Origin of the sequence: Lewinella cohaerens DSM 23179 (assembly GCF_000379805.1) — a bacterium.
Lineage (GTDB): Bacteria > Bacteroidota > Bacteroidia > Chitinophagales > Saprospiraceae > Lewinella > Lewinella cohaerens.
Map to the genome: position 1 here is coordinate 57672 of NZ_KB903576.1, position 57671 is coordinate 115342.

Annotated in this window: 40 protein-coding genes and 1 pseudogene (2 of these 41 cut by a window edge); 18 read left to right on the plus strand and 23 right to left on the minus strand. The window is 45.5% G+C overall.

Features of this window, described 5'->3' with window-relative positions:
* The 3 genes from A3EU_RS31580 to A3EU_RS0123455 form a co-directional block, all read left to right on the plus strand.
* Positions 1-606, plus strand: partial view of an OB-fold-containig protein gene (locus A3EU_RS31580; protein WP_020538635.1) — the 3' portion only. It extends 33 nt beyond the left edge of the window; only the last 606 of its 639 coding nucleotides appear in the window; the start codon falls outside the window, past its left edge; it ends in the stop codon at positions 604-606.
* Positions 607-828: 222 nt separating this feature from the next.
* Positions 829-2949 carry an SPFH domain-containing protein gene (locus A3EU_RS0123450; protein WP_020538636.1) on the plus strand — a complete coding sequence of 707 codons (2121 nt, stop codon included), beginning with the start codon at positions 829-831 and terminating at the stop codon, positions 2947-2949.
* Positions 2950-3391: 442 nt separating this feature from the next.
* On the plus strand, positions 3392-8251 hold the full coding sequence (locus tag A3EU_RS0123455) for a DNA repair ATPase (protein WP_020538637.1): 4860 nt from the start codon (positions 3392-3394) through the stop codon (positions 8249-8251).
* A 283-nt stretch (positions 8252-8534) separates the two neighbouring features.
* Here A3EU_RS0123455 and A3EU_RS0123460 read toward each other — a convergent pair whose 3' ends face one another.
* Complete coding sequence (locus A3EU_RS0123460) at positions 8535-9200, minus strand: outer membrane beta-barrel protein (protein WP_020538638.1); 666 nt, start codon at positions 9198-9200, stop codon at positions 8535-8537.
* 118 nt (positions 9201-9318) lie between these two features.
* On the opposite strand from A3EU_RS0123460, the gene A3EU_RS33230 reads away from it, so the two are divergent.
* The 3 genes from A3EU_RS33230 to A3EU_RS0123480 all read left to right on the plus strand — a co-directional run bounded on the left by A3EU_RS33230 (position 9319) and on the right by A3EU_RS0123480 (position 12692).
* Positions 9319-10413 (plus strand): adenylate/guanylate cyclase domain-containing protein, encoded by a 1095-nt coding sequence (locus A3EU_RS33230; RefSeq protein WP_052331331.1) that lies wholly within the window; start codon positions 9319-9321, stop codon positions 10411-10413.
* A gap of 422 nt (positions 10414-10835) precedes the next feature.
* Entirely contained in the window at positions 10836-11777 is a 942-nt protein-coding gene (locus A3EU_RS31590) for an alpha/beta hydrolase (RefSeq protein ID WP_020538641.1), read from the plus strand.
* Positions 11778-11987: 210 nt separating this feature from the next.
* A complete protein-coding gene (locus tag A3EU_RS0123480; RefSeq protein WP_020538642.1) occupies positions 11988-12692 on the plus strand; it encodes a hypothetical protein in 705 nt (234 codons plus the stop codon).
* Between the two features lie 457 nt (positions 12693-13149).
* On the opposite strand, the gene A3EU_RS0123485 is transcribed toward A3EU_RS0123480, so the two are convergent.
* A complete protein-coding gene (locus A3EU_RS0123485) occupies positions 13150-14436 on the minus strand; it encodes an MATE family efflux transporter (RefSeq protein WP_044086543.1) in 1287 nt (428 codons plus the stop codon).
* 117 nt (positions 14437-14553) lie between these two features.
* Here A3EU_RS0123485 and A3EU_RS0123490 point away from each other — a divergent pair, with 117 nt between their 5' ends.
* Positions 14554-14988 carry a DUF1761 domain-containing protein gene (locus A3EU_RS0123490; RefSeq protein ID WP_020538644.1) on the plus strand — a complete coding sequence of 145 codons (435 nt, stop codon included), beginning with the start codon at positions 14554-14556 and terminating at the stop codon, positions 14986-14988.
* Between the two features lie 161 nt (positions 14989-15149).
* Here A3EU_RS0123490 and A3EU_RS0123495 read toward each other — a convergent pair whose 3' ends face one another.
* Complete coding sequence (locus A3EU_RS0123495; protein WP_020538645.1) at positions 15150-15605, minus strand: DUF1801 domain-containing protein; 456 nt, start codon at positions 15603-15605, stop codon at positions 15150-15152.
* A gap of 91 nt (positions 15606-15696) precedes the next feature.
* Between A3EU_RS0123495 and A3EU_RS0123500 the strand changes: the two genes are divergently transcribed.
* Complete coding sequence (locus tag A3EU_RS0123500) at positions 15697-16089, plus strand: VOC family protein (RefSeq protein WP_020538646.1); 393 nt, start codon at positions 15697-15699, stop codon at positions 16087-16089.
* Positions 16090-16397: 308 nt separating this feature from the next.
* Here A3EU_RS0123500 and A3EU_RS0123505 read toward each other — a convergent pair whose 3' ends face one another.
* Together A3EU_RS0123505 and A3EU_RS0123510 are read right to left on the minus strand one after the other, a co-directional pair.
* On the minus strand, positions 16398-17120 hold the full coding sequence (locus tag A3EU_RS0123505; protein WP_020538647.1) for a DUF3667 domain-containing protein: 723 nt from the start codon (positions 17118-17120) through the stop codon (positions 16398-16400).
* Between the two features lie 10 nt (positions 17121-17130).
* On the minus strand, positions 17131-17928 hold the full coding sequence (locus tag A3EU_RS0123510) for an SAM hydrolase/SAM-dependent halogenase family protein (RefSeq protein WP_020538648.1): 798 nt from the start codon (positions 17926-17928) through the stop codon (positions 17131-17133).
* Between the two features lie 142 nt (positions 17929-18070).
* On the opposite strand from A3EU_RS0123510, the gene porX reads away from it, so the two are divergent.
* The gene (gene porX, locus A3EU_RS0123515; protein WP_020538649.1) at positions 18071-19627 is read left to right on the plus strand and encodes a T9SS response regulator signal transducer PorX; all 1557 of its coding nucleotides are present in this window, start codon (positions 18071-18073) and stop codon (positions 19625-19627) included.
* Positions 19628-19690: 63 nt separating this feature from the next.
* On the opposite strand, the gene A3EU_RS31595 is transcribed toward porX, so the two are convergent.
* The 4 genes from A3EU_RS31595 to A3EU_RS0123535 all read right to left on the minus strand — a co-directional run bounded on the left by A3EU_RS31595 (position 19691) and on the right by A3EU_RS0123535 (position 29580).
* Positions 19691-20776 carry an AAA family ATPase gene (locus tag A3EU_RS31595; protein WP_020538650.1) on the minus strand — a complete coding sequence of 362 codons (1086 nt, stop codon included), beginning with the start codon at positions 20774-20776 and terminating at the stop codon, positions 19691-19693.
* A 201-nt stretch (positions 20777-20977) separates the two neighbouring features.
* Entirely contained in the window at positions 20978-25600 is a 4623-nt protein-coding gene (locus A3EU_RS0123525; RefSeq protein ID WP_020538651.1) for a T9SS type B sorting domain-containing protein, read from the minus strand.
* Between the two features lie 232 nt (positions 25601-25832).
* A complete protein-coding gene (locus A3EU_RS31600; RefSeq protein ID WP_020538652.1) occupies positions 25833-26714 on the minus strand; it encodes a thioredoxin family protein in 882 nt (293 codons plus the stop codon).
* A gap of 214 nt (positions 26715-26928) precedes the next feature.
* Positions 26929-29580 carry a DUF5916 domain-containing protein gene (locus A3EU_RS0123535; protein ID WP_020538653.1) on the minus strand — a complete coding sequence of 884 codons (2652 nt, stop codon included), beginning with the start codon at positions 29578-29580 and terminating at the stop codon, positions 26929-26931.
* A gap of 330 nt (positions 29581-29910) precedes the next feature.
* Between A3EU_RS0123535 and A3EU_RS0123540 the strand changes: the two genes are divergently transcribed.
* The 3 genes from A3EU_RS0123540 (at position 29911) to A3EU_RS0123550 (ending at position 32744) form a co-directional block, all read left to right on the plus strand.
* Entirely contained in the window at positions 29911-30768 is an 858-nt protein-coding gene (locus A3EU_RS0123540; protein WP_020538654.1) for a hypothetical protein, read from the plus strand.
* A gap of 79 nt (positions 30769-30847) precedes the next feature.
* The gene (locus A3EU_RS33235; RefSeq protein ID WP_020538655.1) at positions 30848-31777 is read left to right on the plus strand and encodes a CPBP family intramembrane glutamic endopeptidase; all 930 of its coding nucleotides are present in this window, start codon (positions 30848-30850) and stop codon (positions 31775-31777) included.
* Positions 31758-32744 carry an NAD(P)H-quinone oxidoreductase gene (locus A3EU_RS0123550; protein ID WP_020538656.1) on the plus strand — a complete coding sequence of 329 codons (987 nt, stop codon included), beginning with the start codon at positions 31758-31760 and terminating at the stop codon, positions 32742-32744. The genes A3EU_RS33235 and A3EU_RS0123550 overlap by 20 nt, the downstream gene beginning before the upstream one ends.
* Positions 32745-33137: 393 nt before the next feature.
* On the opposite strand, the gene A3EU_RS0123555 is transcribed toward A3EU_RS0123550, so the two are convergent.
* Positions 33138-35516, minus strand: a complete 2379-nt coding sequence (locus A3EU_RS0123555; protein WP_020538657.1) for a TonB-dependent receptor — start codon at positions 35514-35516, stop codon at positions 33138-33140.
* Between the two features lie 203 nt (positions 35517-35719).
* Here A3EU_RS0123555 and A3EU_RS0123560 point away from each other — a divergent pair, with 203 nt between their 5' ends.
* Both A3EU_RS0123560 and A3EU_RS0123565 read left to right on the plus strand, forming a co-directional pair.
* Complete coding sequence (locus tag A3EU_RS0123560; protein WP_156825881.1) at positions 35720-36748, plus strand: sensor histidine kinase; 1029 nt, start codon at positions 35720-35722, stop codon at positions 36746-36748.
* A complete protein-coding gene (locus A3EU_RS0123565; RefSeq protein WP_020538659.1) occupies positions 36748-37452 on the plus strand; it encodes a LytR/AlgR family response regulator transcription factor in 705 nt (234 codons plus the stop codon). The genes A3EU_RS0123560 and A3EU_RS0123565 overlap by 1 nt, the downstream gene beginning before the upstream one ends.
* 9 nt (positions 37453-37461) lie before the next feature.
* On the opposite strand, the gene A3EU_RS0123570 is transcribed toward A3EU_RS0123565, so the two are convergent.
* Positions 37462-37989 (minus strand): GNAT family N-acetyltransferase, encoded by a 528-nt coding sequence (locus tag A3EU_RS0123570; RefSeq protein ID WP_020538660.1) that lies wholly within the window; start codon positions 37987-37989, stop codon positions 37462-37464.
* The gene (locus A3EU_RS31610; protein WP_044086499.1) at positions 37958-38746 is read right to left on the minus strand and encodes a protein phosphatase 2C domain-containing protein; all 789 of its coding nucleotides are present in this window, start codon (positions 38744-38746) and stop codon (positions 37958-37960) included. The genes A3EU_RS0123570 and A3EU_RS31610 overlap by 32 nt, the downstream gene beginning before the upstream one ends.
* A gap of 164 nt (positions 38747-38910) precedes the next feature.
* On the opposite strand from A3EU_RS31610, the gene A3EU_RS0123580 reads away from it, so the two are divergent.
* Entirely contained in the window at positions 38911-39699 is a 789-nt protein-coding gene (locus A3EU_RS0123580) for a DUF3050 domain-containing protein (protein ID WP_020538663.1), read from the plus strand.
* Positions 39700-39802: 103 nt separating this feature from the next.
* Here the strand turns inward: A3EU_RS0123580 and A3EU_RS0123585 are convergent, their stop codons facing one another.
* The 4 genes from A3EU_RS0123585 to A3EU_RS0123600 all read right to left on the minus strand — a co-directional run bounded on the left by A3EU_RS0123585 (position 39803) and on the right by A3EU_RS0123600 (position 46801).
* Entirely contained in the window at positions 39803-40570 is a 768-nt protein-coding gene (locus A3EU_RS0123585) for a TIGR03915 family putative DNA repair protein (protein ID WP_020538664.1), read from the minus strand.
* Positions 40571-41824, minus strand: coding sequence for a putative DNA modification/repair radical SAM protein (locus A3EU_RS0123590; protein WP_020538665.1), 1254 nt, complete (start codon positions 41822-41824; stop codon positions 40571-40573).
* Positions 41825-42076: 252 nt separating this feature from the next.
* Positions 42077-43510, minus strand: a complete 1434-nt coding sequence (locus tag A3EU_RS0123595; protein WP_020538666.1) for an SDR family oxidoreductase — start codon at positions 43508-43510, stop codon at positions 42077-42079.
* A 63-nt stretch (positions 43511-43573) separates the two neighbouring features.
* Positions 43574-46801: a S41 family peptidase gene (locus A3EU_RS0123600; protein ID WP_020538667.1), complete on the minus strand. Its 3228-nt coding sequence runs from the start codon at positions 46799-46801 to the stop codon at positions 43574-43576.
* A 524-nt stretch (positions 46802-47325) separates the two neighbouring features.
* On the opposite strand from A3EU_RS0123600, the gene A3EU_RS0123605 reads away from it, so the two are divergent.
* On the plus strand, positions 47326-47685 hold the full coding sequence (locus A3EU_RS0123605; RefSeq protein ID WP_020538668.1) for a cupin domain-containing protein: 360 nt from the start codon (positions 47326-47328) through the stop codon (positions 47683-47685).
* Between the two features lie 6 nt (positions 47686-47691).
* Here A3EU_RS0123605 and A3EU_RS0123610 read toward each other — a convergent pair whose 3' ends face one another.
* Positions 47692-48267: a pentapeptide repeat-containing protein gene (locus tag A3EU_RS0123610; RefSeq protein WP_020538669.1), complete on the minus strand. Its 576-nt coding sequence runs from the start codon at positions 48265-48267 to the stop codon at positions 47692-47694.
* Positions 48268-48532: 265 nt separating this feature from the next.
* Here A3EU_RS0123610 and A3EU_RS0123615 point away from each other — a divergent pair, with 265 nt between their 5' ends.
* On the plus strand, positions 48533-49048 hold the full coding sequence (locus A3EU_RS0123615; RefSeq protein WP_020538670.1) for a hypothetical protein: 516 nt from the start codon (positions 48533-48535) through the stop codon (positions 49046-49048).
* Between the two features lie 57 nt (positions 49049-49105).
* Here A3EU_RS0123615 and ribA read toward each other — a convergent pair whose 3' ends face one another.
* The 3 genes and pseudogenes from ribA to A3EU_RS35405 form a co-directional block, all read right to left on the minus strand.
* Complete coding sequence (gene ribA, locus A3EU_RS31615; RefSeq protein WP_020538671.1) at positions 49106-49744, minus strand: GTP cyclohydrolase II; 639 nt, start codon at positions 49742-49744, stop codon at positions 49106-49108.
* A gap of 294 nt (positions 49745-50038) precedes the next feature.
* The gene (locus A3EU_RS0123625; RefSeq protein ID WP_044086501.1) at positions 50039-51505 is read right to left on the minus strand and encodes an OmpA family protein; all 1467 of its coding nucleotides are present in this window, start codon (positions 51503-51505) and stop codon (positions 50039-50041) included.
* 257 nt (positions 51506-51762) lie between these two features.
* A pseudogene (locus tag A3EU_RS35405) lies at positions 51763-53018 on the minus strand (Glu/Leu/Phe/Val dehydrogenase dimerization domain-containing protein).
* Between the two features lie 141 nt (positions 53019-53159).
* Here A3EU_RS35405 and A3EU_RS0123635 point away from each other — a divergent pair.
* On the plus strand, positions 53160-54254 hold the full coding sequence (locus tag A3EU_RS0123635) for an arginase family protein (RefSeq protein ID WP_020538674.1): 1095 nt from the start codon (positions 53160-53162) through the stop codon (positions 54252-54254).
* A gap of 52 nt (positions 54255-54306) precedes the next feature.
* Here the strand turns inward: A3EU_RS0123635 and A3EU_RS0123640 are convergent, their stop codons facing one another.
* The 3 genes from A3EU_RS0123640 to A3EU_RS0123650 all read right to left on the minus strand — a co-directional run.
* Positions 54307-55629 carry a UDP-N-acetylmuramoyl-tripeptide--D-alanyl-D-alanine ligase gene (locus A3EU_RS0123640; RefSeq protein ID WP_020538675.1) on the minus strand — a complete coding sequence of 441 codons (1323 nt, stop codon included), beginning with the start codon at positions 55627-55629 and terminating at the stop codon, positions 54307-54309.
* Positions 55630-55936: 307 nt separating this feature from the next.
* Entirely contained in the window at positions 55937-57433 is a 1497-nt protein-coding gene (locus A3EU_RS0123645) for an SUMF1/EgtB/PvdO family nonheme iron enzyme (RefSeq protein ID WP_020538676.1), read from the minus strand.
* 130 nt (positions 57434-57563) lie between these two features.
* Positions 57564-57671, minus strand: the final stretch of a protein-coding gene (locus A3EU_RS0123650) for a PorP/SprF family type IX secretion system membrane protein (protein ID WP_020538677.1). It continues 924 nt past the right edge of the window; only the last 108 of its 1032 coding nucleotides appear in the window; its start codon lies off the right edge, out of view — the gene reads right to left on this strand; its stop codon occupies positions 57564-57566.

The window sequence follows — 57671 nt, forward strand, 5'->3', positions numbered from 1 at the left end:
CTCAATTTGGTCTACACCGTGCTTATGGCCTTGGTCGTATTGTATTGGTTGTCAGTAATCTTGGGTGCCATTGATATAAGTGCCTTTGATTTTGATTTCGATGCTGACCTGGATGTAGATGTTGACGTCGACGTAGATGCAGATTTTTCGTTAGATGGCTTGTTTGCCTCTGCTCTGCATTTCTTCCACTTCGATCGCGTGCCTTTTATGCTCATCATGTCGCTGGTGGTTTTGTCAGCCTGGAGTATGACGGTGCTCACCAACCACTACTGGGGCAACTACTCAGCAGCTTATGGCCTCGCTTTGGCCGCGCCTATTTTGCTGATAGCATTCCTCCTGGCAAAAATCCTCAGCTATCCGCTGATCCCTCTTTTTGCTCGGATGAACACGGCCGCTGCTCCTGTGGAATACGTAGGTATGCAGTGCCGCGTCAAACTTCCGCCTTATGGCAAGAACTTTGGACAGGGCGGTGTCTATCACGATGGCGATGAGCTATTGGTCAACATCAAAAGCACTCACTCCCTCAAAGCTGGGGAGGAAACCGTCATCATCGGGCGCACCGAAGATAAACGCTACTGGCTCGTCGAACCACTAGACGGTAGTTGAAAACCTTTACCAAATTGGATTTGGGGCCATGCCGGCCTATCGGCGGCACCGGGCTGTACGCACCTACTACCGTAGGATGCTGCCATCCCTTGTCCTTGCGGCCTCCGGCCACCGCCCTCACCTATTCGGTTCGGGTCAATGCCTATCAAATACCTAGTACTAAGTACCCTGTACCACGTACCTCGCATTAAAATATTTAAACAACCATAAACCTCAACAGTCATGCTATTATTGCAAGTAGACATTGCGGGATCCATGGGTTACCTCCTCGGGGGAATCCTCATCCTGCTCTTTTTTGGCTTCTTGGTCATGCTCGTCAGATGGTACCGCAAGGTGCCCCAGGGCAAAGCCATTATTGCTACCGGATTACGCGGTACGCGAGTAGCCTTCGAAAATGGCCTCATGGTCATCCCGGGGATCGAGATGTACGAAGAGATGGACCTCTCCGTGAAAACCATCGAAATCAGCCGGATGAATCAGGATGGCCTCATTTGTAAGGACAATATCCGAGCCGATATCAAAGTCGTCTTCTTTGTCCGGATCAATAAGGACTCCAAAGACATCCAGAACGTCGCACAGAATATTGGCTGTGTCCGTGCTTCTGATCTCAATACCTTACGTGAGCTCTTCGAGGCCAAATTCTCGGAAGCCATCAAGACGGTAGGTAAGCGTTTCGACTTTGTCGAACTATACGACAACCGCGAGAAGTTCAACTCCGAGATCCAAAACACTATTGGTGAGTACCTCAACGGTTACAAGCTGGATGATGTAAGTATTGATTACCTAGAGCAAACAGATATCGAATTTCTCAAGGAAAACAATATCCTCGACGCCGAAGGTATCAAGAAGATCACCGAGCTAACCGCTCAGCAGCGCGTTAAGGCCAACTACATCCGCCGCGAGGAAGAAAAAACCCTCAAAGAGCAAGACGTAGAAGCCCGTGAAGCTATCCTCGAGTACGAGCGTCAGCTTGCCGAGAAGGAAGAGCGCCAAAAGCGGGAGGTCGCGAACATCAAGTCGCGGGAAGAAGCGGAAATCGTCAAGATTACGGAAGAAGAGCGCCTTCGTGCTCAACTCGTACGGATCAAGACCGACGAAGAACTGCAAATTGCGGAAGAAAACCGTATGCGCCAGGTCATCGTCGCAGAGAAGAACAAGGAGCGTACCCAAGCCGTAGAAACGGAGCGGGTAGAGAAAGATCGATTGCTGGAACTCACCGAACGTGAGAAGATCGTCACCTTGGCGGAGATCGAGAAGCAGCGTGCGGTAGAAGAAGAGAAGAAAAATATCCAGGATGTCATCCGTGATCGGATCATGGTTGAGAAGCGAGTCGTCGAAGAGGAGGAGCGCATCAAGGATACTCGCGTACTGGCCGAAGCTGATCGTCTCAAGCAGAAGGTTATCATCGAAAGCCAGGCTAAAGGAGAGGCCATCGTTATTGAAAAAGAGCGTGGTGCCGAAGCCGCTAAGTTGGCCGCTGCCATTCAGGCCGATCAGTTGTTGATTGAAGCCGAAGCCAGCAAGCAAGCTGCCGGTAAAGAAGCCGAAGCTCGTAAGATCATGGCCGAAGCCAAAGCTGCGGAAGAAGCAACCCTTGGTCTATCGGAAGCGCAGGTGATCGAAGCCAAAGCACATGCTATGGAGCAGGAAGGTAAGGCCCAGGCACTGGTGCTGGAAACCCGCGCTCTCGCCGAAGCAAAAGGTATTGAAGCTAAAGCGGATGCGGTCAAGAAGCAAGGGATGGCCGAAGCCGAAGTTGCAGACCAGAAAGGAGCCGTAGATGCTAGAGTTCTTGAGCTCAAGCTGGCTGCCGAAGCCCGTGGCGTAGAGCAGAAAGCCAACGCTATGAAGAAGCTCGACGGTGTAGGCAAAGAGCACGAAGAGTTCAAGCTTCGCCTGGAGAAAGACAAGGAAGTCGAACTTGCAGGTATCAATGTGCAGCAGCACGTAGCCGAAGCTCAGGCGATGGTCTTGGGTGAAGCCATGAAGCATGCCAATATCGACATTGTCGGCGGTGAAATGCAGTTTGTGAATAGCATAATGAACTCTATCAACCGAGGCAAGTCGATCGATGGCCTGATCAACAACTCTACGCACCTGACCCAATTGAGTAATGGTTTGCTCAATGGAGGAGGCGGCAACGGTGGTGTCCTGACGCAAGTCTTGGGCCTCATTCAAAAAGCCGGCCTCACAACTGAAACCATCAAAAACCTGACGCTTACGGCCCTCTTACTTCGCCTCAACAACGAATTGAGTGGTGATGATCGTAGCCTTGTTCAGCAACTCCTCAACAAGGTAGAAAGCCTTGGGCTAGGAGGAGTAGAGGTAGGGAAATTGATGTAACTGCTCGTCCCGATACCTCGGGACTCGCGGAGGTACTCTTCCGGTAAGCCCAGTGTTGTTTGGTGTTAAATGCGCTTAGTTTCGCACCAAATCAAAGGGGTTTCCATGTCCCCCTCTTTGGAGGGGGTGTCACACAGTGACGGGGGAGGAGAGCCCTGGCCGCAAGGGCTTCTCCTCCCTCGATCCTGTGGATCGGTCCCTCCAGCGGGACACATTTTGATGGTGCTTAGTAGCAAGAATTACACCGATTACTTAGGTGAAACTTCTTGAATTAGGCCTTCGGAGGGAGTTTTGGGGGGGAGAGTGTAGAACCAATCAACCCTACCAAAAAAATGTGATCCCGACGAAAAGTCGGGAGAACACCACCGCGAGTACAGCGAGCACTGCCACGAGCAGAGCGAGTACCCCCGTGAGGCAACGCCGAACACTAAAAAAACTAAACATGTCCAATACCCAAAATATAGCCCTCGACACAGGCACTTATGATATCATCCGCGGACGATTGGAGCAGCAGGCCGATGCCTTGCGCCAGCGTTTAGCACAATTGAACGAAGAACGTAAGACGGTTTTTGGGGCCATCGAGACGACTTTGGTGGCGAATGACCGTATTCACACCAGCAACTACTGTACGGCACGCGATGTTGTAGCCATCGGCGACCATTGTATTTTTGGGTACAACGTACACGTTGGCTTACGTTCGGGTATCAAGCTTTCTGATGTATTTAGTGGTTATCGTTTTACAGAACAAAGCTTCAAAGAAGAAGAACTGAGTATTCTGAAGGATGAGAAATTCCTGACGGATTTTCAAAACCTGTACCGTTACTACAAGGATGCTTTCTTCGCGCGGTTTTCTCGCCGAGGGCAGTATTTGTATATGGTGTTTCATCTTAACGAGGGCACAACGGACTTCAAAACATTCAAGTGGTTGGTCACAGATGAAGGGTTACGTTATGTGGATAACCGTTCTGACCATGAAGTGAAGTTTCCGGAGCAGTATGAGTTTCGCTGGCGTTTAGCAACCCGCGACGATCAGCGGCAAGGTAAGCACCCACACGTATCTATCATGGACCGTGTGTTTGTAGAAACAGTGGGTGGTGATTTGACCATCAAGGTAGAAGACAATACTAGCGATGGACGTGGTATCTACGCAGAGCCAGTAGAATACCCTGACCAAACCCTCGATGATGCGGAGTTCTCCTACGCAGATCTGGGCAACCTCATTGCATTACGTATTCGCCCATATCAGGAAGAAGACCGCTATTTCGTTTTCAACGAAAAGATTCAAAAAGTAGAACGCGTCGATGCGCTCGCCAAGTCGGGTATCCTTTTACCAGAAAGCCAAGGCCTGATCTTTGCTAACGGTTACTACCTCCAGACGGGAGAACATAAGCTCTTTGAGCAGGTCACCCAAGGTTTGGTATTTAAAAAAAGAATCAGCTCCGGTAATGGAGAAGATTACCTCTTTGTTTTTTACGATAACCTGCATGGTACTTACGTGCTTTTGCCTTACAATATCATCAGTCAGTCGATAACAACGCCCATTATTTGTAATGGCTTTACGTTATTTCCAGGCGGGGAACTGTGCTATTTTAAGGCCGAAGAAGAAGCCACGAAGCATCACGTTATGCAGATTTGGCAAACGCCTTTCGTCGCTGATGTGCAGGCAAAGACGGGCAACCAGGATAGTTTCCTGTTTAAAGTAGGTAACAAAGACATCGTTCGTGCGATGGCCGAGTGTCAGGAAGTCCTTACCCTTTGTGGGAAGGAAGATTCTTACGCTAACCTTTACGATGATTTGTCCAAGCGGGTAACCGATGTACTGGACGCCTACTACTGGATTGATGATCCAAAAGTATTTCAGCTGGCCGAAGGCCTGCGGCCCATCCGCGAAACGGCCCAAGCGGCTATTGAAGAGTTTGAAAAGAAAGTACGTACCCAGCGGCAAACCAACAATGAGTTGGAAGCTGTGGCGAAACGTGCCGAAAAGTTGTTTGACCGTATCCGTCGGGAACGCTTTGACAGCATCGAGCTTTTTGTAGAACAATTAGCGGCCCTGCGCCAGCTGCGAGGGGATATTCTTGGCCTAAAGGAACTGCCTTTTACCAATGAAGAACTGATTGTAGAACTTCAGGCGGAAGCTCAGAAAAACAACGAAAAGCTGGCCGAAACCTGTGTAGAGTTCCTGTTGTTACCGGAGGCTTTACAGCCTTATGAGGCACAAATTATTGAGCAGGCGTCTCTTGTTGGTGATCTGAAGACGGCCAAAGCGGCCAGTGAGTTGGAAGAGAGCTTTGATGAAATCGGTGGACAGTTAGAGTTGCTGGTGGAGATGGTCAGCAATTTGAAGATTGCAGATGCGACCCAGACAACCCGCATCATCGACACCATTTCAGCCTTGTTTACCCAGCTTAATCAGCACAAAGCAGCGATCAAAAAGCGAGCACAACAGTTTCGTACCCAAGAGTCGGCAGCGGAATTTGGTGCGCAACTGAAGCTGCTGGACCAGAGTTTGATCAATTATCTCGACCTCGCAGATACACCTGCACGTTGTGATGAGTTCCTGACCAAACTGATGGTGCAACTTGAAGAACTAGACAGCAAGTTTGCCGAAGTGGAAGCCTTCACGCTTGAACTGACCGAAAAGCGGGAAGAGGTCTATGCGGCTCTGGAGAATCGTAAAAACAGTTTGGTTGAAGCCAGAAACAATCGGACGACAGCCTTGGCAAAAGCTGCGGAGCGCATTTTTACGGGCGTACAGAAACGTACGGAGGCCTTTAAGGAATTGGCGGATATCAATAGCTTTTTTGCTGCAGATTTGATGGTGGATAAAGTGCGGGACATCATCCAGCAACTTTATGCACTGGACGATAGCAACAAGGCTGACCGTATTCAGACCCAATTGAAGAGCTTGCAGGAAGATGCTGTAAGGGGCTTGCGTGATCGCCAGGAATTGTTTGTAGGTGGAGAGAACGTTATCAAATTGGGCCGCCATCGCTTCTCTGTAAACAGTCAGCCTTTGGAGTTGACGGTCGTCAATGAAGGAGACGAATTGCTTTACCACTTGACAGGCACCAATTTCTATCTGCCTATTGAAGATGAAGTGCTAAATGGCAACAAAACCTACTGGCAGCAACGTCTCATTTCAGAGGACAAGCAAGTATACCGGGGCGAGTACCTGGCCTTCTCTTTATTGCCAACAGCGTTAAAAGAGGGGTGGGGTGCTGAATATGAGGTGATCTTGCCAAAAATACAGGAAGCGGCGGCTGGTCGCTATCAAGAAGGTTATACCAAAGGCATCCATGATGAAGATGCGGCGAGGATACTGAGTACACTGCTAGGAATGCAAAGTACGATTGGTTTACTGGCATTTACGCCTAGTGAGCGCGCGCTTGCGCTGGTTTGGTGGATGCAATTTGCACAGAATGACCGTAAGGCAGAGCTAGAGCAGCAACTGGAAAGTGCTGGTACTATCTTGAAAGTATTCCCATCGACAAAAGAGTTTGCTTACCTGAAGGAAGATTTAGTAACGGAGTTAGAGCAGTTTTTGACCGCTCATAAATTATTCCCAACGTATTTAACCAAGCGTGCGGCTGCTTATCTCTTCAGTGAGTTAACGAATGGAGGTTCGATTTCCGTGAGTCAGACGGCCGGGCAGTTGTGGGAAGATTTACAGGCATTCCTGAAAAAAGAGAAGTCATTGACGAAATTTAAAGAGTCTTTGAAGTTGTTGTCTTCTCACCCTCGCGAGCAATTTTTGCTAGCTAGAAAGTGGGCACATGCTTACTTGGAGATGCAAAACCAGGAAGAACTGTGGGCTTATCAGGAAGAATTGGCGGGACTAATGTTGTATGGTGAATTGCTAACCACTACGCTAGTTGATGCACCATTGCTGGTACAGGTCGCCGAGATGCGTGGCGATCATGCGTTGATCGTTGATGGAGGTTACACCTTGGCTTACCATACGTTTATGGATAAAATGGAAGCTTATGTCAATACCAGTGTTCCTGGTTTCGTAGCCTTCACCCAGCGTAAACGCGCCCTAGCGGAAAGCTTCCGCGAGGATATGCAGTTGGAAGAGTTCGAGCCCAAAGTGCTCAGTTCCTTTGTGCGGAATCGCTTGATTGATCAGGTCTACTTGCCGATTTTTGGTGACAACCTGGCCAAACAAATTGGAGCAGTAGGCGAACAAACCCGTACCGATAGGATGGGCCTTTTACTCCTGATTTCGCCGCCGGGATACGGTAAGACAACGCTGATGGAATACATTGCCAACCGCCTCGGCCTCATTTTCGTAAAAGTCAATGGACCGGCAATTGGACATAATGTAGTCTCGCTGGCACCCAAAGACGCCCCTTCAATGGGCGCTGCGAAAGAGTTGGAGAAGCTCAATTTGGCACTGGAAATGGGTGATAATATTATGCTGTATATTGATGATATTCAGCATTGTAATCCAGAATTTCTACAAAAATTCATCTCGTTATGTGATGCACAACGTAAAATAGAAGGCGTCTATCAAGGGCGGTCTAAAACTTACGATCTACGCGGACGTCGCGTGGCGGTAGTGATGGCTGGTAACCCTTATACCGAAAGTGGTGACCGCTTCCAGATACCGGATATGTTGGCCAACCGTGCGGACATTTATAACCTTGGAGACATCATCGGTGATTCAGCGAAAGCATTTAAGCTCAGTTACTTGGAAAACAGCCTGACTTCCAATCCAACTTTGGCACCTTTAGCCATGAAGGCGCGCAAAGATTTGTATACCATGATCGAGGGCGTAGAAACTGCTCGCCTCGAAGATTTACAGCTGGAAGGCAGCTACAGCGGTGAAGAATTGAAATCCTACATCAATGTACTTACCAAGCTGTTGTATGTACGTGATGTGGTACTGAGGGTCAATAAAGCCTATATCCACTCGGCAGGAATGTCGGATGCCTATCGTACGGAACCTGCTTTCAAACTGCAGGGGTCGTACCGGAATATGAATAAATTGGCGGAAAAGGTATCACCTATCATGAATGACAAAGAGTTGAATACCCTTCTCTTGGCGCATTATGAAGGCGAGGTACAAACCCTGACCTCGGATGCAGAAGGAAACCTGCTAAAGTTGAAAGAATTGCTAGGTTTACAAACCAAAAAGGAAGCAGCACGATGGGAGGAAATTAAGCAGACTTTCAACAAGAACAAGCTCTTTGCCAGCGAAGATGGTACGGATCGGATGGCGCAAATTTTGGCACAACTAGATGATTTCAATAGTGGTCTCCGAGGTATCAAGCAAGCCTTGAATGGAGATGCAAAGTAGTTGGTTATTTAAACCACCAAAGGCACCTAAGTATTGCGCAGAAAATAAAACGCGATTTTATACAAGTTTTTCAAATAGTTAAAACACTTAAAATGAATCGCTTATTCAACTATTGTGAAAAACAACCACGTAGTAGACGCGGAGCGACCACGAAGTAGCGGCGTTAGCCAAATCGCGTTTTGTTTTCGTGCTGTTCCTAAGGCCAGATCTATGAATTTGGCTTTAGGTGGTTCTTTATTAAAAAACTTTAGTGTCTTTGGTGGTTCAGAAATATGCCTGCCTATTATTGTCTGTTGATATTTATGGAATACCCCAAACCTACCGACCAGCTGCGGTTTTCAGAGGTGTTGGTTTCCGTCATATCTAGAAAACCATGGTAGTAATCGGCAGATAGTTGAAGGCTACCGAACCCGAGTTGGTAAGCAAATCCAAGACCTGCTTGGGCACCGAAATCGAAGCGATTGAGCGTGTTTTCTTGCTCGAAGTCGAGTTCTTGCCGTTCGCGGCCACCATCTAAAGAAGACAGAAAGAGGACATCTCGATGGCCACTCACAAGGTAACTTAATCCAGCACCTGCCTGTCCAAATAGAGAAAAGCGATTCGCCAATGGAATATTCGCTTTGATGAGCAATGGCAATTGGAGGTAATTGGCGTAGATGGTCGCATCTCGTACAAGAAAAGGATTGCTACCCACAAAGCCTGGTTCGCAAGCAGCCCCTCGACGGAGGTAGCCAGGTGCGAGACCTACGCTAATAGCAGGAGATACCGGATAAAAAGCTTCCATTGATACGCCGTAATGATCAATTCGTTGATCAAAGCCGTCGATTGCGATTTCGTCGCCGTAGTTTTGCCAAGCTTCACCCGTTTGCACTTTGAGGCCAAGGCTGAGTTGTGCGAATAAGCCACTGCTGAGGATCAGGGAAAGGAAAAATAGAAAGGAATACTTCATGATTTTGATTTTTTGGAGTATTGGGCAAGACGGTTGTTTTTTTAGAAATGGTTGGGTGAGTTGAATTCTGTTAACTTTATGCACCACATTATGCCATTTTGCAGCGTTATTCCATCAAATGAATCCACAACTAGCACAAACAAGCAGTTTTCGTTCCCGTTCCTGGCGGTTGATCCTGCGGGTAGCCGTCTTTTGGTACTTCGTGGCTTTGGCCAAGACCATCTATGATTATTACCTGTTAAAAAACAACGGAGGAGAGGTTTTTGAGTTTATGAATTGGTTGATTGGCAGTTGGGTCGCTTGCACGATTGGCTTGTTATTACTAGGTCCTTTTATCGTCTATCTTTTGTACCGTACGCTGAGGGCAGCTCCTTATTGGAAGGTGCTGAGTTACCTGTTAGGAGGCTTTACGCTGATTGCTCTAGTCGCGGATATGGTGGCTATGCCTGTAATTTACGCGCTGGATAATGATGTGGTCGTGTATGGTAGAGATAGTCTTGCTTACGCTTTTGGTTATCTACAGACTCCTAATTTTCTTGCTGTCTACTTCTTTTGGTTGCTGGTGACTGTCGTGACGGTCATTGTTATTTTAGTCAATGAAAAGTATGGCCCAGGGATGTTTGGTAAGCTGCTTATGGGGCAGTATTACAGCCCAAAACGAGAGGAACGTGTCTTCATGTTTTTGGATATGAAATCGTCAACGACCATCGCAGAGCAGATAGGAGAAGAAAACTATTTTAATCTACTAAAGGACTGTTTTGCAGATATGACAGGCCCGATTCTCGATAATTCAGGAGAAATTTATCAATATGTAGGAGATGAAGTGATTGTCTGCTGGCCAATGAAAGTAGGCGTAGAGCAGGCCCGCTGTGTGAGAACCTTTTTTGGAATAAAACGACAACTACAGCGACGGAAAGCGTATTACGAAGAAAATTACGGTGTGCTACCATCTTTCAAAGCAGGTTTCCATTTTGGCCAAGTGATGGCTGGAGAAATTGGTATCATCAAACGCGACATCACCTACTCTGGAGATGTACTCAACACTGCAGCTCGCATCCAGTCGAAATGCAACGACCTCGGCGTCGACCACCTTATTTCGGGTCCACTTTGGGATAAGATCGCCGGTGAATTCCCCGAAGGAGGCGAACAGGTTTCAGACCAAATAGCACTGAGAGGACGGCAGGAACGGATAGATTTGTATCGGGCGCTTTGAGGGGAGGGGCACAACACCCTCAAGTGGGAGGGCCCTCCCAGCTGTCCGGACCGCCGGAACACCCTCTCACCATTCTGGTGAATGGGCACGCGAATATACCTGCTCTCGTAGTCGAGAACAGCCAAGCAATGCGAAAAAAAAACTCTGAATGCCTTTCGGACGAAAGAAAGGGTAGTGACCTTCGATTTTCAGTAAAGTCGTCAACTTTGCTGGTTTGCAAATATAGGAATTAAAAGCCAATAATAAAATTTTTATTTTAAACAATCGTAAAAACATTTTTTTTGTTGGCTAAAAGGCGTGTCAAATTCTTTTGAACGGAAAATGTCAGAGAAAACTTAACTTTAGGGATGAGGAAATATTTGTAGCAAGATGTGTAGATTATTTTCTACGAACACCTAAGTCCTCACCTCAAAGAAAAAACAATGACCTTACCCCTCCGGATACTCTTATTTTACGTCAATCATCTCAAGCCGAAAGTAGACTTAAATGAAGTTCCTCCTGCCAAAATGCGGGAGATGAACCGAAAGGAACTGCAAAAAATCGGAGCAATTATCGATGCACCTCCGTGCAAAATGAAAAGGGTAGAAGAAGGCGCTTTTACCGCCAGAGATGGTGCTAGCATCAGTTATCGCTATTACCAACCCTTAGAAACAGGCACGGAAGGAAAATCCATCCTTTTCTTCCACGGTGGTGGTTTTGTGACGCGCGACCTGGATTCTCACGATAAGGCTTGCCGCCGACTAGCCCAAGAGAACCGGATGCCCGTTTTTTCGATTGCTTACCGACTAGCACCTGAGCATAAGTTCCCGATACCCGTGCATGACTGTCATGATGCTTTTAAGTGGTTGGTCGGTGCTGCTGCCGATTTGGGGTTGAATCCCGAACTTATTACCGTGATGGGCGACAGCGCCGGGGGCAACCTGGCCACGGTAGTATGCCTATTGAGTAAACAGGAAGGCGGAATCACACCTTGGCGCCAAGTGCTCATTTACCCGACTGCAGATGCTCGCCTGTGTTATCCCTCTATAGATAGCCTGGGTAAAGGCTATTTTTTGACCCGCGAATTGATGGAGTGGTTTGTCATGCATTATCAAAGCACTGAGGATGATATTATAGATCCGTTGATGTCGCCCTTACTGGCAGAGGATGTGAGCGGACTACCTCCGGCTTACATTTGCACTGCTGATTTGGACCCCTTGCGGGATGAAGGGAAGGCTTACGCCGAAAAAATGGCAGCCGCTGGCGTGGAAGTGGAGTTTCATAATTTTCAGGGTGTTGTTCATGGTTTTCTGAATATGCGCCGCTTGTGCCGACGGCAGAACAGCGCTATGCATGCGGATATTGTGTCGTTTTTAAGCCGGTAAGTAAAGTATTGAGATTGTTTTTTCACGCGCGAAGGCATAGAAGAGCAAGAAACTCTTACTGCGCATGTTAGTTTCTGAACTATCCCGATCTTGAGTTAAAAACATGCTGTCGTCGGGATATGTCCAGCTGATCTCTCTGTTTGCACCCCAAAATGCAGTTGAAATACTGTTGTTATTGTACCAACTCTAAATAAAATAGAATTACATAAAATGAGCAAATGGGTTCTTTTTACAGGAGTAATAATCCTCTCTACTAATCACCTTTTAGGAGATATAGGGCACTTTGATATCTACAAGATAATATGGCAAGAAAGAGTATGTTTTATAACGCTAGCAAGCCCTGGGTTACTTAAAGACAATGATCTGTGCTACTATGATAGGAGTGGGAATTATCGAATGGAAGTAAATGACTACATCGATAAACAATTGAAAAATAATGTTAAAGTCTTCATGTACACAGATATTGAGAAGATTTTGGTAGATAGCCTTAGAAGAAGCGATGGTACTTTTGCCGAACTAGCATCTCCAATATATGTATTGAAAGGCTGGTCTCCAATGGTTGCTGATAGTATTAGAGGACAATATGAATTAATAAGTGCTAGTAAAGGACACACCTTCGGGACAGAATCATCCCAGACAGTCACTGAAGAAGACAATAAATGGATACACAAAAGGACTATGAAGAATATCTTTTCTGTAGGCAATGGAGAATGTACGTATAACTTCTATAGCTCAGACATAGAACCTGGAAGTAGGCCTGCAGTAAACCTTAAAAACGAATTACAAGGATTGATGCCCAAAGGAGACGATGGACTAGACCTTGAACTCAATACGGAGCGGGAAAAACAATTTAGACGAAGGGTTGAGGAATTGGTTAAGGAGAAGATATTCATGCTTGGTGGATGCTCTTGTTAACTGAAAGAGAGTGTTCACTGAAATTCTAAACGACCATGTTTAACCCTAGCCCATAGTATACTGCTGTAGTAGGAAGAACTCAGATTAGAACTAATAAGCGCTTACGTAAATACCTTCCCCTTTCATTTCAAACTTCCGACTTTGAGAAGAGTTGATCGTAACCCTTACACTTTTCCATCTCTTACACCTTTACACTTTCCCATATCTTAACAGCTCCCCCTTCAGCCAGCGATAGTAGCGGTATGCGCGGAGCCTTTGGCGAGCACATAGGAGTGGATAGCGCGGTGCCGCCCAAGGAAGCATCCGTTTAATCAGTCCTTTGCCAGGGCGGCAGGCTGCCAAATAAATATCGCAAAGCTTGAATAAAAGGTGCTCATTATCGGTAAACAGGCTTCATCATCACTTTGGGATAAATTGAAATCCTGGTACCTCGTACAAAGTACCTAATACCGAAAACCTACCCCACCTCACCACGCGCATACCACCACCACTGTATAATCCCACGAAAGACCATGAAGCCCAACAAACTGAGCCACAAGCCGTGATTGTCCTGATGCTGTGCGTAGCAATAATAGAGGAGGAGGTAGCCCGCAAAAGCCAGTAACATGGTATTGCGCATGGCCTTGGAGGCAGTGAGCCCAACGTAGACGCCGTCCCAGATATAGCAAGGTGTACCCAGTAGCGGGAAGATGACCATCCACGGTAGATAGGGGAGGGCAGCACTGACAATTTCTTCCTTATCGGTGAATACATATAAAAGGGAGTCCCCGGCTCCGCCGTAAATCAGTGCATAAATGGCTGCCAGCACCATGCCCCAAAGAAAGCTGAGCCGGATAGCATGTTGCGTCTTTTGGGGCTTGGCCGCTCCGTAGTATTTACCCACCAGGCTTTCCGCCGCGAAAGCAAAGCCATCTACCCCGTAAGACATCCAGTTGACGTATTGTAGCAAGATGACGTTGGTGGCCAACACCAGCTCTCCCAAACCAGTAGACTGCCGATAGAAGAAAGCGAAAGCCAGGGTAAGGCACAGCGTACGCAAGAAGATATCACTGTTGATGCGCAGAAAATGGCTGAGGGCCTCCCACTGCAGCAAGGCCTGGTATTTTACGGTAGTTCGCACCCAGGGATATTTGTACAACAATAAGCCCAACCCGGCAAAAAGGCCGGTGTATTGTGCAACGACGGTACCCCAGGCAACGCCACTTATACCCCATCCCCAATAGTGTACCAGCCAGTAGCTGACCAACATATTGGTGGCATTGATGAGAATAGTGAGCAGCAGCGGATAGATGGCATTTTGCATACCAAAGTACCAGCCCATAAGCGCGTACATACCCAAAGCGGCGGGCGCTGCCCAGATGCGCACCTGAAAGTAAGTGCCCACCAGTGATTGTTGATCGGTAGCTACCTGTAGTAAGCTTTGGGCCGCATCGAGGAGCGGTATCTGGATGATCATCAAGAGCAAGGCCAGACTGATGGCCACGATGGCGGCCTGGCCCAGCACGGTGCTCATGGCGGCCTGATCTTTGCGGCCAAAGGCCTGGGCAGTCATACCGGTAGAGCCCATGCGCAGGAAACCAAAATTCCAGTAAACAAAGTTGAAGATCATACTACCCAGCCCTACGGCCCCGAGGTGGTCGGCACTCATGCGGCCCATCAGCGCCGTATCAAACGAACTGAGGAGTGGTACCGAGATGTTGCTCAAAATATTAGGGATGGCCAGGCGTAAAATTTCTTTATTCATGGCCACAAGCTAAGGAGTATGCGTAAAAATAAGCTACTAATTGCTTAAATTGGATACAATATGTAGGCACAATAGACTTATTGTGCTGTTTTTAACCACCCTAAACTTGAAAATATTATGGGAAACAAAACGAACTGGCTGGCTATTATCGCCGCCGCTGTAGTAGGCATGGGCCTTGGGTTTTTATTTTATGGTGCCTTATTTCAGGATATCTGGATGGCAGGAAACGGCCTAGCCCAGGGAGAAACAGAAATGGAAATGCTGCGCTACGGCGAGAAGGTAGAAGTTACCGCACTGCCGATGATCATCAACACCATAGCGATGTTCATTTATGCCCTGATCATGAATTGGTTGATAGGAAAAACCAGTATGACCAGCTGGGCGGGTGGTGCTACCTTGGGCGCAGGAGTAGGCTTCATCGTATTCCTGAACACCTATGTAAGTAACCGATTTGCAGCTAATCCTACCTCTTTGTCAATGGTAGACGGCGGATACGCTTTTCTGCTTTTCATCGCCATGGGGGCGATCATTGGTGGCTGGCGAAAGTCTTAATTTTACGCTAAGAGGTATTTGGTACTGAGTACTTGGTGTGTTGAAAAAGAGGTAATCAAATTTCTAATACGATGTGCTCAGTACCATCCTTTACAAAGTCGTATCCCTCAAATTTCAGATATAAAATTTTCAACCATCAACCATCAACCATCTAACCACCCCTACCGCTTAACATTAGCTTCATAAAGCTCAATCCATTCCTGCATGGTCATTTTTTGCACCAATGCTGTAATCAGGTCGTATGGAATTTCTTCCACCTTCTTAAACCGGATGCAGCTTTTTCCCATGTCCAGTTTACGCTTGTTATGCTTCGGGTATTCGGTCACAAACCACTCCATGAGTGCCGGGTTGGCGTAGATGCCCATGTGGTAAAGCGCAATGAAGTTCTTTTGTGAAGCAATATTCATAAAAGGCAGCGGTAGCTTGGTATCGCAATGATATCCGGCAGGGTAGGCCGAATGCGGCACCACATAGCCAATCATCCCATAATTCATGGCTTCTTCAAAACCAGCAGGAATGTTGTCGTTGATAATTGCGCGGAGCTTCTGCATCGGCGCTTGGCGCTCTTCAGGCAGTTGTTCGATATAATTATCGGGGGAGGTAGCTTCTATCTTCATCTTTTGTTATGTGAGTGTATAAAAACAAATTGGCGCACCTTATTTTAGCTCGAATACTATGTACCTTTGTTTGCTCCAAAAATAATAAATAATGCGCCAACATATTGCACGTATAGCTTTGGTCGTAGCTGATTACGACGATGCCATCGCTTTTTATACTCAAAAGTTGAAGTTTGAGCTTATAGAAGATACCCCGCTGACACCCGAAAAACGCTGGGTCGTGGTGGCTCCTCCCGGAGGGAAAGAGTGTGCTTTGTTATTGGCTAGGGCTACCAACGAAGAGCAGCGAAAATCCATAGGCAACCAAACCGGCGGCAGGGTTTTCCTGTTCCTCTACACCGACGATTTCTGGCGAGATTTCGAAAACATGAAATCCGAAGGCATCGAATTTGTCCGCCCCCCAGTGAAAGAACCTTACGGCACTGTAGCCGTTTTCAAAGACTTATACGGCAACCTTTGGGATTTTATTGAGCCAATTGCATAGGTCTTTTGGGGGCCATGCCATTCTCCCGTCCCGACTAGAAAAGTCGGGACGGGATCGGCACCAGGCTATCCACTGCTCCGCTCCATAGGGTCGGGTTTTAAACCCGACCCTATGGAGCGGAGCAGTTACTATCCTCGCACCTTTGTCCTTGGTCGCTCCGCGCCCCGGGCTCCAGGCCTTGCCTTGCGCCCCGATATGATCCTTGCGTACCTATCAGTGCAGAACTGCGAGGTACTTATATGTCCTTTTATGAACTTATATGGTTCAAAAAACACCTAATCTAATAAGAAGAATACTTGGATGTCTTCCTATAGTAATACCAATAAACCGACTATCATAAACCCAATAAACACAACAACCGTAATCAAAAGACTAAACAGATAGATGAGGATAGTATTGCCGAAAGATCGCCACCAGGAAAACTGGAAAAGGGATTGAAAAAAATAAGTGGTATAAACCAAATAAAGGAGGGCCATTAACCAAGAATTCACGTCAGTAGATATCCAGGCCGTTGGAAGCAGCAGCGTGCTGGCAAAGGTCAAGAACCCATAAAGGAATGCATTGATGACCAGGTGCTCGCCAAAATTGAGCCGGTATTTTCGGAAGAGTATCTTCGTAAAAATAGCAGCCAATGGCACGGTAATTAGCAGAAGTAGATTGGCATACTCTTTAAAAATACTGATCAAGTTTTTGGTCAATGCTTGTTTTTCTGGATCGATTGCATCGTCTTGATTACCTGCTAACCCATTCTCAAAACCAGCAAAAAAGCCACTGTCAGGGAAAAAGGTGAAGGAAATAAATAAATAGATGGGGATCGTTACGACCAGAAATTTCATAGGCTCAATAAAGCCACTGCGGTTCGTAAATAAGTACCTGCGCATGGCTGCACCCGGATTTTTGATCAATTCCCAAACGGTATAAAAAATCCCTCGCTCCAGATTGAGAATTGATAGCAGGGAAGCACCAATGGTTTTAGTGCTTATTCGTTTGATTTGCGGATCGGGAAAATTTTTAGGGAGAGAGCCAGGCATAATGTCAAGTTTATTTTTTGCCGTTAGAGAAGTCTATTTGGACGGTATCTTCTATTTTGAGGCCAAGGAGGCTGGCTCCTCGATCCATGTTGATGGCTATTTCCAGCAGATCAGCAGAATTGAAACGACACAAAATTTCTCCAACAGGAACATCATGAAAAGAAGTTGAAAGTTCCGTGATAGGGGAGTGGCGCTTGAAATAAAGCTCAAAAGATCTATCGCGACCAATATTTTCCATCAATTGCCGGTCGATGTTAAGGATAGCGTTATCAAATTGATCAATATAGACCACTGATCCACGAATATGGTTGGGGCCAGTAACGGGCTGCAAGGTAATTCGTTCAAGCCACTGGTCTACTGCACTTCCCATCCCGCCAGCGGGGAAATCCTGAGCAAGGTGCCCTACGGCTTTGCCAAAAATATCGGCGAGTGGGAAACGACTAAAGGAAATGTCTTCGGTATCTAACTGAAAGATGTTGGCGGGCTGCTCCTGAAAGATCAGAGAAAACAAACCATTGTCTGGCCCAACAAAATGATGCCCTTGGTGAGAGAATACCAAAAAAGGCCGGTCTGGTTGATCAAAATCGTTGATGCTGAGTAAATGGATGGTTCCCGCAGGAAATGCCTGCCAGGCATGTCGAAAGAGGAAGGCCCCTTCAACAATGTTATAATTGGCGACCGCATTGCTAATATCAACGATACGCGCATTAGGGGTATGCTGTAAAATAGTACCCTTGATCAGCGCTAGGTGATAATCTCGCCAACCAAAATCAGAAGTGATCGTAACAATAGGGGGTGTCCTTTCCAAATTACTATGCTCTTTGCGGTAAAGATAATGATTTTGGAAAATTTTATATCCATTCTTCCTTCTGCAACGTTGTTCTTATTGCGAATGATTACTTTTGAGGAAAATAGAACCCTCCTAAAATATAAAAAACGTACCACCAAATATGGACGCCATTAAGATTCTCTGGGCGGATGACGAGATCGATCTGCTTAAACCCCAGTTACTTTTTCTCGAAAAGAAAGGCTATGATGTAACAACCGTTACCAATGGCCACGATGCCCTCGAAGAAATAGAGGAAAGTAACGATTTTGATGTCGTTTTTCTGGACGAAAGTATGCCCGGCATTACAGGACTGGAAACGCTAGCAAAAATCAAGGAAATCAGGCCCAATATTCCTGTGGTGATGATTACTAAGAATGAGGCAGAAACAGTCATGGAAGAAGCCATAGGTAGCCAAATCAATGACTACCTTATCAAGCCTGTAAACCCGCACCAGATATTATTAACATTGAAGAAGTTGATGGAAAGTCAGAGCCTTTTTCGAGAGAAAACGAGCTCCGATTACCAGCAAGAATTTCGTCAGATTTTGATGGAAATCAACAGTAATCTCAATTACAAAGAATGGATAGATATCTATAAGCGGATCGTTAATTGGGAGATCAAAATTGATGAAAGTAACTCTACTGCAATGGGGGATATCCTCTCGATGCAGAAAAATGAGGCCAATAATGCCTTCTCAAAGTTCATTGTAAAAAACTATCTCAGCTGGCTTAAAAATGGTGATGGTCCTATTATGAGTGACCGCCTGCTTAGAGAAAAGGTGTTGCCACAACTGGAAGAAGGTACACCAACTGTAATGTTGTTACTTGATAATCTTCGCTACGACCAGTGGAAAGTGTTAGAGCCTATTTTTAATGAAGAGTTTCGAGTAATAGAAGAAGAGTTTTTCTGTAGTATTTTGCCTACAACTACGCAGTATAGTCGCAATGCCATCTTTGCCGGTATGTTGCCAGCGGATATTGAACGCCACTACAAGAAATGGTGGAAAAATGACGTAGAGGAAGGCGGCAAGAATAACCACGAAGAAGACTTGTTGCAGGCACAAGTAAAGCGCTTGGTACGGCGGGATATTAAAGTTGGCTACACCAAAATTACCAACATCAGCAAAGCCAAGCAACTGGAAGACAGTATTCTTGATTACATGCACAACGATCTTACGGTGATCGTTTACAACTTCATAGATATGCTCTCCCACGCTCGCACGGAAATGGAAGTGCTCAAGGAGTTGGCAAGCGATGAAAAAGCTTATCGCTCTCTGACGGTCTCCTGGTTCAAAAATTCTCCATTGTGGTCTGCATTACGGAGAATTGTAGAAAAAGGAGATGTCAAGCTAATTGTGACCACCGATCATGGTACCATCCGTGTTAATACCCCATCCAAGGTGGTGGGTGATCGTGACACAACGACCAATTTGCGCTATAAAGTGGGCAAGAACCTCAATTACGATAAGAAGGATGTCCTTGAAATTCGCGATCCACTAGAGGCTGGCCTTCCACGCCCCAATGTGAGTTCTACCTTCATTTTTGCAAAAGAAGACAAGTACTTCCTGTACCCTAATAATTATAATTACTACAATAATTATTTCCGAGATACCTTCCAGCATGGAGGTATTAGCTTGGAAGAGATGATCTGCCCGGTTATTCTTTTAAGGAAACGGTAATCATCCTGAATATGAGTCATCCCGGGTTTTGATGATCATCAAAACCCGGGATGACTCTGTTCATCACTTCTTAAAACCAATAGCGTTTGCCTTTGTCCTATTTTCAAAATCTATTTTATTGATGTTGAATATTTCGGCTAAGGTCATGGCTTTCTTGCCTGTCTCATGGCCAAGCGTAGTGAGTAAGGCATTGGTTTTGTCCGTCGTCAATGCTTTGAATTCATAATAAGCAATCATACGTCCCTTTCGCAGCAGGGCCTTGTCTACCTTATCAATACTGGTATTGAATGTGCAGATGATTTTGATATTGAGAAAATCACTAAACAGGCCATCCGTAAGCTGAAGAATCGTTGATACCACCGAATTTTCACTATTACTGTCCCGAGAAATGATCACCTTTTCTGCATCTTCAATGACGAGGATTGAATTCTTATTGGTAATCAAAAAGGAAACGAAATTGGGCTGAAGCAATTCACTAACAAAGTCGTTAGGAATAAAAATGAAGTTGCGTTTGCCTTGCTTACTCAAAAGATGCTTGATGTAAGACGTTTTGCCCGTGCCTGGCGCTCCGTGCAGCAAAATGAGCCCTGAACTATCGACTTTCAAGGATTCTTCTATGACGCCATGAATAGGGATGAAGTCGTCGTTATAGTGGGCATTAACATCGAGTGTTATTTCGCTGATCTTAATGTCCTCCGTATAATAATCAAAACCACTTTTAGACAAGACCTTAAAGACGGCTGTTTTCTTTTGGCTGAATTTATCTTTGATTCCTTGCAGATAAGCCCTGATCCAGGTTTCCAGCGCTTGGTCCAAGTGATTGTAAAGGGTTTCTATAAACAGCCTTTCATAATCGAGTGATATCCAGATACAAAAATCGTTACTGCTGCTTTTAAAGAAATAATGACGAGGAAAATCTCCTTTTTCAGCGATTTCTTCAGCGTCTTGGTTTTTCCAGATTTTAAAAACGAGGTCCAGCTTGTGGTCAGAAGCTAATAATTGATCAAGGAGTGTATTCATGTGCTCCTCCTTGTCTTCCAATTGTAATTCCAAATAGTGTTTGGAAGGAAGACAGTCATAGGTCTGAACAAAATAGTTTTCTCTTAAGAAATTGCCGTGCGCGTTGTAATTGTTAAGCAGTTCGTTCATTGGGTAGGTAATTGGAGATCGGCATGTATTCTAATGTAAGTCGATCTTTTATCAAGGCTTAGCGTATCAAATCATTTGGAGAACGGGTGAAATTACACAATAGTTCCCAAATCAATTTTTAGCAAGTTGGGCTAAGCAAACAAGCGCTCTTCCCCAATAAAGGAAAAGAACGCTTGTTCGTTTAAAAACTTTTGTGCAACCCTATCTTATCAGTGTCACATCGCCACGGTAAGTCAGCACAACACCATCGAGGAACTCTATTTCGATCATGTAAACGTATACCCCTGGAGGCATGGTTTCTCCATTTTTGCTACCGTCCCAAAGCCTTGTGCCATTGAGGCAGGCCGGATCTAGTAGTGTCCCTTCATACAAGAGACCACCCCATCGGTCGAACAGGCGGGCAGATGTAATGGTCTTTACGCCAAGGCAGGCAAAAACGGCAAAATCATCATTGCGGCCATCACCATTAGGGCTGAAAATGTTAGGGATGTAGACATTGCGGTTGGCGTCCAGTTCTACAAACACAGTCTCCGAAGCAGTACATCCATTTTCATTGATAACAGTAAGGGAGTATTCCAAACTCTGCTCAGGGAAGATGAATGGATTACGAATGGTATCAGAACTCAGGTAGTCGGCTGGTGTCCATTGGTAGGTATAATTACCCCCAGGTGTGATCGTCGGCAATAACTGAGCGGTACTGTCTCCTAATTCTACCACGATTGGAGAAGGCAGGATAATTTGAATTTGTCCTGGCGAAGCAATCGTCACGTCAAGCTCTTCGGTACAGCCATTAATGTCTTCAACAGTAACGACGTGGTCACCTGCAAAAACAGTAGCTGGCTGAATAACAGGGAAACTTAACCCGTTGTTATCAACCATAAAGGTGTATTCCTCAAACGGGTTATTGGCACCACCAAATACAGTGTCAATAACGATAAAAGTAGGGTCGCCAAAACATAATGGTGGTTCAATCGGCTCAAGCGAGAAAACCAATGGGTCAGGTTCACCAATGGTGAAGCTAAGATCATCCATACAGTTCTTAAAGTCGGTTACCGTTACGGTATAAGTACCAGCTGCAAGATTTGCATTGATAGCACCAACGGCATTGTTGCTCCAAAGAAACTGGTAAGGATTGGCAGGGCTAATGTTGCCCCCGGTAGCATTGACTGCAATTACACCGTCCGTATCGCCAGCACAGGTCACTTGGTCGGTAGTAGTCACTTGGTCGATAGCCAGGGTAAGTGGAGCAGGTTCGTCAACAACGACCGTTTGGGTAAACGTACAGTTGTTAGCGTCTGTGATCACCGCTGTATAAGGACCAGCACTTAGATTGTTAATGTTATCCGTCGTTTCACTCGTTTCTACCCAGAAGTAATCATAAGGCCCTGTTCCTCCAGTAGGAGCAATCGTGATCGTACCATCAGCATCTCCGTTACAGCTCACCGGTTCGATGTCTGTTGCCACAACGATAGGCGCAGGTGCGTCGATGGTGAGATCAAAATTATTACCACAAAGGCCACTGATGACATTGAGCGTTTGAGGCCCTTCACATAATTGAAGTGCAGTAGAGGTAATCCCTCCAGAAGTCATTTCGCCAGATGCCCAAGTGAAAATGAAGTCGCCGGTGGTTCCGTCAGAAAAGCTTGCCGTGGCTGTTGCCATTNCATCACAAGTATTATCGTCAGGACAACTGGTATCTGTTACGTTTGAGAAACTCACCTCAATCATTGGAGGATCTTCTACTGTGATCACAAATTGTTCACTGCTACAACCGTTTGCATCGAAAATTACCAAGGTATAATCATCCGCAACCAATGAGGTAATTGGGTTGTTGGTGGTAGGCATACCCAAATGCGCCCAACTGTAGGAGTAAGGCGGTGTTCCTCCGCTGGCAAAAACAGAAATTTGACCATTGGCATCACCAGGACAAACGGGGCGTCGAACTTGTACAGAATCTAATAAAATAGGGTCTGGGGAAGTGACCAGGGCGGTATCAATGGTCACACAAGCATTGTCAGCCGTAATGGTTACAATATATTCACCAGGAGACAGGTTGCCAATAGCAGGTCCCATTTGGCCTGTATTCCACACAATCGACTGAATGGCTGTCCCCGGAGCAGGAGTAACCTGAACAATGAGGTTTCCGTCTTGATCGTCGGCACAAGTGACAGAATTATCAAGTAAGCTGGTAATGATAGGAGGGTCTGGAGCAGAAACCATCTGGCTTATTTGTGTAGTACACAAATTTGCATCCGTCACATCAATCGTATAATTGCCCGCCGGGAGGTTCGTTGCAACGGAATCCGTCAGCATAGCATCATGCGACCAGCTATAGGTATAAGGTGCAGTACCTCCACTAACTCCCAACGTTATACTACCGTCATTTCCTACGATACAGGTTTCGTTGGTGAAATTAAGAACTTGTGCATCCAGGGCCAACGGTTCGGTAACCGTAAATGTATCAATCACCTGACAACCAGCAGCACTAGCGTCGGTCATCGTCACAGCGTAGGCACCTGCGCCCAATCCGGTAATTTCACTTGTTGTGGGCGTATTACTTGCCGCAGGTGCATTCATACTCCATACAAAAGAGTAAGGGGTATCTGCAGGAGCGCCAGTAGTATTACCACTTACTAGAATTGAGCCAGTAACGTCGCCATTACACTGTACATCCGTTACATTTTCGTTTAATGACAATACTTTAACAGCACCAACAGTATAGCATTCTTCTGTAAAGCAACCATTATCATCGGTTACAGTTACACAGTATTGCCCGGGGTTTAGGTTGATGATAGTCGTTGTCGAAGCTTGAATATTGAGCCCCGTGCTCCAGTTGAAGGTATAGTTGCCGCTAGCGGTAGTACCTCCGGAGGCTGAAATCGTAATTTCACCATCTTGTCCACCGGTACAACTGGCATCAGTGATAAAGGTATTGGCATCTAGTACACGTAGTGCAGGCGGCTGACCAAGAGGAATCAACGCAATTTCTTGACAACCTGCAGGGTCGGTGATAGTGATTCCATAAGAACCGGCTCTGATATTGTCAATGTAGAAGGTGTTTCCAGGGTTGGTTACCCCGTTGGGGACACTCCAGTTAAAGGTGTATTCTGGTCCTGGGTTAGTAATAGGAAGACCGTCTGAAGTAGGTAGAAAGGCTAGCGAACCATCGCTTAAACCAAAGCAAGTAGGAACAGTATCTCTAATGGTAATTCCTAATACCGGGCCAGCAACGACCTCAATCGTATCCACCACCATTTGACTAGGGACAGTAGCATCTGTAATGGTTACTTGGTAATTGCCTGCAGCAAGGTTACTAACGGTCGCAAAACTACCATCAGTAGGGATGACAACAGGAGCACTGTTAGGGCCACTAATAGGTACGGTATTCCAAGTAAATTGGTAAGGCGCAAGCCCTTGGTCTACGGTAACAGTGAAACTACCATCATCAAAGGAAGGACAGGTAAGACTATCTTGTGTTAATAAAACAAAGAATGGATTGTCAGTTACCAGAGCTTTACCATTATCAGGTATCAATTGAATAGTCTGACTATTATTGTCAATGACTTCAAATGCTACAGGATTCTCAGTGATGTCTAATGCGGAACAATCTCCTAACTGGCCGATAACATCAAAGCATATTTCGAAAAATATAGCATCATCCGGGAGCGTGACACCAGCAAAAGTATTATCTGACCACGAAAAAGTCATTACTCCTGGAGCAATAGCATTAGGGGCGGGGAAGTTTTGCCACCCAAAATTACCAGCGTTCAAGTCAGGAACCATTGGGTTGAAGCCCTGTACACCAGAAATACTCAGGATGGTAGGATCCCAGTTTACAGAAAACTGTGCCGAGATGAGGTCAACGAAGTTGCCTACTGTCAAGGGCACACATTCATTGGTGCCAGGAAGTAGGTTGGTGAGGGGAAGCCCAAAGCTTACCGCATCACAAGCGGCTATGGCTGGAGTGATAGCTGAGCCACCACAACTTTTTCCATCTTCTACTTCAATGACATAGGTGCCAGGCCCTGGTACGGTAAAGCTAACCAAGTCATCGTGATCAAATGGTCCGCCAATGATAGAACCTGTTACGGAAGGATCATCCTGACGGTAAACGATAATACTTGGATAATCAGAGTTGTCTAGCTCGGATAGACCACCCTGAACCCGGAAGGTTCCTTGACAGCCCGCAAGCGATAGTTCGCTGATTGTTATTTCGTTGAGGTAAGCAACAGCAAATGATTGATCTGAACGTAAATTAACACAATCACCCACCGGAGTACCTTCGTATTCAGCTAAAGAACCGAGGAATAAAGCGTCGAAAGTTATGGGCGCAAAGTGATAAATCGCTGGATCACCTCCATTGAAGGTAGTTTGCAGGTTACCATCATTGAAGAAAGGCACATCGCCACTCAATGTATTCCCGGTATAGACGTAGAAACCGTAGGTCGCATTTCCATCATCTAAGGTACAAGGATCATTTTTGATGGCAGCAGTATCCGGCCCCGTAGTCGTGGGTAGACAATTGAAAAAGGCATAGCCGATACCTCCTGGTGTAAGCATGTTGGGATCACCACTGAGGTCTTGATCATCGCTGTGATCAATGAATAGGGTATCTCCTAAACACAGGAAAATGGTATCAGGCGTAATATCATTGGTCTGACCAATGAGAGGCCCAAAAGAATTAATAGTACCGGCATCGGAGGTACACATTCGGGCTTCTCCGACGGGTAAAGTCCTGGTAAGTACTACTTGATCGGGAGTTTGTGCCTGTACCGTTAGTACGGCAAAAATAAGGATGACTAAACTAGTAAGGATCCTGTTCATGGTTCCGTTTTGAATTTTTTCTTTGCAGATGGCTGCCAGAGGTAAAAAAGAGATAAATGTGACGAAGTATCTCTGCTCAACAGATACGGTTTGTTTGGCTTATGCTGCCCGAAAAAGCCGTAATTAGGGCTTATGGCGGGCATATGACAAGTTCCAAACGTCTTACACGGCCGCAAAATTACAATCTCTTGGGGCAATATTTGTGTTAAAGTTGAAAAGTAGGGCTTAAGATTTATTTATTTGATAGCAGAACGACCTCTCCTTCGCGATCATTACGTTGCAAAAAGTGTAAAAATTGATGTGCTTTACCGGTTGTGGTGAAGTCTCCAAGTACCAAATAGAACTGTCCTTGCCCATTGGGTTTTAGCTCTGTACTTTGTTCATATTTTCGTTCCAGTTCTCCAACGAGCCTAATAGCAGTAGGGTAATCAACGAGTACATTTTTTAATTGTACACCGTAGCTCATACCTGAACGTGGCGCGAAATTTGTTTGTATGGCGGCGATAGGTTCGCCACTCAATACCAATAATGGAGGAGCTTGGTTCTCTGATGTTGAAGAAGTGTTGCTTAGCATTGGTGCGTTATCTTCTTCTTCTGGAATCAGGGCAGGCCTGCTGAATGCAATTGTTGGCTGGGGAGCATCCATAGCCATTTTGTCATTGATCAATGGAAGGGTTGCACTGATATGATTTGTAGGCTTGTCCAGTTTTTTTAACCACCTTAACAACGGCCGAGCCTCTATACTGGCTTCACGTCGGTCAAGTAGTTTACCATTAGGTGAAAAAACAAGAATGGTGGGGATTGCTTCTACTTCAAATTGATGCTGGAGGACTTTAGAAGCAGCTTGGTTGAGGTCTGCTTTGGCTGTGAGGATATGCGTTCCAAGGTATTCTGATAATTCAGCGTCTTGGAAAGTGTTTTCCTGCATCCATTGGCAAGGAAGACACCAATCAGCGGAAAAATAGATGATGAATAGCTTGTCTTCGTCTTGAGCCTGTTGCTGTATACGCTCTAAATCTGGCGCTAGCCAATTTACAGGCATAGCATGGATGAGCTTGGGCAAAAACAAGAGGGCTAAGCCCAGCAGGGCTTGCTTGTGTGTAGGGATGTTCATGGAAGGTCGCTTTTGGGATACGAAAGTTAAGCTTTTATTTTCAAGCTTCCGGGGTTTCAGTAAGGAATTTAGGGAACGGTAGGGTAAGGCAGGGGTTAGGTACTCGCTGGTGCTCGTGGGAGTGATTCGTTCCGACACCTTGGAACGAATCCTCCCCCCGAGAGCCCGAAGGACGAACACGACCGCTCATCCCGAGGTATCGGGATGAGCACCCCTACCTCAAAAATCTATACGTCGCCTTCACCAGGAATACATTTCGGGCATTGTCACCAAATAAATTTTCTGATAGGCTTCTTGTCAAACCACGGTTGGGGTCGCCAGAGGCATTGGCGCCTTGCGACCAAACAAGAAACAACTCTGAGCCCGGTACGTATTCCCAACGCAGCACCAGGTTGGAGCGAAATTGAATAAAGTTAAAGTCGGGATTGCCGAAGGAATAATCAAAAGCACGATCATCATTATCATCTACGCTGTATTCTTCGTTTTCACTATCGTAAGTGATCGCTTCAAATAGCGTAAACCGATCCTCAAAGGTCTTACCTAGTGGAGTAGTGGTAGTCTTATTGAAATCCTGGTAGCGACCCCTGGAAATGAAAGGCTGGCCATAGTACTGTATAGTCAAATCAGGGGTGATATTATAATTCAGGCGAACGGTAAGGCTTATTGTCTGTTGGTCGACTCGGGCGTTGATGTATCTTTTATCTCCCTCAAATTCTAATTGGGTTACGTACTGCTCTTGCCGTTGGTAACGATCAAAGGAAGGACTAATGTTGACGCTCATGGCGTTGGTGGGCTGCAGTTGAATATAGCCGCCATAACTTTGGACTCTCACGATATTGTTTTGGCTTAGGCCTTGGAAGGTGTTGAGACCAAACTGCACTTTCTTACGAGAATCGGTATTTAGGTAAGCATTGATCCCAAAACCATTGGGCCGACGCAGTAAAGGGCCACCACGCAGTGCATTTTTAGAAATGTCAAGGTTTTCATAAGTAATACCACAACCAGAGGACCAAAAATTGGCCCATTGCTGATGGGAATTGGTATTTACTGCTCGGTACAGGTTCTTTCCGGAGAAATCCCAACGACTCCAATGGTTATAGTTCCACTGAAAGCGACGGAAGGTATTGTTGGGCTTGGTCCAGCGGCGTGCTCCCCAGAAGAAATAGTTGAGTTCATCGGTGTTGACGAGAAAACCGATATCATTGAGTTCCAGCTCTGGGGATCGCCAAGTCATGCCGGTTTCAAAAATCCAATCCCCTCCGTAGTTTGCAATTTTAAAGGTTCCCCCTGTTCCCATCAGGCTGTTGGCCGTAGTATCTATTTCCAAGTGCTCAGCGTCGGGGCGCTGAAAAAGGTGTTCAAAGGCTTCTTGAGTAGACTGAATGGCTTCGGTGCTGCCGTTGACGCGGCTCCAAAGCATTTTTCCAGTAAATACCCATTGGTTGTCTTTCCAGCGATGAACAAGGTCTAGCCCTCCGGAATAAGCAGATTCGTGGAGGAAAGCTAATTCCGGATCATTATTCAAATCTCGGTTAACCGCGGTTAACATTCCGCCTACCACGGTATTACCCCCTCGGAAGTCTTGCTGAACCCGCCCAACGAAAAAATTGGTGAGGGGCTCAACAACCTCTTGGGTACGTTCTCCAAGAATGTCAATGGTCGCCATTTCTCGTTGGGTAATGCTTTCAAGGATACCGATAGATAGCCCATTTTCGGTCTTTCCGCTAAATTTTGCGGCACCCAAAATGGTCGTGTTATCGGGACGATCAACAAAATAGTTTTCGTCGGGATCAGAATGAATCCTTCTATGCGGGGCTCCACCAATTCGACGTGAATAGAATAAACCATCACTATTGAAATTCCCTCCTGCCTCGGCTTCCGTAATGGAGTAATTAAAGATGTTACGGTTTTCAATGAAGAAAGGCCGTCGCTCGCTGAAGAAAATTTGAAAACCATTGAGGTTCAGTGCACCGGGGTCAGCCTCTACTTGGCCAAAATCAGGATTGACGGTAAAGTCAAGCGTCAAATCGGAAGTGACACCAATGCGGCCATCAAGGCCCGCAGTTATGCGAGCATCCGATCCCGTAGCGAAGGGGTTACCTTCTTCGGCGGTAAAAGAAGCTCTTTGCGCAGAGATATAAGGTTGAATCTCTACCTGTCGCTGTTGTTTTATGTCTTTAATGCCATGTAATTCTCCAAAGCGACTTACCCAGCCAGGTTCATTAAGGCGAATAGGTTGCCAGGTATCTCGCTCTTCTTTTCGAAAATAACGCCGGGTCGATTGAATACCCCAAACGTATTCTTCTGCTTCGCCAAAGCGTAGTTGACTAAGAGGGATTTTGATTTCAGCCGTCCAGCCTTCTTCATCTACCTGTGTTTTTGCATGCCAGATGGGGTTCCAGTTGGAGTCCCAGTTATTGCCATCATTAGAGATGAACTCGTCACCTTTTACACCAGAAGCAGAAATGGTAAATGAAAAAGCAGACCGCAAATCATGGTAACTATCAATATTGATCTCAATCCAGTCGCCGGGAAATCCATCCCGCCTCGACATGCGCCGCTCAATTTTATCAGGCTCGTCATCGTAGCAACGGTAAGCGATATAGAGGTTTTTAGCATCGTAGAGGATCTTTAGTTTAGTCTCCTGTGTTGGCGCTTCACTGTTGTAGGGCTCAAATTGTTGATAGTTACCACTCCATTCGACTTGCTCCCAGCAGGCATCACTGATATTACCATCAATTTGGGGAGCATCACTCTTTACTGCTTGTGTAAACAATATCCTTTTGGGGATGGAATCGTTTTGTTGGGCGGTAAGCCCAAAGGAAGTAGTGGACAGTAGGAGGAAGATCAGAAGGTGAAATTTCATACTAGTCGGGTGTTTTTGATTAAGGAAAACAGCGGATTTAATCGTCTGAAAATGCGCTTGGATCAGATTAAAGAACAAAAAACTGTTCCCTTTCCTATTTTTTTGCGTCTTAAAAAAAGACGAGTGGAAAAATGAAAAGTTGCAGTAACGTTTTGTCTTGAACAGCAATTAACGTTTGTAAAGAATGAGGAAGCGCGAACATAGGATTGATTTTTCTACTTACAATAAGTGTAAACATCCAACTGAAACTCGTGACTCGTATCTATTGTCAGGTAATAATTTGGCCAAAGTAGCCGTTTACGTAATATCCCATTGCTCAATACACTTCCTATGAAAAACTATCTCACACCCATTCTAATTTTGTCATTATCTAGTACGGCAGTATTATCTCAGGTTCGTTATACCGGTGAAGAGTTTCGTGATTATTACGAATGGTTCCATCAATACAGCCAAACGCCGGATTTTTATCTAGACGGTGCTCAGTTGATTTCCTTTGTTGAAGATGCCCCTGTAATGAAATCCCCACAGGCGAAAGGCCATGCCATGGGCAAACTAGCGCTAGGGCAGGTCGTAACAAATCTCGCCATTCCAGTAGAAAAAGCAGTATTTAGTGAACAACACGGTTATCGAGAACAGTGGTTCCTTGTGGAAGCTTGTAGTGCGGACAGAAATGTGTATACTGGATACATCTGGGGAGGTTATTTAGCTAAAAGTTGGCAATATTTTGACCTTGAAGGGGACGGTAGCAAAGAGCTGATTGCTTTAGGACTCAGCACAAATGAACGCCAGGCACCGGAGGATATCCGCGCGTCCCTGAAAATCATTGAACAGGGTAAAGAAGTAAAAGCGCTGGAATTAGAAGGAATTTGTTTGTTCGAGGATTGTGGCGCCAGTAGCTTGTTGAGGATATTTGATTTGAATACCAGTGATCAGACCATCGTTTTTGAGTCGAGTGTTTTTACGGCGGGTTGCCTTACGGGGATTGACAAAGCACTAGTAGCTTGGGATGGCCAACAACTTCAACTTATCCATAGAGGAGAGTATACAACGGGGCAAACTTACGCCAGTAATCCCTTGTATTTGCGTCAGGCTACACAAACACAAGTCTGTTATTACAAAGATGAGAACCAATCTTATGATCCCGTTTGGAATTGCCGGACACTGGACCAGGCCGTAGCGGTACCATAAACAACACGATTTTAAATATCTTATATCTTTATGCGGTGAAGCGTTGCTAGATTTAGTGATTCAGCATCAAAACCGTGTAATGAACTTATTTCCTTCTCGACAGCTAGCTTGGTGGAAGAAGCTGATCTTCATTGTATTGCAATTGGTTGCCTTTGTAGCTCTTGCGATAGTAATAGGACTGTTTTTGGAGCTGATTGGCGAACTGTTACTACCTGGTAGTTGGCTCGATAATGAGTTACCTTTGCTAATATGGGGCTGGACAGTTGTTTTGCTCAGTGTACTGACGGCTGCTTATGTCCTTACTTATGCTCAATCTAAGCAAGGTTGGTCAGCACTGGGGTTTACGTCAACAGGTTTTAATCTCGGCTTGCTAACTGGATTATCGGTTGGAGGTGGGATTATTTTTCTATGTTTCTTAATTCTTTTTGTGGGGGGCTGGGTAAAAATCACTAATGTGAGTTTTATCCCAATGGCTTTTGCAGGTTGGTGTCTCTTTTTCTTGATTCAACCTTTGGCAGAAGAAGTGATTATGCGCTCCTTTCTACAGAATCAGCTTCATCGTTATTTTGGTGCTTGGCCTGGATTAATCGTAAGTGCCCTGGTCTTTGGTTTACTACACGTAGGCAATAATGCCTTTACCTGGATTGCAGGCCTGGAAATCGTGCTTGGAGGGCTGCTCATGGGGCAACTCTACCTGTATACCCAAAATATATGGGCACCTTTCGCAATGCATGCTATTTGGAATTTCTTACAAAGTACGGTGTTGGGCTTTGCTGTGAGTGGAATGGATACTTATCGGGTTTTGGAACTCGAAATTGTTGGTCCTGAATGGTTGACGGGGGGAGATTTTGGTATAGAAGGATCGCTCTTGTCTGTGTTTTTCATCCTCGTTGCAATTATTTACTTTTGGCCTTCTGCCCAAAATGAGGCTCCGTGGAGTAAGTTGGAAGCGGAGCACGTATCCTTAAATTTACCAGAAGAACATATTCATGAAAGCGATTCTGTTTGATCAATTCGGCGATCCCGAAAATCTGTATATCGGCGAAACGGAAGCACCCGTTCCTGGTCCTGATGAAGTGTTGGTTGCCGTAGCAGCGACGGCTTTAAACCGGGCGGATATCCTGCAAAGAGAAGGGAAATACCCGCCACCGCCAGAAGAAAGCACCATTCTAGGCTTGGAAATGGCAGGTAGGGTCATTGATTGGGGCAAAAATGTGAGTGGTTTTCAAAAAGGAGACCGTGTATGTGGCTTATTGCCGGGCGGCGGCTATGCAGAGCAGGCTGTTTTACCTGTATCTCTGGCGTTACCCATCCCCAAAGGTTTATCTTTTACCCAAGCAGCAGCTATTCCTGAAGTATTCTTGACGGCCTTCCAGGCGCTGGATTGGTTAGCTAAATTACAAGTTGGTGAACGTGTACTGATCCATGCTGGCGGTAGCGGCGTAGGTACTGCGGCCATTCAATTGGCTCGCCTCATGGGCGCTGGTGAAATCATCATCACAGCCTCAAAAAGCAAGCATGAATTTTGCCGTAGCTTAGGGGCTCATCACACCATTGATTACAAGAATGAAGACTTTAGCCAAAGGGTAAAAGAAATCACAGATGGCAAAGGGGTAGATGTGTTGATTGATTTTGTAGGCGGGCCTAATTTTGTGCCCAATTTGGCATCCTTGGGGCTGGATAGCCGGATGGTGATGCTCGCATTTTTGGGCGGCCCAAAGACACAAGAAGCCGTAAACCTAGCGGCCATTTTGCGTAAGCGGATACACATTATGGGCTCCACCCTACGTTCGCGAACACCAGTTTATAAAGCTCAGCTGACGGCTGATTTGCATCAGAAATACTGGTCGGCCTTTACACAAGGCAACCTGCTCCCAATTGTGGATAGTGTTTATCCTTGGGAGCAGGTTGCAGCGGCTCATCGCCACATGGAGGCCAACCGAAATACGGGTAAAGTAATTTTGGAGATTTCGTAAATACTACGAGGTTCTACCAAACAAGCTCTAAGAATCCGGCGGAAATAACTTCCCCATTTGATATTGCCCTAAGCATGAAAGGTACAGCGTACCGCTTTTCTCTATAGCAATCTTTTAGGTTTTTATGGCGAGGTGCAGCGCACCGTACTATATTCAGAAGGATTATCTACCTTCAATGGTTTTATTAAAGGTTGGGAAATATAGCACGGTGCGCTGCACCTTTTTTAGGAGACAATATTATTTGCTATAGATAGGACGGTGCTCTACACCAAAATCGTTAGCCTGAAATGGAGGGCTTATTATTCGCCCCCCCCTAAGTGCCTCGTAACGTGAGTTTTGCCTTGCGAAAAGCATTTTTCGACGTGTACCACTACAAGGCAAAACTCACGTTAATTACCTTCTCCTTCCTCCAGAGTACTCCATTGCTTCTCCTTTGCCAAATCCGTAGCTAAGGCCTAGCGTGATGAACCGGCCTCTTTGGCCAAAGTTGTAAATGTAGAAATCATCCTGGAGAATCTCGCTTTCTCTGTTTCTCGAAGCAAAAACATCTCTTACGCTTAGGTTAAGAATTGTCTTGCCGTTCATTATCTTCTTCCGGATACCTAGGTCGATGAAGAAGTTGTCACTTACCGTTTGCTGCACCGTCTGGTATTGTGATCTATACTGTCCGGTCACTTCAAAATCAATAGCTGCAGGGAATTTTATTTTGGTTGTCAATTTGGAAGACCACTGATCGGCGCTAAAGTCAAAAGAATTGTCTTCAAATACACCTTCACGATTAAAGTAGTTGTAGTTGAAGTCACCATTAAACGTAAGCCATTTATTCGGGCTGTATTTACCATTTAATTCAACACCAGTGGCGCGGTTGGTGCCAATATTCAATGGTTTGAAAGTATTGACGTTGTTTTCAAAAGTAGATACTCGCTCGACGACATCTGTGGTATACCGTTGGTAAATACCAAGGTTTAAAGAGACCTTTTCGAAAATGTAAATACTATTGATCTCGTAGGAATCGGTAAACTCCGGGTTTAGGTTAGGGTTACCTGTTCTGATAGAGAAGTTGTTGCGGATATTGAAGAATGGGTTTAAATCCCAAAGGCGAGGACGGAAAATGCGCTTCGAGTATCCTGCTTGGAGAGAGAAACGTTTCGTGACTTTATAGGAGGTGTGTAAGCTAGGGAAGAGGTTGGCGTAGTTTTGTTGATTATCTTCCGATGTATTGGTGAGTAAGGTTGACAAATCTGTCATTTCCAGGCGTAAACCAGCTTTTACACCCCAACGTTCGCCTTCGTAGGCGCCTGTGCTATAGACACCTAAGACCTTCTGGTCAAATTCAAAGATATTGGTTAAGCCAGCATCTTGTATCCATTCGTTATTTACCAAATTAGAAACGGCATAGTCATTGGCAACATCGGTAATGACATATTGGCTTCCTACTTCCAGCGTTACTTTGTCTGAAAAAGGCTTGGTGTAATCAAGCTGGAAGGTATATTTCGTTTCACTAAAAGAAGTCTCTGTTTGCTGGTTGCTTGGTGCCTCACTACCAGTAATAGTGGCGTTTTCAAACTCAGAAGATTGGTCTTTCCCGAAGAAGTTGCCTAATGCGCTAAACAAGAGAGTATGGTCCTCGTTATCTTCAAAATCTTTCTTGTACTGTAGTTCATATTGCCATTTTGGGTTGGTTGCTTCTGTGTTTTCCTCTCGGTACCATTCGGAAACGAGAAGGTCATCTCCGCCTAATTGGCGAAAGTTGGTCAGTGATGGCTGCTCCTCTACTTCGTAGGCAAAGTTACCCGAAAGGGTGAGTACATTGAGTGGGTTGATATGATAGTCCGCACCCAAAATAACATTATAGAATGCTTCATTTCTATAGTCGGTACCTGTGCTCAGAATGGTGGTGCCTGTAAGTAAATCCTGGTTGATCGTATTGTTATCACGAGGCAGTTCCCGATACCCTGCACCAATCTGACTAAAAAGGTTAAATTTCTCTGTACGTCGATTTAAGCTCAACCCTACACTGTGATTATCGGGAATACCCGTATTTACGGATACCGAACCATTAACCCCTTTTTTCTCTTCTTTTTTAAGAACAATATTAAGGATACCGGAACTGCCTTCTGCATCATATTTTGCCGATGGATTTGTGATTACTTCAATCCGGTCAATCATATCTGCTGTGATTGACCCTAAGGCACCACCTTCGTCGGCCAAAACGGATGGCTTGCCGTTGATGAGTATCTGTACACCTCCACTACCCCTAAGGCTGATTTCTCCTTCGATGTTAACATTGACAGAAGGAACGTTATTCAACAATTCTAAAGCGCTGGCACCAGTGCTGCTTAAGTCTTGCCCTACATTAAATACTCTGCGGTCTAACTTGAACTCTGTTTGCGATTTTTCAGCACGAACGACGACTTCGTCAAGTGTCTGGCTGTTCTCTGACAAGAAGAGGGTGCCAACATCAACACGGTTTGATTGTACTTCGAAATCTGTTATTTTTTGAGAGACATAGCCAATGAAGCTAATTTCCAGAAAAACATTCTCTGTATCACTAGAGATGGTAAAAGTACCGTCCTCATCTGTTGTTGTACCTGTTATTACCGAGTTGTCCTGGCTGCTACCTAACATAATGGTAGCAAATTCAATAGGAGACTGGCTTTGATAGTCGAGGACAGTACCTGTGATAACGATAGGCTCATTTTGGGCAAGGAGAGAACCACCAATAAGCATCAACAGGGCAGTAAAGAGAGAAGTGTTAAGAATAGATTTCATTTCGTACTTTTTATCATTATGGATTGATACCACAAATAAACAGACGTTTGAAGACAAGGCGAAAAATATTCTTTGAACGACAATAATGAACCTGTGAACGGTAACTTTTACAAATAAGGGTACAGATTGGTAGTTGAGCAGGTAAGATGAACGCTTGGGCTACTTTTGCTGGCTGGTATGATCAAAATACTTAAATTAGGAGCATGAGAAAGATGCCTAAGCAAGAATCAGCTTCCGTAACTAAAGAAATTATCTTCCAGATCATATTGCATCTTCTGGTTTTCTCCTTTTATGCAATAGATCGTAAAAACCCTCAGATTGAGGAATCTGAGGTGGTTTTCTTTGTCAATTTAGCGGTAGTAGCCTTTATTATTAACTACGTCTTTTTGCCTCGGTTTTTTTACAAAAAAAAGTACCTGGCCTTCACATTGGCGGCGGTGGGTATCATTGCTTTTACTTTGGTGATGGAAGAATTGGTTTTGGAGCAAATTTATTTTCCAGAAACCCGAGGCACCTCTTTTCCTGGAATATTCTACACCCTGTTGAGTATTCTTCCTGTAGTTACTATTTTAGTAGGGTTTCATTTTGGCTGGGACGCATTTAGGAAGGAGCGAGAACTGGAAAAATTGCAAGGTGCTATTAAAGAAAGTGAACTCCAGTTTTTGAAGTCTCAAATTAACCCTCATTTTTTGTTTAATAATCTCAATAACCTCTATGCGCATGCCATAGAGAACTCTCCAAAAACGCCAGATATAATACTGGAACTATCTGCCGTTTTACGATACATGCTCTATGATTGTAAAGCCGAATATGTGCCTTTGGGTAAAGAGGTAGAGCATATTGAGAATTTTATGAAAATCAGTGAGCTACAGATAGAAAATCGAGGGAGTGTAAACCTGACGGTAGAAAATATCAGCGAAAGTTATCAAATAGCACCGTTGTTACTCATCGTGTTTATTGAAAATGCGTTCAAGCATAGTACTGCGAGCCAAACAGATAATATCTCCATCGCGGTAGATATCCGGGTGGAGAAGGATGGTGTTCTTAAGTTTTCTTGCGTGAATTCTTACCATCCGCATTCTAATATTAACAGCCTTTCTAGTGGTATTGGCTTGGAGAATGTAAGGAAAAGGTTAGGTTTGCTTTACCCTCAGGCACACGAATTGGTAATTAATCAAGGTGAAAGTCGTTTTGAAGTTATTCTTTCTCTAGTGCTGAAAAAAGCCAATTAATGATGAATTGTATTATCGTTGAAGATCAACCACCTGCCCAGCGTATCCTCAAAAAATACATTGAAGATATTGGCACTCTGACCCTGAAAGCGACCTTTACGGATGCACTTCAAACGATGGAGTTTCTAAAGACACAAGAAGTAGATTTAATGTTTTTGGATATTCATTTGCCCAAGATATCAGGGATCGACTTTTTGAAAACCATACCCAATGCCCCTCCTGTTATCTTGACCACGGCTTTCCCTGATTACGCTTTGGAAAGTTATGAGTTTAGTGTAGTTGATTATTTATTAAAGCCTTTTTCATTTCAACGCTTCGTCAAAGCGGTGGCAAAGGTGCCCGTAAAAAATAATAAGCCAAGCAGCTCACAGCCTATTGAAGCCAAGCAAGAGCATAGAAAAGAGCTATTTATCAAATCTGGTTACGAACTAGTAAAGGTTCTTGTTGATGATATCCTCTACATAAAATCAGAGGGGGATTACACCGAAATTTACCTGCCAGAAAAGAAGCACTTATCTTCAGAATCATTGAGATACTGGGAAGAAAGCCTGGATCAAGGACAGTTTTTTAGAGTTCATAAGTCTTATATGATTAATGCAACTAAAATTGAGAAAATATCGGGTAGCCAGGTTTACCTGAAAGGAAAAAAAGTTGTACCAATTGGCAGAACATATAAGGATGATTTTTTGGCGAAAATAAATTAGTGCCCTCTTTTACTCAAAGAAGGCGGGTGCATATTTCACCATCCCGTTGACACCCGTCAAAGCGCCCTTGTGTAATTCCACAACCATACAGTTCTCTGCGGGCGCCTGAAAGGGGAGTTCAATTCCATAATCACGACAAAGCTTGTATCCAAATCGAGGATAGTAATCCGCGTGCCCCAAAAGCACAATGGAGCCGTACCCCAATTGCCGAGCCTGCTGGTGAGCTGCTTTGATGAGCGACCCACCAAAGCCCCGATTTTGATAATCAGGATGCACCGATACGGGTGCTAAAGCTAAAGAAGGGGTACTCCCGTCGTTAGAAACGATGTCAATCTTGGTCAAAAGGATATGCCCGACCACCTTTTTTTCTAAGGTCGCTACCAAGGCAAGTTCAGGAATATAGGCTGGTGACTTACGTAGCCGTTCTACTAGCAAATCCTCGGTTTGGTCGCTGTGTTCATTATTGGCAAAAGCCCGTTGAAGAATCGTTTTTACAGCCAAAGAATCAGCAGGCTTTTCTGGTCGGATATCTATCATTGGTAGTTGCAGTTGAGGAGTTTAATACTAAACGCACAATCCCTAAATCATCGGTTGGTTTTATATTGTAATTGCCTTCAAGTTGGTAAAGCTTTTTGGCAAACATCCTTTCATTATCTAGCTCACATTGGTCTTTCAATAAGAAGTCCAAGATAAAGTTTTCGGAAATGGCCTCTTGCTCATCTACCTGAAAAGGGGAGAAGGTAAAGATACCATCTGTAGACAGGCTAAGGTCTTTAACCGTTTCAAAATACAATTTTTGATCTTGCTTTGTGTACCAAGAAGTGAAATTTTCACGTAGGTGATATCCTAGATAATCGGGGGCATTCTCTTGGTCAAAAATACTGGCTTGGCCATCACAGAATACCAATCCGTCGCCGATAACCTGAACGAAAGCCGTTTGCGCCTGAAGGTCAACGACGCCAAGCACAAGAGTCGTCAGGAGCTCATATTTGTCTAGATTCAAATCAGAGGAATAGCTTTTTAGCGTAAGGAACAGCTTTTTGAAAACCGTTTGTAGTATCTCTTCCAGAGATGGACTGACTGACCTGAGGTAGTTTTTATGAAATTCCTCATAGGCGACTTTCCTCAATATTTTACCGACTAGCGCTGAGGCAAAATAGCTTTCTTTGCCCATGGTACAGCCGTCCATCACGGCCATTAGTATCCTGTTTGTGTCTAAGTCAGCAAAAATGGTGTAGTCTTCACAGTGGTTTTCATGGAAGGTCCCCATTTGGGTGTATTGGTGTATGATCATCAAGACAACCAAAGTAGAACGAGTATTGAAAAGTTCCTTGCTTGTACCTTTCTTTAAAGCAATTTTCAGAGAATTGTCAAAACATTTACACTGTTTGTAAGAATCAACAACTTTGACAAACCGTAGTATAAGAATGATGTTTCATGGCGAAAAAATAGAAACAAATGGAACAAACGACTTTGGTTGAAAATCGCTTAATACCTTTGAGGAAAGCACTCACGGAACACCGTCTTTATGAGCATTTACAGGAGGTAGCGGATATTCGTACTTTTATGGAAAGTCATGTATATGCCGTTTGGGATTTTATGTCCTTGCTCAAGGCATTGCAGCAACTTTTAACGACGACAACTACCCCTTGGGTACCAAGTGCAGATCCACAATTAGCGAGATTTATCAATGAGATTGTCTTAGAAGAAGAGAGCGATCTTAATGAAGAAGGCCTACCTCAGAGCCATTTCGAGATGTATTTGAGTGCCATGGAACAAATTGGTGCGAGCACCAATACTATTAGTAAATTTATTGCACAGATCAAGGCAGGTAATAATATTAAATCAGCTGCACAATCAATTGGCCTAGATTCTGCAATTCAAGCATTTGTAGAATTTACCTTTGCCACTATTGGTAGCGGTGAAGCACACAAAATTGCGTCAGCTTTTACTTTTGGTAGAGAAGATGTTATTCCGGATATGTTTTTAGGCATTATTCGAGATGAAGAACAAAAGGCTGGCCGCGAGCAATACACTAAGCTAACGTATTATCTCAAGCGCCATATTGAGCTTGATGGTGATGAACATGGTCCTTTAGCACTGCGGATGATCTCGCAACTCTGCGGCGATGATCAACAAAAATGGGAAGAAGTAATGCAAACTGCTGAAGCAGCACTAGCTCATCGTATTAGTTTGTGGGATTATATCGCGGATATGATCAGTGAGGAATCACTGGCCGCGGTATAGGTAGCATGGGTAGAAACCAAAAGACTGGTTAACTGGTCTTTTGGTTTTCTTACCGACGAAAGTATCAGCACAAAACCTCACTCGGTGTCCAGCTTCGAGTATCCTAAAATTGTTCCCGCTTCTCCGACAGATACTTCCAGTAGCGCCGAGGTACATGCTGCAAATGGAGCTTAGGGTTTTTCCGCTCCTTGATGTTTACACTATCAAAGTAACTCTTCCACAACACTTGGTATTCTACCTCTTGTTCTGCCATCATATTGGCGGGTAATTGACGGTATTGTAAGGCATGATCATCAGCAAAACTTACAAATTCTGTTTGCTGCTGATCATAATAAATCCCGTAGCGTCGACGCCCATCATAGATGAGCCAATGCTGTGCTGGATAGCGCTTTTCAAAATGATCGGGAAGAAGCGGAAGTACGTTGAAATCTGGCTCAATGATCGCGTAATAAATATCGTCCTGCGTTCGCTGAAAGCGCACAAAAGCGTGCATCCGGTGTACTTCTCTACCAATTTTCTTTTTGATCTGATGGAGCTTCAAAACAGTATCGTCCCCAAAATTATCGCTGATGTTAATAGGGCTGGCCATCAGCTTACGCACAAAATCGTGTATCAACTTACCTACCTCTGGAAATTCTGATAAAAAACAATGCTCCAGTAGCCGCAGGCTTTTTTTACCTCCCTTCTTTTTGATGCCTACTTTCACGCGTTCGGCCCATTCTTCTTTGGTCGCTACCAAAAGTGGCGTCTCAAACAAGCTACCTTGCCACTCTTCGGCAGGAACAATGGCAGTAGCCGTTGTTTCCAAGCGATAAGTCTCGAAAATTACACTGAGTAAGCCTTCAAAAGTGCCGTCGTAAGTAAAGGTCATTTAGTTAGTTCCAAAAAGACTCAATTGATTACTGATGGTTTTGGCGCGTTTGGGTTGGGTAATCTCTTTTCGGATCGCCTCAGGATACAAGCCCAGGTGGCTGAAGTTTTTATCAGCACATTTTAGGAAATACCTCGCACGCTTCAGTACGATCCCCATTTTTTTGAGGTGCTCATAGCGGAGCTGCCCATGTCGTCGAGCCGCCACAATTTTGCGTGCTGATTTTACACCCACGCCAGGTATTCTTAAGATCACCTCGTAAGGCGCCTGATTGACATCGATAGGGAAAAGCTGTGGATGCCGCAGGGCGTAGGCCATTTTAGGGTCTACCTCCAAATCAAGGTCCGGGTATTGCTGGTCCACAATTTCATCTACCTTGAAACCGTAAAATCGCAGCAGCCAGTCGGCCTGATATAGTCGGTTTTCTCTGATCAGTGGCGGTTGGCGCAAAGCAGGTAGGCGTTGGTCTTCACTGATTGGGATGTAGCCCGAATAGTAGACCCTGCGCAAACTTTGCTCGGCATAGAGGCTGTCTGCCAAGTTCAAAATATGCAAGTCATTTTCAGGAGTAGCACCAATCACTAGCTGCGTACTTTGCCCTGCTGGCGCGAAACTCGGGGTTGATCTTATTCTCTTCTTTTCCTCCCTATGGCCCACAATCGCGCCCTTGAGATAATTCATCGGCTGGTACACATCGGCATAATTTTTCTCGGGAGCCACTTTTTTTAGACTCATTTCCGAAGGGATTTCCAGGTTTACACTGAGCCGATCGGCATACAAGCCCGCTTCGTGAATGAGTTCATCACTAGCACCCGGAATAGCCTTCAGGTGGATGTAGCCATTGAATTTGTGTTCCGTACGTAAAACCTTGGCAATACGCACAAGCCGTTCCATGGTGTAGTCCGAATTTTTGAAAATACCAGAGCTTAGGAATAGCCCTTCAATATAGTTGCGCCGATAAAAATTGATGGTAAGATCAACAACTTCCTGTACCGTAAATGCCGCCCGTTTTACATCGTTACTTTTGCGGCTCACACAGTACGCACAATCGAAAATACAGTGATTGGTGAGCAATACCTTCAGCAAAGAAACACAACGGCCATCTTCGGTATAACTATGGCAGATACCCATCCCCGTGGCATTACCCAGCCCGTCTTTGGTGTTTTTTCGCTTGCTACCACTCGAAGAGCAAGACACATCATATTTGGCCGCATCCGCCAGTATTTCCAGCTTTTCCTTTACACGTTCATTCATTTACTGCCGCATTTTTGCACATAACTAACAGTAAATTTAATATGATAAATTTATTAAAACAATTTATTTGATATTATTTGTGTTTTTTTGTTGCGCGTTTATCGTTTATCCGTCAAATAAGGAGGTTTTTTGGGCCATGCCTTCTCCCGACTGCATCAGTCGGGAGAAGGCACCAGGCTGTCTGGTCGCTGTCGCTTCCGGCCATCCCTCGTCCTTGTTCCGATGGAAGATCGGAAGGCACCGAGCTCTGGCCTAAAGGCCTTCGCTATTTGTCCCTGCAAGGGCGTCAATCATCCCGTTGAAGATAAACCCATGAAAGGGTAAAACTGTATACCAGTACAATCTACCCCAAATGCCTTTAGGACGGAAAGTAGCGGTCTGCACCAGCTTGCCCTCTTTGAGGTTAAACTCCAGCCAGGCTTCTCCTGGTAGCAACATCTCTGCAAAAAGCATCAGCCGTCCTTCTTCTTTATCGGCATAGAGCACCCGCCAAAAGTCGAGTGCATCTCCTACCGATAGCTGGTCATGGTGGGTACGGCCTCTTCGCAATCCTACACCTCCGGCGAGCTTATCCAGGTAGCCACGAATTTTCCACAGCCAGTCGCCATAATACCAGCCGGTTTGCCCCCCAATTTGCCAGATTCGGTCCAAGGCTTTTTGCGGCTCTTTTACGGCACGAGTGCGCTTGTCCACAAAGCACCCGTAGGTAGGGACATTAATGTAATCGGAAAAATTATTGTCCAACAAACCACTAGAGAGGGCATCAGTCCAGCTGGAGATAATTTCGTTTTTCTGAATTTTCTGGAAGGTACGTTCCAGTGCTACTTGGTAGGGTAGGGGCTCAATGCCGAGCAATTCTGATAGCCTATTGTCTTTTGCTACCACTTCTATCTTCATGCTGTTTACGAGGGCCACGGCCAGGGGATAGGAGGTAGAAGTAATAAAATAGAGCCAATAAGAAGACAGTCGTGGTGTCATTACGGGCACTGTGAAAATATACCGTTTGAACCCTCTTACCTTGGCATAGCCCAGTAGCATCTCTTTATAGTTAAGTACGTCTGGCCCGCCAATGTCAAAACTCTGACCATAGGTGCGTTCATCAAGCAGGCTTTTCCATAAAAAGTCAATCACATCACGGATACCAATAGGTTGGCAGCGGGTTTTGAGCCACTTAGGGGCGATCATCACGGGCAGCTTTTCTGCCAAATCTCTCATGATCTCAAACGAAGCACTACCTGATCCGATAATGATGCCGGCTCGTAAGGTCGTCAGCTCATAATTCCCTTTGCTCAATTCATCTTCTACCGCTTTACGCGATGCTAAATGTTTCGATAGGCTGTCGTCATTGACGATCCCGCTGAGGTAGATGACTTGTTGCAGGTTGGTTGTAGCTACCGCCTCCCGAAAGTTGGTCGCACATTGCAACTCTAAACTAGAAAAATCATCATTTCCAGACATGGAGTGGATCAAGTAATAGGCTCCGTCAATGTCTGTTGGGATTTTAGTAAGCGTTTCTGCTTTTAGAAAGTCTACTTCAATGACACTCACTTGGTCGGCAATGTTCTGTGGAACATCAAAACGCTTGGCGTCTCGTACGCAACAAACAAGGTGGTGGCCATCCTTTGCAAGTACGGGAAGAAGTCGCTGGCCAATGTAGCCTGTTACGCCAGTAAGTAAGATGCGCATAGAAGCTGAAAGTATTGATATGCTGTTATAATCTCAAAACAGCTCACTTTGTTTTGAATTTCTTTATTCTTTAAACCCATCAGGCCGCTTCCAACGTACTGGCGCAGCGGGCTCTTCAGGCAGTTCAAAAGTCTCCTGTTCCAGCATCTTCAATGCCTCTGTGACAGCGCGCTCCAATTGAGGATCACGCCCTGCCAGCACTGCCTTAGGGTCTTGGATCACTTCGATATTTGGCGCAACACCCTCGCCCTCCACTGCCCACTCACCGTTGGTGTCAAAGAAGCCACCACGGGGAGCAACCATGCGGCCACCGTCCACAAAACGCGGCGTATCCCAGGTGCCTACCAAGCCACCCCAGGTGCGGGTACCGATCAGCGGACCTATACCTTTGGCCTTAAACATATAGGGTAGGAGGTCGCCACCCGATCCGGCACGTTCGTTGATCAGCATCACTTTTGGCCCCCAAATGCCGGCCATCGGCGTGGTCCAGGGGCGACGGTCATTGGCCTTGCTGTTGAAGTAACCAAAGAGCGTACGCGACATCACATCAATCATGTAATCGGCTGCCGATCCACCACCGTTGTTGCGCTCGTCGATGATGACGCCTTTCTTGTCTTGTTGGGCAAAATAATAGCGATTGAAGGAGGTGAATCCACCATTGCCAGTATTGGGCACGTACACGTAGGCGAGCTTGCCGCCCGAGAGTTCGTCTACCTTACGGCGATTGCCCTCTATCCAGTCCCAATAGCGGAGACGGCGTTCACTGGAAACGGGTTTTACCAGCAGGTCACGACTATCGTCACCAGTGGCGGTATTAGCCACGGTGATAGTGATCGCCCGGTTGCTGGTTTGCTCAAACAGTTGGTAAATATTGGTGTTTGCGTCTAAACTGACCCCATTAACAGCCAAGAGATAATCACCCGGTTTAACATTTAATCCCGGCAGATGAAGGGGGGCTTTCACATCAGGGTTCCATTGCTCACCAGTGTAGATTTTGGCAATTTGGTAATGCCCGTTTTGTACCTTGTAATCACAACCCAACAGCCCCACGGGCACCCGGTCTGTATCCGGGAAATCGCCGCCGCTAACATACGAATGTCCAATCGCTACCTCACCACTCATGATATCTACCACATAGTTCAGGTCCGTACGGTGGCGAACGTGGTCAATCCAAGGCGCATACCACTCGTAGACCTTGTCCCAAGGGGCACCATGCACATTGTCTACGTACAGAAAGTCGCGCATATAGCGCCAGCCTTCCCTGAAAATCTGGTGGTATTCCGCCTGTGGGTCTACGGCGATTTTTAAGTCCGCATTCACTTTCCCGTCGCCTGGTTTAGGTTTGCTTTTGGTGGATACAATGTGCCAATTGCTGGTTTGGTAAAGGAGGTGTGAGCCATCACTACTGGTAATGAAATTTCTAACACCGGTCAGGAATTCTTCTTTCTCATGCCCTTCCAACTTGTACTTGTGTACGGTAGCTCCTTGTGCCCCTGGAACACTTTCAAAGAGGAATACCTCATTGGCAGTGCCAGCTTCCAGGCTCATGTAATTGCCAGTAGGCACACTCAGTGCAACGGTTCTACCGAATAATCCATCGCGATCAATGCTTACTGTAATTTCCTTATCGGCATCTTTCTCTTTTTGGTCTTCGCTCTCCTTGTCAACAGGTTCTTCGTCGCTTTTTTCCAAGGTTGGTCCTTCTGTCGTTGAGGAAAGCACGAGGCAGTACAAGCTACGATTGACGGCGGGATCATAAGAACTCATATCCAACCAGCCGGAATTCAGGCCATAATCGGTACTGGCTAAAAAGTAAAGGTACTTCCCCCCTTTGTCCCAGACGGGCGTAACCACATCAGCCATGCCATCAGAAAGCTGAATGCGTTCGCCTGTTTCTACCTGGAAAGCGAAGGCAGCTTTGAAATGACTTTCCAGCTGTTTGGCGTAAGCCAACCACTTGCTATCTGGCGACCACACAGGGTTCATCGCTCTGTTGGGGTGCGCGTAGCGGTCAGTGTCCACTGCTTTTACATCGCTAGTTGTGAGATCCAGGCACCATATATTATAGTCGGTATCGGTATAGGCAATATACCGCCCATCTGGCGACCAAACCGGCTTAAAATAGAAGGTAGGATTGGGTAGGGGATAGGTCTTGAGGAGTTTACCCTGCTGATCTGCCAGCTGTAGTTGGTATTCTCCGCTTACATCCGAAAACCAGGCCACTTGATCGCCTTTGGGCGACCATACCGGGTTGCGGTCGGCAGCCCCGGAGTTGTTGGTGAGGTTGCGCCAGCTACCATTTTCTTTAGGAACGGTAAAGATTTCTCCCCGGTGTTCCAGGATTACGCGCTGGCCGCTTGGCGAGAGTTGGGGGTTGTCCCAATCACGGGCAGAAACGTCCTCCCAGCGAGGGCGGGCAAAGGTTTGGTCCCCTTTCACCTCTATGGCGATCTGGGTACTTTCTTTGGTTGTTGGATTTAGCAGATGGAGGTAGCCCCCTTGTTCATACACCAGGGCATCTGACCCGGCATCAAGGCTTTTTACATCGTACTTTTTATGGAAGGTAATTTGCGCTTCGGTGCCATTGGCAGGATCGTACATCCAGATATTACTGGCCAGGTCTCTTTCCGAGAGGTAGTAGATTTTGCCATCTTTCCAAACGGGGTCAAGGTGCCGTTCTTGGGTCGGTTGTGGGGTGCGAGTAAGTTCTTTGGTCTTGAGGTCTACAATCCAGATGGGCATGGCCTGCCCGCCGCGGTAATTGCGCCATTCAGGATCCCAGGAAGTGATGGGGGTGTAGGCAAGATACTGTCCATTGGCGGAAATTTCGCCGTAAGCGGCACGGGGTATTTCCAGTGCTACAGGTAGTCCGCCTTTGGGCGAAACGGTATACAGTTTATTGGTTTGGGTCGGTTTACCTTCCCTGCCAGAGCGAAAAAGCACCTGCCCATCGGGTGTCCATCCGGTGACAAAATCACCGCCGGGGTGCCAGGTAAGCCTTTGCGGATCACCACCTTCAGCAGGAATGACATAGACATCGGTATTGCCGTCATACGCTGCGGTAAAGGCAATCCACTGCTCGTCGGGAGAGAAGTGTGGTAAGGACTCATACCCTTCGTGAGTAGTGAGCCGGATGGCTGTTCCTCCTGCACGGTCTGCTTTCCAGAGGTCATTGGCGTAGACGAAAACCACGTGGTCTTGGCTTAGTGTCGGCTGTCGAAGGAGTTGGGTACCTTGGCCAGCTAAGGAGCAAAAGGTGAGGGCGAATAAGAGACTGTACAGCAGTTTCATGGATGGTAGGTTTTATTAGGAACAGCACGAAAATAAAAGCGATTTGGCTAACGCCGCTACTTCGTGGTCGCTTCGCGTCTACTGCGTGGTTGCTTTTCATAATAGTTGAAAACGGTTCATTTCAAACATTTTAATGATTTGAAAAGCTTGAAAAAAATCGTGTTTTATTTTCTGCGCAATATATGGTAAGCAAAATAAGGCAAAATATCTACTTTTAATGGGTTTATGGGCCATGCGATCTCCCGTCCCGACTAGAAAAGTCGGGACGGGATCGGCATCAGGCTATCCACAGCCCTTTGTCCTCCTCGTCCCTGCGGTGGGCTACGGCCTGCTGGTCTGCGCACTACTTTTTCAATAACAGTTGGAAGGAATCTTGCAGGTATCTTTCAACTTGATTGGATTCACAAAAAACGCGCACCGCTCCTGTTGGTCCCCGAAACTAACAGGAAAATATCCCGCTGGTTCCCCGACCAACAATTAGGCAAATAATTGTTTTTTTGCTGTATATTCCTTGAAAACAAAACATGCCAACATTCACAACCACAGAAGATTGCCCCGAATACTACTTCGAAGAACGCTGCTACATCCGAGAGCTGCTCAATAGTGAGCAAACGCCCGGCTTGTCGATTGCACAGGCCAGGGTATTGCCGGGCGTTACGACAGTATTGCACGCCTTGAAGGGCACCGAAGTTTACTACATCCTATCAGGGGAAGGAGTCGCCGAAGTAGGGGAGGAGCGCAGCACCGTCACCGCCGGGATGTTGGTGCATATTTTACCAGGAAAAGCGCAGTGTATCTATAACTCAGGAAAGGAAGATTTGGTGTTTTTGGCAATTTGTAGTCCCCGGTTTCTACCAGAGGATTATCAGTCACTGGGAGACTAGATTTAGCTACCCCTCAATCCGAAGCTGATACTTTCCCAAAAGGCCAGCCAAGGAATGGGCTGAAAACCGGGCTTGCTTGAGGTTGTTTTCTTCCGGATCAATCATGAAATTGTCGGCTGTTCGGAAATCTGCCCCTACCAAATTGGTGCGCGAAAAGACCGTTCCTTCCAGGTTCGTGCCAATAAATTCGGCTTTCTCCAAATCAGTTTGCGTAAAGTCGGTGCCTAATAGCTGGCAGTTTTCAAAGCGGGTACCTTTCATGGGCAGTGCCTCAAAAGAAGCCCAATTGAGTTGGCAACTCACAAATTCCACCTTAAAGCGGAAGGTCCGGCAACTCGAAAAGTGGATCCCTAATAATTTACAATCGCGAAAGGTAACCTCCTGAAAAGCGGTGTCGACCATTTCTGCATTGCTCAGATCGCAGTCCTGGAATTCACAATCAGCAAAGCGAAATTCACGAAGATTACCACCACTGAATATACAGTTGATGAAGGTGCAGTCTTCATAATCACCTGCGGGCAAACTCTTAGTAGAGAAATCAATAGCCTTGTAGGTGGCATCCACAAAATAATTGTCAGGCATGATGATGTGCTGGCTTGAGAATAGAAAATAAACGTTATTCTTGTAAGATAAGTAAATCCTTTTTTATCTTTGTTGGGCAACTACTACAAAAGCGTACAGCCTGATTCTACAGGCCATTCTATTTGCGCTACTCCAACTTTATTTTATTTGGTTTTGAAACCAGTAACGTCTCTTGCGATAGGCGGACTAAGCAATAGCCCCGACAGCTTATTTTAGGGACAGCTAAGAAATATTTTTTTCATCATCTATTTAAACAACCTATACTATGACCCGTTTACGTTTATTTGTATTGACTATTTTTTGTTGCGGCTTAGCTTTCAGTAGCCTGCAAGCCCAAGATTATCAGAAAGCCATTGGCTTACGTTTAGGCTATCCTGCTTCGATCTCTTACAAGATGTTTCTTGGCAACTCCAATAACGCATTGGAAGCATTTGTTAACTATAGGTCTCAGAAAGTATTTTCTTATGGCTGGACCCGAATTGGGGTAGGTGGTGCATATCAGGTGCATAACCCTATCAGTTCTGTTGATGGTTTGCAGTGGTACTATGGTGGCGGTGCTGCTATTTATTTCTGGAGTTATGATAACGACTTCTCTGGTTTTGAAGACGAGGCAAACTTATCGCTGGGAATTCAAGGCTATCTTGGTTTAGATTATAAGTTTGCCGGTGCTCCGGTAAACCTAAGTTTAGATTGGGTGCCGACCTTCTACATCAGTGGATATGGGGATGGCTTTGGTGCCGATAATGGGGCATTGAGTATTCGTTATACTTTTGAAGAATAGTCGCTTGATACCAAAAAAAATCCCGGGTGCTCTTGATTGAGCATCCGGGATTCTTTTTTAGAGCAAATCAAATAGGTGCCCCATATCTTCCTGCTTTGTCTTTAGGTAGCCTGCATTTTCGTCTTGAGGAGAAATAACAATGGGTTGCCGGGAAATGACTTCAATTATGGACTGATCTATGGCCTCTATTTTTTCTGGATTGTTGGTTAGTAAGTGGACTTGGCTCACACCCAAATCTTGTAGCATAGAAATTCCGATATCGTACTGTCGGGCGTCTACTTCAAGCCCCAGGTGTAAGTTGGCGTCAATGGTATTGAGTCCTTGGTCCTGTAATTGATAGGCTTTAAGTTTGTTGATGATACCAATACCCCTGCCTTCTTGCCGTAGATAAAGCAGGATACCGTTCTCTTTGGCAATACGATCTAATGCATAGTGGAGCTGTTCTCCACAGTCACAACGTTTCGAGCCAAATAAATCACCAGTGATGCATTCAGAATGTAGACGAATGAGGGTCGGTTTTCCCTCTTGATAGTCTTCATGAACGAGGGCTATATGGGGCATCCATTCCTCTTCTGTTTCCGCATAGGCCAGCATTCGAAAATTACCCCAAGGTGTGGGGATGAGTGCTTCTGCCTGCCGCTTGAGGTGCTGTCCTGACATACTTGGATGCGTGATTACTTCCGCTTTACATTCCATGCGTATTGCGCAAAAAATAAGTTGAGCCTTCTCAGTGGTTTTTTAAATAGCTGACACGCTTAAATTGAACTGCTTAGCCGTCTGTTTAAAAAACGAAGGCTCAATTTGTTTTTGTGCTATTTTTAAAATCCCAAAGGTAAGGAAGAGAAAATTTCTAACGGGTATATCAACAAGTCTATCTGAGGATTAGTTGCAAAAAAACGTTAAGGTGGCCCAATAAACAGGAATGCCCACTGAGGCTTCAGTAGGCATTCCTGTTTAGTTATTACTAATTAGCAAAGACTGGCTGTGCTATTAATAGCCATCGCTATTTCCAGGCTTCAAGCCAGTGGGGCGATCCATTTCGACGTCCGTTGGACTTGCTACTCGGAATTCTACTCTACGGTTCATATAACTGGAAGTAGATGGAACTAGTGCATCTTCTTGGCCTTTGTATTGAAGAACCAATCGGCTACGGCCGATACCGTGCTGGTTCATCAGGTGCTTAGCAACTGCATCAGCACGTTGGTAACTCAGGTTGGAGTTATAAGATTCAGGGCCCGTTTTATCGGTGAAACCTGTAATAACCAAACGCATATCAGGATTAGCTTTCAGCATTCGGGCCAAACTGGCAAGTGTTCCATAGTCAGAATACTTTACCGTGTAGTTGTCGGTGCCAAAGTGGATCATAGGTAAGAACCATTCCGCAACATTGTTTTTAGGCTCTGTTAGGCCATACTGGCTAAGAGCTTCATCAATCATCTCCTGAACCCGCTCTTCTGTTACACCTCCTCCTGGAGCAGTAATAGGGTTGATTACTACACCGTCTTCGTTTACGCGTTCACCGGCACGAGGTGGGTAGTAAGGCTCTAGGTCTTTGTAATCAGCAACACCATCTTTGTCACTATCGAGGGTACGCCCTTTGGTATCTACAGGTACGTCCGCAGGTGTGTTAGGTTCTTGGTCAACGGCATCAATAACACCATCTTGGTCGGTATCTGCTAAAGCTACATCCTGGCGTTTTTTGACATCATCAATGCTCGACATGATATCTTCTCCCAAGCTGCCCCAGTAAAGCGGCTCACTACGTGAAGCAGGATTGCCGAGATTGAAATTCATCTGGAGACTAGTGAAATTCAAGATGTCACCAGCGATAGATTTATTGCCTTGGCTACCTTCTTTGTTTAAGCCATCCAGTAAATCAGAACGATTACCAAAAAGGCCGCTGGATTGGTGTTCAAAACCTACATTGATTTTGTTGCTTAAACGGAAAGAAATACCTGCACCAACAGTAGCATGAGGAGAAACCTCTGAAGCAATAGACCCTGTTCTAGGAATACCAGCAATATTACCAGGCGTATTGTACTCTACCACCTCAAAGAAATTTACACCTCCACCAATCATAGCGTAGAGGTTAACTTTTTTCTTTGGGCGGTCCAGCCGTACACTGTTTAAGGAAAACACACCTAAAACGGCTGCAGAGGTATAGTTGGTCTCAAAATCCCAGGCATCACTACCATCTTTACCCATACCATTTGCCTTGCCCATCATAAGATCCAGGCGCAAAGAGAAAAGGTAGTCTGTTGCTTTACGTAAGTGCAGGCCATATGCATAGCCAAACTCAGGGTCAATCTCACCAGCGACAAACAAATAGCCACCATTGACACCGAATTCGTACATGTCCTTAGGCTTGGAGTTTGATCCGTTTTGGGCCTGGAGGTTTACATTCCCACAAAGCAGGAGTGCTAGTCCAAGGAGAATTGTTGTAATTTTCATCTTCATAGGAGTTATTTTAAAAGTCATGTTCAAGGGTTCTTGTTTTTGGGTAATAAATAGAAAAGGCCTGACCCAATAGGTCAAACCTTGTTTACGCTTGATAATGGTAAGAGTTTCACCAATCTCTGTGTAGTTTTTGGGTGGATTGTTCTATCGTGGTAAATGCAAGCTAATGCCTTTATCCTAGCAAAGATATTGTTAATTTTCCTGCTCTACCAAAAATTGGGCCAGAAAAGCATTCTTTCTGGCCCAAAATCAGTGTTTTAGGAAGTTGCAGCTGCTTTTTTATCTGGTAATAATTGTTCCAGGGCTATATTTAAGGCCGTCATAGAGATGCCTACGGGTAAGGAGGATCTTTCCTGAACCCTGCTCAGTGCCTTACGTATGGTAGCTGAAACATCGCTGAAAATAGCCTGATCTGTTACTTCAATATCAGGCTGCATCAAATAGGCAAATACGCGTGCCATTCCACAATTAGCAATAAAATCAGGAATTAAAGCAATTTCCTGATCAAGGCGGGTGGCTGTAGGGCCGAAGAAAATACCATCATCAATAAAAGGAACATTGGCACCACAGCCAATTACCTCAAGGCCACCTGCTTGCATCATTGCTACCTGCTCTGGCGTTACGAGTTTAGATGCTGCACCGGGAACAAATATATCAGCACCTAGTGACCAGATCTGCTGGTTGACCTCGTCAAAAGGTAGCATATTGACGGACTCTAGTGCATTACCTGATTTATCAATAAATAAGGTTTTTATTTCTTCGACACCGAGCCCTTCAGGGGCAATGATACCACCTTCTCTATCAATGATACCTACAATTTTTACACCTTGTAGCGTCAGGTAAGATGCTGCTGTAGCGGCTACATTGCCCCAGCCCTGAATAATGGCCGTTTTCCGGCTGCAGTACCTTGATGGTAGAGGTCATAAAAATGGCGTATAGATTCCGCAACGCCGTAACCAGTAATCAGGTCAGCTACCGCAAATTTTTTAGGACCATCAGGAACGTACTCCGCATCTTCTACAATTTTGGCACAACCATAGCGCAACTGTCCAATGATATTAATTTTATCACCTTTGCTGCTGTTTAAGTGGCCATTGACAATTCCTTCCTGAGGGTGCCAAAGGCCTAAATCCTCGGTAATAGGAATAACGTCCTTTAGTTCATCTACATTGAGGTCGCCTCCTGTGCCATAATAATTTTTAAGAATAGGAAGCACCGCTTTATACCACCGCTCTAGGACCTCATGGCGACGTGGGTCTTTGGGATCAAAATTGATGCCGGATTTGGCACCTCCAATACTCGGTCCAGCTACGGAAAATTTTATTTCCATTACTTTGGCAAGTGATTCGACCTCTGATTTTGTGAGCCCCTTGCGCATCCTTGTACCTCCTCCAGCGGCGCCGTTACGAAGGCTGTTGATCACAATCCAGCCCTCAGCCCCGGTGGGCTCATCGTACCATTCAAAAACGATCTCTGGGCGTTTCTGCCGATACAATTGTAATAAATCTTCCATGGTTTGGTTCTGTTTGGTAATACTTGCTAAGGCAAGTAATTTTTGGCGCAGCAAATATAGGAAATTGGAATAATAATGCCTTAAAAGTGAACAAAGCGCTGCCATTTTCCTATTTTCGGCGCATAACCTATTCGAGAAAGAATGTTTGATCACTGGCTGGAGCCTACCACTAAGATTGCGACTTCTGCTGCGCCCCATAGCTGGGCCAAGAATATCTCTTTCTATCAAGGAGGGAAAGGTAACCTGAGTTCCAAGCAATGCGTGCTTATCGGTCTGGACGCAACGGCTGCTGATGCCGTGCGAGAAGCGCTCTATCCGATGAGTTGGGCCTTCGGGGACCTTGGGTTTACAGATTTGGGGAACTTACGTAAGACCAACGAGGATTTTGTCATTCCCTTGTTACGAGAGGTAATGGACAGTCAATTGTTTCCCATTCTGATAGGTGGTAACCCCAATCTTTTTTATTCGCAGTTTCAATCATTTTTAAACCTGCGCGACTTGGTGAGTATTGCATTGATCGACGAGCAGGTGCCTATCAGTACGGATTGGAAAAAGTCTTCGACTAAGTATCTCAATCATTTGTTTCGGCACAGGCAGGAGAGTGTATTTCATCTCAGTCTCATTGGAGCACAGGCGCATTTTACAGATCCTGCAATTATTGACTGGCTTGAAGAGCAGCATTATGAATACCTCCGTTTGGGGCAAGCGCGAGAAAACCTCGCGGAAGTGGAACCCCAACTAAGGGACGCCGATATCATTGCCCTTCACTTGGATGCGCTAAAACAATCGGAGGCTCCCGGGCAGTTGAACCCAAGCCCCAGCGGTTTCTTTCTGGAAGAGGCCGCTCAACTCTGCCGTTACGCAGGAATGAGTGATAAGCTGCGGTCCTTTGGTATTTATGGTGTCGATAATAGTTCTAAAAGAAAATTAGCTCCTACTGCACAGGCTGTAGCCCAACTGGTCTGGTATTTTACGGAAGGTTACTATCAACGGCTGGGTGATTATCCCGTTACCAACAAGGGCCTCACAGAATATGTTGTCGACTGGAAAGGACAGGACGAAAAACTTACTTTTTGGAAGAGCCCTCGGAGTGGCCGCTGGTGGTTGCAAGTACCTGCCAAAACGAGCCGCAAGCAGCAACGCCACCGGCTGATTCCATGTAGTTATTCCGATTATAAAAAAGCCATCCAGCAAGAATTGCCAGATCGACTTTGGAATGCTTTTCGGCGGTTTTAGCACTGGACCGTAGGAGGGGTAAACCAAAAGATTGGTTAACTGGTTAAAACGCTTACTGCTCCAGCAGCAGCTCCAGTTTCATCCCTCGTGATCCCTTGATTAGCAATTCTGTCCCTGCAAGTGCCGACCAATCCAAAGCATTGCTAACCTCTTGTGCACTGAGGAAATGAGGGAGGCCCAGTTCTTTGGCAGCGGCAGCAAATAGTGGCCCTACTAGCGTAATATTTGCAAAAGCGAGGGACTGTGCCAATTGAGCAATGTCTAGATGTTCTGTTGCTGCTGTTTGACCTAGCTCCAGCATATCTCCTAAAATGACCGTCTGAGGCCCTTTGGCTTCCGCTGCGAAATTCTGTAGCGCGGCTCGCATACTAGAAGGGTTCGCATTATAAGCATCTAGATAAATACCAACTTCTTTATGCTCCAGTCGCTGTGAGCGATTATTAGAGGGGACATATTCGGCAATACCTTCCACGATTAAGTGAGAAGAAACTTTGAAATACTTGCCTACGGCAATTGCCGTCATGATATTTTGCAAGTTGTGCCGACCAGAGAGAGAACTTTCTACGGTACGAATATTGCCATCAGGCTTAAGGAATGAAACCTTAACTTTTGGAACCAGTTGGTCTAGTCGGATTTCATAGAAAGGGGTCGTAGGGTCTGGCGTTGTGCTAAGGCAATAGTCAATTTTTCGGTTGACACCATGCTGGATTGCTAAGTCTTCAAGATAATCTTCTTCAAGATTGATAAAAGCGACCCTTTGGTGAGTAGCGAGGTAGGTATACAATTCAGATTTTCCTTTTTTCACACCTTCAATTCCTCCAAAGCCTTCCAGGTGGGCTTTGCCAATATTTGTGATTAGGCCGTGAGTAGGTTCTGCTATCTCGCAAAGTTCAGCGATTTCCCCCTGATGGTTGGCCCCCATTTCTATAACCGCAATTTCGGTGGTCAAAGGCATGGCCAGCAGGGTGAGTGGTACTCCAATATGATTGTTGAAATTACCTTGTGTGAAGTGTGTCTGGTGAGCTTTACTCAAAACAGCGGCTACCAGTTCTTTGGTAGTAGTTTTTCCATTACTGCCAGTAATGGCTACAATAGGAATATTTAACTGTTGCCGGTAGGCGCGAGCCAGGTTCTGAAGCGCCAATAGCGTGTCTTCTACCAGTAGATAACGTTCGTCTATTATGATTGATGAATCATCAACGACAACAAAAGCAGCCCCATCCTTCAGGGCTTGAGCGGCAAATCGGTTGCCATCAAAATTATCCCCCTTTAGGGCAAAAAACAGATCACCTTCCAACAACTTTCGCGTGTCAGTACAGACCCGCTGGCATTTTGAAAAATGCTGCAATAAGGTAGCTACCGTGGTGTAAGCCATAAATATCGACAGAAGTAGGCTGGAGCCTTTAGCACCAGCGCTGTGAAGAATAAATCAAAAGGCTTATTCTGTTGGGGCAGGTTGGTGGAGAAATTGATGCATTATCGACCACGCGAAGCTTTTTTTGAGGAGCCTAGCCTTAGCTAAGTGACTCAAAAAAGGCACAGTGTGGGAAAATAAGGTGCGATTTATCCCCGACATGATCCCAGCAGAACAAGTCTAAAAGCTCAAATATAACAGAAAAGCCATTCTGCAGTGAGCAGAATGGCTTTTCTGAAATTAATTTTTCAGCGGAGCTGGAAAATTTCTAACGACGACGGCTACTCCGTTTCGTCTTAAAGAAGTGTCCACTTTCCGTTTCGTTATCCGTTGGTGCACCCATCCGGATCATCGCACAACGGAAACCAATAGCACGGTCACCTTTGTTTTCGTCTTTGAAACGACGCGTACCTGGAGTCAACCAGTAAGCACGGTCAGACCAAGAACCACCTTTGTAAACACGAGCTTCGTCACTGATCAGCGTATGACGACCATAGTCGTAGTAAGCTTCAGACTGCTGGTCACCATCAAGGAAGTTGTAAGCCATACCAACTTTGTAGTTCTCACGGTCAGCTGCTTCTTCGTCCTCTACGTAGCGGTAGCGAAGGCGGCCAAGGCTGTCTTTTTCAATAGGACGACCATCTTCATCCAACTCTAAGTGCTGGAACTTATTACCACGGTATGGGTTCATGTCGTGGTTGTCAGCATCTACCAAGTCAGTGGTTGTTAATGGACGATAGAGATCAAGTACCCATTCGTTTACGTTACCAGCCATGTTGTACAGACCGAAGTCGTTAGGCAGGTAGGCACGTACAGGTGCTGTAGGACAGGCATTATCGTTCAAGCGACCGGCAACACCCATGTAATCACCACGACCACGCTTAAAGTTGGCCTGGATGTAACCTTGGTAGCGATCACGTTTCTGATAGCGAACAGAAGATCCACTCCAAGGATAGACACGACGATCAGTATATAATTCGTCTTTTTCGTTTTCCTGAAGACCGATCAAGGCTAAAGAAGCATACTCCCATTCCGCTTCTGTAGGAAGGCGGTATTCTGGTAGCACAATACCATCTTCGAAACGAACAGGTCTTTCACCTCCCGTTTGTAAATCTTTGAGGTTCTTGCGAACATCTCCCTGGTACTGACCTACAAGATAAGCTTGGGTGTTGAAGTTGTCTTCATCCTTTTGCTCCATGTTAGGATTAAGGATACCGCGTTCGATGAGGATAGCCTCATTCACACGGTCAGAACGCCACTTACAGAACTCATTAGCCTGAATCCAACTTACACCAACGACTGGATAGTCGTCATAAGAAGGGTGACGGAAATAAGTTTCTACCAGTGGTTCGTTGAAAGATAATTCATCACGCCATACTAGCGTGTCAGGTAAACCATTGAGGTAAACTTCCGGATAGCTTTCTCCAAAGACTCTCTTGGTCCAATAGAGGTATTCGCGGTAGTTGTGGTTGGATATTTCAGTTTCATCCATGTAGAAAGAGGAAACCGTAACACGACGAGGCGTATTGTCCCAGTCAAAAGTTACGTCCGCTTCGGTATTACCCATTACAAAAGTACCACCAGGGATTAATACCAGATTTGGTCCCGTAGGTTGTCCTTCATAATCGAGATTTTTCTCGAAGCCACCCCATTTGGTGTCATTGAAATTCCAGCCGGTGACGTCCGAGGATTCTTTCTTTCCACACGAACTAAACACCAACGTGAGGCCCATAGCGATGGAGCCCAATTTTAACAGATTTTTCATTCCCTTTACCGAGTTAATTTTGCGAATCGACCAACAAATATAGGAGAAAAACGGTAGCCAGCTAACGTCCTCCGCAATCCTTGGACACAAAAATGCGAACTTTAACATTTATACTAGTCAACAAGCTTCTTTAATTGAACATTTTGAAGCAGTTGTTCCAGCGAGAGGAGTGCCTTTTGCGCTCCAGTATCTTACTATCTTCTAGGTTGATTATCAGGGCTATCTCGTGTGTGTTTCC

Coding starts and splice junctions, on each gene's coding strand:
- A3EU_RS0123450 (WP_020538636.1), top strand. CDS start 829: ATGCTATTATTGCAAGTAGACATTGCGGGATCCATGGGTTACCTCCTC.
- A3EU_RS0123455 (WP_020538637.1), top strand. CDS start 3,392: ATGTCCAATACCCAAAATATAGCCCTCGACACAGGCACTTATGATATC.
- A3EU_RS0123460 (WP_020538638.1), bottom strand. CDS start 9,200: ATGAAGTATTCCTTTCTATTTTTCCTTTCCCTGATCCTCAGCAGTGGC.
- A3EU_RS33230 (WP_052331331.1), top strand. CDS start 9,319: ATGAATCCACAACTAGCACAAACAAGCAGTTTTCGTTCCCGTTCCTGG.
- A3EU_RS31590 (WP_020538641.1), top strand. CDS start 10,836: ATGACCTTACCCCTCCGGATACTCTTATTTTACGTCAATCATCTCAAG.
- A3EU_RS0123480 (WP_020538642.1), top strand. CDS start 11,988: ATGAGCAAATGGGTTCTTTTTACAGGAGTAATAATCCTCTCTACTAAT.
- A3EU_RS0123485 (WP_044086543.1), bottom strand. CDS start 14,436: ATGAATAAAGAAATTTTACGCCTGGCCATCCCTAATATTTTGAGCAAC.
- A3EU_RS0123490 (WP_020538644.1), top strand. CDS start 14,554: ATGGGAAACAAAACGAACTGGCTGGCTATTATCGCCGCCGCTGTAGTA.
- A3EU_RS0123495 (WP_020538645.1), bottom strand. CDS start 15,605: ATGAAGATAGAAGCTACCTCCCCCGATAATTATATCGAACAACTGCCT.
- A3EU_RS0123500 (WP_020538646.1), top strand. CDS start 15,697: ATGCGCCAACATATTGCACGTATAGCTTTGGTCGTAGCTGATTACGAC.
- A3EU_RS0123505 (WP_020538647.1), bottom strand. CDS start 17,120: ATGCCTGGCTCTCTCCCTAAAAATTTTCCCGATCCGCAAATCAAACGA.
- porX (WP_020538649.1), top strand. CDS start 18,071: ATGGACGCCATTAAGATTCTCTGGGCGGATGACGAGATCGATCTGCTT.
- A3EU_RS31595 (WP_020538650.1), bottom strand. CDS start 20,776: ATGAACGAACTGCTTAACAATTACAACGCGCACGGCAATTTCTTAAGA.
- A3EU_RS31600 (WP_020538652.1), bottom strand. CDS start 26,714: ATGAACATCCCTACACACAAGCAAGCCCTGCTGGGCTTAGCCCTCTTG.
- A3EU_RS0123535 (WP_020538653.1), bottom strand. CDS start 29,580: ATGAAATTTCACCTTCTGATCTTCCTCCTACTGTCCACTACTTCCTTT.
- A3EU_RS0123540 (WP_020538654.1), top strand. CDS start 29,911: ATGAAAAACTATCTCACACCCATTCTAATTTTGTCATTATCTAGTACG.
- A3EU_RS33235 (WP_020538655.1), top strand. CDS start 30,848: ATGAACTTATTTCCTTCTCGACAGCTAGCTTGGTGGAAGAAGCTGATC.
- A3EU_RS0123550 (WP_020538656.1), top strand. CDS start 31,758: ATGAAAGCGATTCTGTTTGATCAATTCGGCGATCCCGAAAATCTGTAT.
- A3EU_RS0123555 (WP_020538657.1), bottom strand. CDS start 35,516: ATGAAATCTATTCTTAACACTTCTCTCTTTACTGCCCTGTTGATGCTT.
- A3EU_RS0123560 (WP_156825881.1), top strand. CDS start 35,720: ATGAGAAAGATGCCTAAGCAAGAATCAGCTTCCGTAACTAAAGAAATT.
- A3EU_RS0123565 (WP_020538659.1), top strand. CDS start 36,748: ATGATGAATTGTATTATCGTTGAAGATCAACCACCTGCCCAGCGTATC.
- A3EU_RS0123570 (WP_020538660.1), bottom strand. CDS start 37,989: ATGATAGATATCCGACCAGAAAAGCCTGCTGATTCTTTGGCTGTAAAA.
- A3EU_RS31610 (WP_044086499.1), bottom strand. CDS start 38,746: ATGATCATACACCAATACACCCAAATGGGGACCTTCCATGAAAACCAC.
- A3EU_RS0123580 (WP_020538663.1), top strand. CDS start 38,911: ATGGAACAAACGACTTTGGTTGAAAATCGCTTAATACCTTTGAGGAAA.
- A3EU_RS0123585 (WP_020538664.1), bottom strand. CDS start 40,570: ATGACCTTTACTTACGACGGCACTTTTGAAGGCTTACTCAGTGTAATT.
- A3EU_RS0123590 (WP_020538665.1), bottom strand. CDS start 41,824: ATGAATGAACGTGTAAAGGAAAAGCTGGAAATACTGGCGGATGCGGCC.
- A3EU_RS0123595 (WP_020538666.1), bottom strand. CDS start 43,510: ATGCGCATCTTACTTACTGGCGTAACAGGCTACATTGGCCAGCGACTT.
- A3EU_RS0123600 (WP_020538667.1), bottom strand. CDS start 46,801: ATGAAACTGCTGTACAGTCTCTTATTCGCCCTCACCTTTTGCTCCTTA.
- A3EU_RS0123605 (WP_020538668.1), top strand. CDS start 47,326: ATGCCAACATTCACAACCACAGAAGATTGCCCCGAATACTACTTCGAA.
- A3EU_RS0123610 (WP_020538669.1), bottom strand. CDS start 48,267: ATGCCTGACAATTATTTTGTGGATGCCACCTACAAGGCTATTGATTTC.
- A3EU_RS0123615 (WP_020538670.1), top strand. CDS start 48,533: ATGACCCGTTTACGTTTATTTGTATTGACTATTTTTTGTTGCGGCTTA.
- ribA (WP_020538671.1), bottom strand. CDS start 49,744: ATGGAATGTAAAGCGGAAGTAATCACGCATCCAAGTATGTCAGGACAG.
- A3EU_RS0123625 (WP_044086501.1), bottom strand. CDS start 51,505: ATGAAGATGAAAATTACAACAATTCTCCTTGGACTAGCACTCCTGCTT.
- A3EU_RS0123635 (WP_020538674.1), top strand. CDS start 53,160: ATGTTTGATCACTGGCTGGAGCCTACCACTAAGATTGCGACTTCTGCT.
- A3EU_RS0123640 (WP_020538675.1), bottom strand. CDS start 55,629: ATGGCTTACACCACGGTAGCTACCTTATTGCAGCATTTTTCAAAATGC.
- A3EU_RS0123645 (WP_020538676.1), bottom strand. CDS start 57,433: ATGAAAAATCTGTTAAAATTGGGCTCCATCGCTATGGGCCTCACGTTG.